The organism is Myroides odoratimimus, assembly GCF_030326305.1.
In the GTDB taxonomy this organism is placed as follows: Bacteria; Bacteroidota; Bacteroidia; order Flavobacteriales; family Flavobacteriaceae; genus Flavobacterium; species Flavobacterium odoratimimum_A.
On record NZ_JACAKB010000012.1, the window covers coordinates 1 to 57,671 of the forward strand.

Annotated in this window: 47 protein-coding genes (1 of these 47 running past the window's edge); 10 read left to right on the forward strand and 37 right to left on the reverse strand. The window is 32.9% G+C overall.

Annotated elements, in window-relative coordinates:
- Positions 1 to 644: 644 nt before the first annotated feature.
- From HX049_RS10180 to HX049_RS10190, 3 genes are all read right to left on the reverse strand, one after another.
- Positions 645 to 1,373: a toxin-antitoxin system YwqK family antitoxin gene (locus HX049_RS10180; RefSeq protein ID WP_286415699.1), complete on the reverse strand. Its 729-nt coding sequence runs from the start codon at positions 1,371 to 1,373 to the stop codon at positions 645 to 647.
- Between the two features lie 165 nt (positions 1,374 to 1,538).
- Entirely contained in the window at positions 1,539 to 2,780 is a 1,242-nt protein-coding gene (gene rocD, locus HX049_RS10185) for an ornithine--oxo-acid transaminase (protein ID WP_286415700.1), read from the reverse strand.
- Between the two features lie 107 nt (positions 2,781 to 2,887).
- The gene (locus tag HX049_RS10190; protein WP_286415701.1) at positions 2,888 to 4,486 is read right to left on the reverse strand and encodes an ABC-F family ATP-binding cassette domain-containing protein; all 1,599 of its coding nucleotides are present in this window, start codon (positions 4,484 to 4,486) and stop codon (positions 2,888 to 2,890) included.
- Between the two features lie 698 nt (positions 4,487 to 5,184).
- Here HX049_RS10190 and HX049_RS10195 point away from each other — a divergent pair.
- The gene (locus tag HX049_RS10195; RefSeq protein WP_286415702.1) at positions 5,185 to 5,949 is read left to right on the forward strand and encodes a class I SAM-dependent methyltransferase; all 765 of its coding nucleotides are present in this window, start codon (positions 5,185 to 5,187) and stop codon (positions 5,947 to 5,949) included.
- Positions 5,950 to 6,037: 88 nt separating this feature from the next.
- Here the strand turns inward: HX049_RS10195 and HX049_RS10200 are convergent, their stop codons facing one another.
- The 8 genes from HX049_RS10200 to HX049_RS10235 all read right to left on the reverse strand — a co-directional run bounded on the left by HX049_RS10200 (position 6,038) and on the right by HX049_RS10235 (position 19,090).
- Complete coding sequence (locus HX049_RS10200) at positions 6,038 to 6,643, reverse strand: GDYXXLXY domain-containing protein (protein ID WP_286415703.1); 606 nt, start codon at positions 6,641 to 6,643, stop codon at positions 6,038 to 6,040.
- Complete coding sequence (locus HX049_RS10205; RefSeq protein WP_286415704.1) at positions 6,633 to 7,703, reverse strand: DUF4401 domain-containing protein; 1,071 nt, start codon at positions 7,701 to 7,703, stop codon at positions 6,633 to 6,635. The genes HX049_RS10200 and HX049_RS10205 overlap by 11 nt, the downstream gene beginning before the upstream one ends.
- A complete protein-coding gene (locus tag HX049_RS10210; RefSeq protein ID WP_286415706.1) occupies positions 7,696 to 8,673 on the reverse strand; it encodes a DUF2157 domain-containing protein in 978 nt (325 codons plus the stop codon). The genes HX049_RS10205 and HX049_RS10210 overlap by 8 nt, the downstream gene beginning before the upstream one ends.
- Before the next feature lie 195 nt (positions 8,674 to 8,868).
- Positions 8,869 to 9,327, reverse strand: a complete 459-nt coding sequence (gene bcp / locus HX049_RS10215) for a thioredoxin-dependent thiol peroxidase (protein WP_286415707.1) — start codon at positions 9,325 to 9,327, stop codon at positions 8,869 to 8,871.
- Between the two features lie 87 nt (positions 9,328 to 9,414).
- Complete coding sequence (locus HX049_RS10220; RefSeq protein ID WP_286415708.1) at positions 9,415 to 15,135, reverse strand: DUF3320 domain-containing protein; 5,721 nt, start codon at positions 15,133 to 15,135, stop codon at positions 9,415 to 9,417.
- Positions 15,136 to 15,414: 279 nt separating this feature from the next.
- A complete protein-coding gene (locus HX049_RS10225) occupies positions 15,415 to 17,601 on the reverse strand; it encodes a glutamine synthetase III family protein (RefSeq protein WP_006263537.1) in 2,187 nt (728 codons plus the stop codon).
- 201 nt (positions 17,602 to 17,802) lie between these two features.
- The gene (locus tag HX049_RS10230) at positions 17,803 to 18,375 is read right to left on the reverse strand and encodes a hypothetical protein (RefSeq protein WP_286415709.1); all 573 of its coding nucleotides are present in this window, start codon (positions 18,373 to 18,375) and stop codon (positions 17,803 to 17,805) included.
- 73 nt (positions 18,376 to 18,448) lie between these two features.
- A complete protein-coding gene (locus HX049_RS10235; protein ID WP_286415710.1) occupies positions 18,449 to 19,090 on the reverse strand; it encodes an HdeD family acid-resistance protein in 642 nt (213 codons plus the stop codon).
- A gap of 124 nt (positions 19,091 to 19,214) precedes the next feature.
- On the opposite strand from HX049_RS10235, the gene HX049_RS10240 reads away from it, so the two are divergent.
- Positions 19,215 to 20,300, forward strand: coding sequence for a lipase family protein (locus tag HX049_RS10240; RefSeq protein WP_286415711.1), 1,086 nt, complete (start codon positions 19,215 to 19,217; stop codon positions 20,298 to 20,300).
- A gap of 455 nt (positions 20,301 to 20,755) precedes the next feature.
- Here the strand turns inward: HX049_RS10240 and sucD are convergent, their stop codons facing one another.
- The 13 genes from sucD to HX049_RS10305 all read right to left on the reverse strand — a co-directional run bounded on the left by sucD (position 20,756) and on the right by HX049_RS10305 (position 36,242).
- Positions 20,756 to 21,628: a succinate--CoA ligase subunit alpha gene (gene sucD, locus HX049_RS10245; RefSeq protein WP_025124332.1), complete on the reverse strand. Its 873-nt coding sequence runs from the start codon at positions 21,626 to 21,628 to the stop codon at positions 20,756 to 20,758.
- Positions 21,629 to 21,791: 163 nt separating this feature from the next.
- Positions 21,792 to 22,727 carry a UDP-3-O-(3-hydroxymyristoyl)glucosamine N-acyltransferase gene (locus HX049_RS10250; protein ID WP_286415712.1) on the reverse strand — a complete coding sequence of 312 codons (936 nt, stop codon included), beginning with the start codon at positions 22,725 to 22,727 and terminating at the stop codon, positions 21,792 to 21,794.
- 20 nt (positions 22,728 to 22,747) lie between these two features.
- A complete protein-coding gene (efp, locus tag HX049_RS10255; protein ID WP_286415713.1) occupies positions 22,748 to 23,314 on the reverse strand; it encodes an elongation factor P in 567 nt (188 codons plus the stop codon).
- A gap of 22 nt (positions 23,315 to 23,336) precedes the next feature.
- On the reverse strand, positions 23,337 to 24,122 hold the full coding sequence (gene lpxA / locus HX049_RS10260) for an acyl-ACP--UDP-N-acetylglucosamine O-acyltransferase (RefSeq protein ID WP_286415714.1): 786 nt from the start codon (positions 24,120 to 24,122) through the stop codon (positions 23,337 to 23,339).
- Between the two features lie 4 nt (positions 24,123 to 24,126).
- A complete protein-coding gene (locus HX049_RS10265; RefSeq protein ID WP_006258922.1) occupies positions 24,127 to 25,521 on the reverse strand; it encodes a bifunctional UDP-3-O-[3-hydroxymyristoyl] N-acetylglucosamine deacetylase/3-hydroxyacyl-ACP dehydratase in 1,395 nt (464 codons plus the stop codon).
- A 32-nt stretch (positions 25,522 to 25,553) separates the two neighbouring features.
- A complete protein-coding gene (gene lpxD, locus HX049_RS10270) occupies positions 25,554 to 26,573 on the reverse strand; it encodes a UDP-3-O-(3-hydroxymyristoyl)glucosamine N-acyltransferase (RefSeq protein ID WP_286415716.1) in 1,020 nt (339 codons plus the stop codon).
- Between the two features lie 30 nt (positions 26,574 to 26,603).
- Positions 26,604 to 27,842: an HD domain-containing protein gene (locus HX049_RS10275; RefSeq protein WP_006258924.1), complete on the reverse strand. Its 1,239-nt coding sequence runs from the start codon at positions 27,840 to 27,842 to the stop codon at positions 26,604 to 26,606.
- 112 nt (positions 27,843 to 27,954) lie between these two features.
- Positions 27,955 to 29,457: a histidine ammonia-lyase gene (gene hutH / locus HX049_RS10280; RefSeq protein ID WP_286415717.1), complete on the reverse strand. Its 1,503-nt coding sequence runs from the start codon at positions 29,455 to 29,457 to the stop codon at positions 27,955 to 27,957.
- Between the two features lie 27 nt (positions 29,458 to 29,484).
- Complete coding sequence (gene yaaA, locus HX049_RS10285) at positions 29,485 to 30,252, reverse strand: peroxide stress protein YaaA (RefSeq protein WP_286415719.1); 768 nt, start codon at positions 30,250 to 30,252, stop codon at positions 29,485 to 29,487.
- A gap of 222 nt (positions 30,253 to 30,474) precedes the next feature.
- Positions 30,475 to 31,575 carry a DUF695 domain-containing protein gene (locus HX049_RS10290; protein ID WP_286415720.1) on the reverse strand — a complete coding sequence of 367 codons (1,101 nt, stop codon included), beginning with the start codon at positions 31,573 to 31,575 and terminating at the stop codon, positions 30,475 to 30,477.
- Between the two features lie 140 nt (positions 31,576 to 31,715).
- A complete protein-coding gene (locus HX049_RS10295; protein ID WP_286415721.1) occupies positions 31,716 to 33,506 on the reverse strand; it encodes a cytochrome c peroxidase in 1,791 nt (596 codons plus the stop codon).
- A 69-nt stretch (positions 33,507 to 33,575) separates the two neighbouring features.
- Entirely contained in the window at positions 33,576 to 35,120 is a 1,545-nt protein-coding gene (locus HX049_RS10300) for a hypothetical protein (RefSeq protein ID WP_006261156.1), read from the reverse strand.
- A gap of 198 nt (positions 35,121 to 35,318) precedes the next feature.
- The gene (locus HX049_RS10305) at positions 35,319 to 36,242 is read right to left on the reverse strand and encodes a DUF6985 domain-containing protein (RefSeq protein WP_286415722.1); all 924 of its coding nucleotides are present in this window, start codon (positions 36,240 to 36,242) and stop codon (positions 35,319 to 35,321) included.
- Positions 36,243 to 37,010: 768 nt separating this feature from the next.
- On the opposite strand from HX049_RS10305, the gene HX049_RS10310 reads away from it, so the two are divergent.
- A complete protein-coding gene (locus tag HX049_RS10310) occupies positions 37,011 to 37,997 on the forward strand; it encodes a diaminopimelate dehydrogenase (protein ID WP_286415723.1) in 987 nt (328 codons plus the stop codon).
- A 288-nt stretch (positions 37,998 to 38,285) separates the two neighbouring features.
- Here HX049_RS10310 and HX049_RS10315 read toward each other — a convergent pair whose 3' ends face one another.
- Complete coding sequence (locus HX049_RS10315) at positions 38,286 to 40,253, reverse strand: OmpA family protein (protein WP_286415724.1); 1,968 nt, start codon at positions 40,251 to 40,253, stop codon at positions 38,286 to 38,288.
- Positions 40,254 to 40,577: 324 nt separating this feature from the next.
- Between HX049_RS10315 and HX049_RS10320 the strand changes: the two genes are divergently transcribed.
- A complete protein-coding gene (locus tag HX049_RS10320) occupies positions 40,578 to 41,324 on the forward strand; it encodes a glutamine amidotransferase-related protein (RefSeq protein ID WP_286415725.1) in 747 nt (248 codons plus the stop codon).
- A gap of 78 nt (positions 41,325 to 41,402) precedes the next feature.
- Here the strand turns inward: HX049_RS10320 and HX049_RS10325 are convergent, their stop codons facing one another.
- Entirely contained in the window at positions 41,403 to 42,158 is a 756-nt protein-coding gene (locus tag HX049_RS10325; protein WP_286415726.1) for a hypothetical protein, read from the reverse strand.
- Between the two features lie 233 nt (positions 42,159 to 42,391).
- Between HX049_RS10325 and HX049_RS10330 the strand changes: the two genes are divergently transcribed.
- Positions 42,392 to 43,621 carry an MFS transporter gene (locus HX049_RS10330; RefSeq protein ID WP_286415728.1) on the forward strand — a complete coding sequence of 410 codons (1,230 nt, stop codon included), beginning with the start codon at positions 42,392 to 42,394 and terminating at the stop codon, positions 43,619 to 43,621.
- Positions 43,622 to 43,660: 39 nt separating this feature from the next.
- Here the strand turns inward: HX049_RS10330 and HX049_RS10335 are convergent, their stop codons facing one another.
- The 11 genes from HX049_RS10335 to HX049_RS10385 all read right to left on the reverse strand — a co-directional run bounded on the left by HX049_RS10335 (position 43,661) and on the right by HX049_RS10385 (position 53,346).
- Positions 43,661 to 44,194 carry a DUF4303 domain-containing protein gene (locus tag HX049_RS10335; protein ID WP_286415729.1) on the reverse strand — a complete coding sequence of 178 codons (534 nt, stop codon included), beginning with the start codon at positions 44,192 to 44,194 and terminating at the stop codon, positions 43,661 to 43,663.
- A gap of 15 nt (positions 44,195 to 44,209) precedes the next feature.
- Positions 44,210 to 44,821: an SMI1/KNR4 family protein gene (locus tag HX049_RS10340; protein WP_286415730.1), complete on the reverse strand. Its 612-nt coding sequence runs from the start codon at positions 44,819 to 44,821 to the stop codon at positions 44,210 to 44,212.
- Positions 44,799 to 45,467, reverse strand: coding sequence for a hypothetical protein (locus HX049_RS10345; protein WP_286415731.1), 669 nt, complete (start codon positions 45,465 to 45,467; stop codon positions 44,799 to 44,801). Before HX049_RS10345 ends, HX049_RS10340 begins: the two co-directional genes overlap by 23 nt.
- A 216-nt stretch (positions 45,468 to 45,683) precedes the next feature.
- Positions 45,684 to 46,331 carry a DUF4240 domain-containing protein gene (locus tag HX049_RS10350; RefSeq protein WP_286415732.1) on the reverse strand — a complete coding sequence of 216 codons (648 nt, stop codon included), beginning with the start codon at positions 46,329 to 46,331 and terminating at the stop codon, positions 45,684 to 45,686.
- A gap of 71 nt (positions 46,332 to 46,402) precedes the next feature.
- Positions 46,403 to 46,990, reverse strand: a complete 588-nt coding sequence (locus tag HX049_RS10355) for a hypothetical protein (protein WP_286415733.1) — start codon at positions 46,988 to 46,990, stop codon at positions 46,403 to 46,405.
- An 86-nt stretch (positions 46,991 to 47,076) separates the two neighbouring features.
- A complete protein-coding gene (locus HX049_RS10360) occupies positions 47,077 to 47,643 on the reverse strand; it encodes a hypothetical protein (protein ID WP_286415734.1) in 567 nt (188 codons plus the stop codon).
- A gap of 389 nt (positions 47,644 to 48,032) precedes the next feature.
- Positions 48,033 to 49,322, reverse strand: a complete 1,290-nt coding sequence (kynU, locus tag HX049_RS10365) for a kynureninase (protein ID WP_286415735.1) — start codon at positions 49,320 to 49,322, stop codon at positions 48,033 to 48,035.
- 130 nt (positions 49,323 to 49,452) lie between these two features.
- Positions 49,453 to 50,400: a hypothetical protein gene (locus tag HX049_RS10370; RefSeq protein WP_286415736.1), complete on the reverse strand. Its 948-nt coding sequence runs from the start codon at positions 50,398 to 50,400 to the stop codon at positions 49,453 to 49,455.
- A gap of 12 nt (positions 50,401 to 50,412) precedes the next feature.
- Entirely contained in the window at positions 50,413 to 51,417 is a 1,005-nt protein-coding gene (locus tag HX049_RS10375; RefSeq protein ID WP_286415737.1) for a metal-dependent hydrolase, read from the reverse strand.
- A 161-nt stretch (positions 51,418 to 51,578) separates the two neighbouring features.
- Complete coding sequence (locus HX049_RS10380; RefSeq protein ID WP_006258948.1) at positions 51,579 to 52,058, reverse strand: Lrp/AsnC family transcriptional regulator; 480 nt, start codon at positions 52,056 to 52,058, stop codon at positions 51,579 to 51,581.
- A gap of 88 nt (positions 52,059 to 52,146) precedes the next feature.
- A complete protein-coding gene (locus HX049_RS10385; protein ID WP_286415738.1) occupies positions 52,147 to 53,346 on the reverse strand; it encodes a M14 family metallopeptidase in 1,200 nt (399 codons plus the stop codon).
- Positions 53,347 to 53,602: 256 nt separating this feature from the next.
- Between HX049_RS10385 and HX049_RS10390 the strand changes: the two genes are divergently transcribed.
- The 5 genes from HX049_RS10390 to HX049_RS10410 form a co-directional block, all read left to right on the forward strand.
- On the forward strand, positions 53,603 to 54,121 hold the full coding sequence (locus HX049_RS10390; RefSeq protein WP_286415739.1) for a helix-turn-helix domain-containing protein: 519 nt from the start codon (positions 53,603 to 53,605) through the stop codon (positions 54,119 to 54,121).
- Between the two features lie 79 nt (positions 54,122 to 54,200).
- Positions 54,201 to 54,869: a spermidine synthase gene (locus HX049_RS10395; RefSeq protein WP_286415740.1), complete on the forward strand. Its 669-nt coding sequence runs from the start codon at positions 54,201 to 54,203 to the stop codon at positions 54,867 to 54,869.
- A gap of 87 nt (positions 54,870 to 54,956) precedes the next feature.
- On the forward strand, positions 54,957 to 56,075 hold the full coding sequence (locus HX049_RS10400; RefSeq protein ID WP_286415741.1) for a GTP cyclohydrolase: 1,119 nt from the start codon (positions 54,957 to 54,959) through the stop codon (positions 56,073 to 56,075).
- 419 nt (positions 56,076 to 56,494) lie between these two features.
- A complete protein-coding gene (locus HX049_RS10405) occupies positions 56,495 to 56,938 on the forward strand; it encodes a GNAT family N-acetyltransferase (RefSeq protein ID WP_286415742.1) in 444 nt (147 codons plus the stop codon).
- A gap of 4 nt (positions 56,939 to 56,942) precedes the next feature.
- Positions 56,943 to 57,671 carry the 5' portion of an alanine racemase gene (locus HX049_RS10410; protein WP_286415743.1) on the forward strand. The gene runs 351 nt beyond the window's last position, so only the first 729 of its 1,080 coding nucleotides appear in the window; its start codon is at positions 56,943 to 56,945; the stop codon falls past the right edge of the window.

Genomic DNA, 57,671 nt, shown 5'->3' on the forward strand with positions numbered 1-57,671 from the left:
CTTGCCTAAGAAACCTGCCATTAGATATGAGAAAGTAATAACTAATCAATTAGCCTTGTTATAATCGAACTCAGGTTACTACTACTCTTGCTAACATAATCTATGTTTAATAATGTTGGAGCAATTTACGATAATTACTCTTTAAAAAGTTATTCTTAAATAAAAAATAACAGTATATGGATTTTTAAAACGCTTTTTTCACTTTAAACAAGTTATTCTGCACTTATAGTTAATTAAGTTCAACTATATTTATAAAAAAAGAGACTGCTTTCTAAAACAGTCTCTTACTTGATTATAATTTAATTGCTAATAGCTCTTCTCCTAATTGATGTAATCCCTCCTCAATTTCTTTTGCTCTTTTCTCAGATATATATACATCTTTATTGGTAGTATATGTTCTAAACAAAGAAGGATTAATGTTTAAACGCCTTGCAATTGCAGTTTTATTTAAATACTCTATTTTCTCAAATAAATTAGAAATCTCTAATTCATATTCTAATTCATATCCTTCTTTTAATTTGTTATAAACATCTAAACCTTCTTCGTCAGCAACATCAAATGTAAATTCAATTGCTTCATTTAAGTTCTTATAGAATAAATATTAAACAACTTCAAATAAAGAAGCTTTAAGATACCTCTCTTGATTAATACCTCTTTATTTCTCCGTCTATTACTCCATTCTTATAATTTGCCTCACCTTTTAATCTTCCATCCTCATAATATCCTTTCATCATTCCGTCTAAGACACCATCCTTATAACTTGTTTCGCCTTGTAATTGTCCGTTTTTATAATACTCTTTACTCACCCCATCCAGTTCTCCATTCTTATAACTCGCCTCTACTTTTACTTGACCATGCTCATAGTATCCTTTGGTAATACCGTGTTCTACCCCATTCTTATACGTCATTTCTATCTCTAGTTGCCCATCTTCATAATACTTCTTAGTAACTCCCTCAAGTTCGCCATGCTTATACGTCATTTCAATTGCAGCTTGTCCATCCTCAAAATAACTTTTCTTACTTCCCTCTAACTTTCCAGCCTTATACGTTTTCTCTAGCTCTAGCTTTCCACTCTTATAATATTCTTTAAAACTGCCATCTAATACCCCATTCTTATAGTTTGCCTCCGCTTTTACGTGTCCATCTTCATAATAACGTTTTGTTATTCCATCTAACTTTCCTTGCGTATAGTTTTCTTCTAAATCTACTTTTCCATTGGCATAATAACTCTTTGCACTTCCTGTAAACACTTCTTTTGAATTCACTTCATACATCAGGCCATTACGCTCTTGAAGATCATTGATATGAACTTCTTTTTTAGCACAGTTTATGAATAAAACTGAAACAAATAAAATACATAAAACTCTTTTCATACTTACTTTCTTAAAAATCACATCGGAGAATCTCTTGTTCTCTACAACAAAAATAGCCTTATTCTTATTAATAAATCAAAAATTGTCTCAATCTATTTATAACCTTCAGAAACTAAAAAAAGCCCACGAATTAACGTGAGCTTTTATATTTATAAAAGAAATATACTATTTCTCGAATTCTTTTAATGTTTTAGTAATAATACTTACACAGTCTAATAACTGCTCTTCGTTCATTACTAATGGCGGAGCGAAACGGATGATGTTACCATGCGTTGGTTTTGCTAATAATCCGTTGTCTCTTAATTTAAGACAGATGTTCCAAGCTGTATCACTTTCTTCAGTATCGTTGATGATAATAGCATTTAATAAACCTTTACCACGAACTAAAGTACAGATATTACTAGTAGCAATATACTTGTTAAGTTCTGCTCTGAATAATTGTCCAAGTTTCTCAGCGTTATCTGCTAATTTCTCGTCTAATACTACATCTAGCGCAGCCATAGCTACAGCAGCAGCAGTAGGGTTACCTCCAAAAGTAGAACCGTGTTGTCCAGGTTTGATTACATTCATAATCTCATCATTTGCTAACACAGCAGAGATAGGATATGCTCCTCCTGATAATGCTTTACCTAATACGATGATATCAGCTTTGATATTTTCGTGGTCGATAGCTAACATTTTACCTGTACGAGCGATACCTGTTTGTACTTCATCTGCAATGAATAAAGCATTGTGCTCTTCACATAGCGCTTTAGCAGCAGTTAAATAACCAGCGTCTGGTACATAAACTCCAGCCTCACCTTGAATAGGCTCAACTAAGAAACCTGCAATCATTCCTTTGTTAGCTTCCATAGCAGCTTTTAAAGCCTCTACATCATTATAAGCTACACGGATAAATCCGTCTGTGTAAGGTCCGTAGTTTTTACGAGCATCAGGATCGTTAGAGAAAGAAATAATCGTAGTTGTTCTTCCGTGGAAGTTGTTCTCACATACGATGATTTTCGCTTGATTCTCAGCAATACCTTTTACTTCATAAGCCCATTTTCTACATAACTTTAAAGCAGTCTCTACAGCTTCTGCCCCAGAGTTCATCGGAAGAACTTTATCAAAACCAAAAAGCTTAGTAATTTTCTCTTCGTATAATCCTAATTTATCATTGTAGAATGCTCTAGAAGTCAATGCTAGTGTACCCGCTTGATCAGCGATCGCTTTAACGATAGCAGGGTGGCAGTGTCCTTGGTTTACAGCAGAATATGCTGATAAAAAATCATAATATTTCTTACCTTCTACGTCCCATACATATACTCCTTCTCCTTTAGATAATACTACTGGTAGTGGGTGGTAATTATGTGCTCCGTATTTATTTTCTAGCTCAATAGCATGAGCTGAAGTCATTTTGTTCGACATTATAATTGTTTTTGTATTGTTTTTGTTCTCGCAATTTAAATCTTTTTTAGTGAAATCTAAAATTAATATTTGTTAGAATTAAGTCAAAAACAAGCTTTACTTTTGACTTAATTTAAATTTATCACGTCTACTATTCCCAATTCCTTAATAAAACTCTCATCATGGCTAACAACTACTATAGTTCCATTAAACTCACTTAAAGCTTTAGTTAAACTCTCAATACTAATAATATCTAAGTTATTCGTAGGTTCATCTAATAGTAACACATCTATCTCTGAAGCTAAAATGGTCAGATAACACAACACGAGCTTCAGTTTTTCTCCTCCACTAAATGTACTTATCTTATTCGTCCATAAGGCTACTCCTATTCCATACTGAAATAATAGATTGCGAAGATCCGCCAGAGAGTGTTTCCCTTTATTAGCCAGTTCTAACTGATCTATCGGTGTTAAACTATGATCTAGTAAAGAGTAAAATTGATCTAAATAAACAACCTTAGCATCTGCACGGTATAATTCTCCTGTAGTAGGTAGATAAATTCCTTGTAACAGTTTAAACAGCGTAGACTTACCAGAACCATTCTTTCCTTTGAGCAAGATTCTATTTCCGCTCATGATTTTAAAGTCAAGATTCGTCTTAAATATTGGGGCAAATGCAGGAGAATAACGATAGTTCATTTCTTTAGCTTCCCATAACAACTTCCCTTTATGTAAAGTAGATTGGGGAAAACGAATAGCAAACAGTTTATCTCGTTCTAATTGGGTTCTTAACTCTATTAATTCAGATTGTATTGCCTCTTTCTTTTGCTGATGAACATCCTGTAGCTTAGCTATGCTGTTCTCTGTTTTATTGCGCATCGCATTAATAACAATCTTTGGAAGACCTGCTTTTTTCTCTGCTTTTTTGTTCTGAGCCTTATCTTTACTTATTTGCTCTGTACGTTTAATATCCGCTTTTTTAGCATCTTTCATTTCTTTAGACAGATGATCTACTTTACTCTGGATACCTTGTAGACGCAGTTCTTTTTGTTCTTTGTATAGGCTGTAATTCCCTCCATACTTAAATATACCATTAGGTGTTAGCTCAAAAGTAATAGGCATTAACTCAAGTAATACCCTATCATGACTGACAATAACGATAGTACCTTTAAACTCTTGTATATACTTATAGAATAATTCCTTGGTTTCTAAATCTAAGTGGTTAGTAGGTTCATCTAATAACAGTGTATCTGCCTGACTTAGCATCATCTTTGCAAAGAGAACCTTGGTCTGTTGCCCTCCGCTCAGACAATCCATCGTAGTATCTGGTAATATCATCTCTAATCCCCAATACGCTAATACCTTAGCGATCTGCTCTTCTATATCCCACTGATCATTAAGTACTTCGTAGTCCCCTTCTTCTACAGAACCCGCTAGTATAGCACGGAGCGCCCTAACCTTATCAGCTACACCTACTGCTTCATAAATAGTGTGAGATTCAACTAATTGTTTATTTTGTGGCAAGTAGAATACTGTCCCATTAATATGAATGGCAGGTTCCGCTAACTCTAATTCTCTAGCAATTAGTTTAAGTAATGTTGTTTTGCCAGTACCATTTTGACCGATGATGCTAACCTTCTCTCCAGCATTAATAGATAAACTAATATTCGTAAATAAAGGTGTCTTATCTGCGTGATAATAAGATAAATTTGATATAACTATGCTCATAGTCTTTTAAAATTTAACCCAGAATAAGCGATAGACAAATAAATGAAAAGTAAGTATACAAAATAGATCTGAATTAGCGATACAATCATACTATAGTATGGTTTTAGAACTAATGAAAGAGCTATAAAGTAGAATTGCTTTGTCGTATTTGGCTGAGGCTGATTCTTGGTTTACTGATGTGAATAATCCATACGTGGCCCGTACACCACTCCTCACGGTCAAAAAATATGTATTTACACGATACTAAGTATTATGACAACACAAGACTGTTGTCAATTTATAAAGATGATAACCACTTGTCGGACTGAAGTTTGTCCTTTTATCTATTGGTTATATATAACCAATCTTTACTTAGCTGTGTACATTTAGACTAATATTCGTTAATACTGATGCAAATGTATATCTACTTTTAGTTTTAAACAATTATTTGAACGATATTTTTATTAAAAACGGCTCTTTGATTAAAAAGACTTTATACAAGATTATATACTGATGTTGTTTTAAAGCTTGCACTTTCTAGGGGATTCCTTGCAGTTTTATAGGACTTTGCTTGCCTAAAAGGTGGTTTTCTCGAAGAAAGGTGCAAGAACCCCTCAAGCAATCCTCTAGCAAGTCAGAACAAAACTGTCTTTTTTTTAATCAAAATCAGATTAAAAGACTTTTTTATTCTATGTTTACAGTCCTATAATCAAAAAAATATGAGTACTAAAGAATTAACAAATAGATATGGATCACTAGCCTCATCGGTATATCATATCGATAAACCTATTGGAAGATCCTTTGGAGATGTCGAATACTATAGTGAAAGATTAAAAAACGCAGAAGGAGTAATCCTAGAGCCTGCATGTGGAAATGGAAGAATACTAATCCCTCTATTAGAAAAAGGGTTAAAAATAGAAGGATTTGACGCTTCTGCAGCAATGCTTTCTTACTGTGAGCAAGAATGTAAACAAAGAGGTCTCGATGGTGTCTTTAGACAAGAAATGTTTAATACCTTCACCTCTACTATCCCTTATGAAGCAATTATAATCCCTGCAGGATCATTTCAGCTTATTACGGATACTGACGAAGCTATTGAAGTATTAAAACGTTTTAAATCAGCTCTAAAAGAAGGTGGTCGATTAATAATAGACTTATCTCCTTTATCTGCATTAGCAGAAGCTCCTATGCTAGCTAGACAGTGGAATGTAGAAAATGGAATGCTTACACTAACAGAATCTAGAGTAGAAACATCTTGTCTTAAGCAGACTACCTTATCTCAATTAAGGTATGAGCATTGGGATAATGAGAAAGGATTAGTTAACTCTGAAATAGATTTGTTCTCCCTTCGCTTTTGGGGAGTAAAAGAATTTGAACTAGCCTTAAGAGCTGTTGGTTTTACTGAGATTACCATCAGTAGTAACTACAATTACTTAGAAGAAATTTCAGAAGAAACACATACGCTAACTTTCGAAGCGAAATAAGTAAAAAAACAGGGAGCTTATCTTGAGGATAAGCTCCCTGTTTGTTTATACTAAATGCCGTAGGCAAATAATTCTTAATTTTAAATTCCTAATTAATTAGCTTGCGGTCTTTATCATACATCCCTACCAAAACGCTATTCCCTTTCTCATCTACGCGTAGTCCGCCATATTTAGCTTGTTCATACTTCTCTGCATCCCCCTCTTGAAAAAAGAAACTCTCTGCCCCAATATTAAATCTCCAACCTCCATAATTAAAGTATTTAATATAGATTTGGTTATCGTTCTTCTCTCCCATTTCATTGACTATCTTCACCATACTCCCTACGTTATCCTTATCTAAAGACAGTAAGACATAACCACGCTTATTCAATTTGCTCTTTTCTACAGCCTCCTCAATATCGTTCACAGCTCTAACTGATAGTTCTTCTTCTGTAGTTGTAAGAATCTCATTCTCACTAACAGGCGTTATTGAATCTAGGATACTTTGATCAAAAGTACTTGTTCTAGTTGATATCGCATAGTTAAGACTCATATAATCTCCTTGCATTAAGGATCTAGGATCTACAGGAGCTAATTCTAGCAATACGAATTGCCCCTCTTTTATTGTCTTTTCCTTTTGTAATACTGCTTTTACAAAGAAGATACCAATAAGTACAAATACAACTAGAATAATTATGTTCTTCTTATTTTTCATTTGTCTGTCCCTCACCTTTTTGAATTAAATAATAGATACCTAAGAATAACACTCCTATGCCCATCATAGATAGAGATTTCTCTAATAAAGAGATGCCTAAGTCATAATAATACATTCCCATAGAACATACAAGGCCTACTATGCTAATCCCAAGACCTACTTTATATTGTCTCATAAAACTCCAAAGCATATATAAGAATGTGATACCGAAGACAACATAATTTAAAGTGATTAAAACATTAAATAATATAACGACTAGATAAACTACTGCCTTAACAGTGGGATTAATAATCTTCATCTTCTGTATGATTAAATACACGGTCGCTATAATCAAAGCCAAGACTGTTATCACAAAAACAAATCTCATACTGCTAAACAATTCAATATTGTGGTAACTAAAAGCTTGACTTCGCAATAAACTAGCTGTAGTTATGGTATAAAGAAAACAAGCTGTAAATATTGGAAGATACTTCTTACTGAGCCATGTTATTGCTGTCCTTACCTTTTGTTCTTGCCAAAAAAGATAAGTCGTTAAAACTACAACTAGAGCTAAATAAATATAATAGAATGGTGTTATATCAAATTTGTATAAAACATATTGTAAGGCAATTAACGTCCCCACAGAACTAATGAAAGATACAATCTGATTATTGAATAAAAATAAAGTAAGTAATGAAAAGAACAATCCTACTAACTCCATTTGATTGAACATATCTCCGAAGCCATAAGTCATAAAAGCGTATCCTATAATATAGAATGACACAACTAAACTATCTGTTATAGCACTATCTTTACTTCTATTCAATGCATAGGCTCCTCCTAAAAACAACAACCCCATGATGATAAAGGCTGTGTTATTATTAAAAAAGTCAGACGCTACCATAGCAATAAAACCAATAAATAAGGCTAAACCTAATAAACTTCCCATCACTGAGATCACTCTTATGATAATAGATTTTAGTGCTACCTTATCTTTTGCTATTGATAATGCTTGTTGATCTATTTCTACCCCTTCTTGTAGCAAAGTAGAAACTAGACTTTTAAATATACTATTACTCATAGCTCCACACTTTTTTCTGGTTCATAATCAACTTCACTATCGCAAAAGTTCCTCCTACACTATATATAGCATATAGAAGTAAAGCTCCATCATTAAAATCAGCTATTCTAATTAGAATGCTAAATACAATAGAAAATATTGCAATTAAAAAATAGCTAAATATCAATAAATCCTTTGTCTTTAGACATCTCATAAAACTACCTATAAGCCATACAGATCCGGCTACTAAGAGTAAATACAATCCTTTTAAGTCAGCTCTTGAATAACGATCGTAGTTGACAAAGATAAAAGTGATAATACCCATAGTAGAAATAGCAGAACAAGCAAAAGTCATAATTCCTGTATAATAACTCTCTATAGGATATGTATACACCTTCCCTAGAATAAGTGGTACAACATATAATACTACATTCAATAATAAAAGAAATAATCCACTATAAAACAATAGATCATCACTCGTTACTTGTAAGAAATAAAGAATTAAAGTTGTGTTAACTAGCACAGCATAGAATAACCACTGAGGAGAAAATCTGCTCAATACGGTCCATAGTGTAATGGCTAATACCCACATAAAGAATAAATCATAAGCATTAGCTCCTGTCTGATACACTTGACCATAAACAGCAAATAACACCCCAACTAATATACTCGCACTTAACAAACTAACTTGTCTTACAACAGCATTCAATTTAGGGTACACGGCTCCTATAACACTGACAGTTAAAAGAGTGAATACAAGTAAAAACTTAATGTTTTTATGTAGGTCAGCCCAATTGTATGCAAAGAAAAACACTATACCTGATAGTAAGAAACCTGCCCCTAAGGCAAGTGTCAAATACTTGAAAAACTTCTGCCAATCTGTGATATTAGCATAACTCTTCTGCTCCAACAATTCTCCTAACTGAGAATCTGAGAGTGAGCTATGCTCTTTTAGAAGATATAAATCTCCCTTATCAATCTTTTCTTTCATTCTTCTTTTTTATTTCCTCAAACGTAATACAATTTATTGAAAGTTGTATTATTTCACCTTAGAATACCCCCTATATTCCTCATAGATTAGCTGAAAAAAGGGAGATACTATCACATGATATTCTAACTCGCTAACGAAAAAAGACAGTATCTAATCGATTAGATACTGTCTTTTTTATAATTATCTTTTAGAAACTTATACTGTCTCTAAAATCTGAGCAGCGTGGTCTTTAGTCTTTACTTTACTAATCACGTCAGATATAACTCCCTCTTCATTAATTAAAAACGTCATTCTATGAATACCGTCATACGTACGTCCCATGAATTTCTTAGGTCCCCAAACACCGAAAGCATTTAACACTTCTTTCTCTTCATCAGCTAATAAGGGAAATGGCAAGTTATTCTTCTCAATAAATTTCTGTTGCTTAGCAGCTGAGTCAGCACTAACACCTAGTAATTCAAATCCCTTTGCTTTTAACTCTGCGTAATTGTCACGCAAGTTACAAGCTTCCCAAGTACATCCTGGTGTACTTGCTTTTGGATAGAAGAATACTACTAATTTCTTTCCTTTATAATCACTTAACTGATGTACTTTTCCTGATTGGTCTAATGCTTTAAACGCTGGAGCTTTCTGCCCTGCTTCTAATGTCTTCATCTTCTTCCTAATTTAATTGATTACGTAAAAATAGGAGAATTTATAGGAACTATCAAGGCATATCTATAAACTCTTTCTATCGTGTGATTATTCTTTTAGAATGATTTTGTCAAATTGATTAATAATCTTGTCCTCTACCATCATCTTTTGAATCACATGTTGAATCACTTGATCCATCTGACTTCCTAACTTAGTAAAATCAAAAACTCTTCCGATAGCTTTAATCAAATCTTCATGTGGCACACTAAAGTTAGTTTCTAGCAACTCTATTATCGCTGCCTCTATCTCCTCAGGACAGATATCTTCAATATTTCTCTTTTCTATAGTATTTTCTCTATAATTAGTTAACCCTCTTTTATACAGATCTTCATTCCAATAAAACTCTTGATAAGAGAGCACACTAGTACAATTAGGAATCTCATTAATCAATTCGACTAAATAGGCTTGCAACTTCGTACTGGTACGAGAAATATTCCATATAGTCATCATCTTTTTAAACAAGTAGTTCTGACTAATAGGCCCTTCTGTCTGAATAATTTGATACAATTGATTCTGTACTAGATTTCTATTGTTTTGAAGGTATATTGTCTCAGAGTTACCATCAGCTATAGCATTAAAGTTAGCAGATTCATAAGGCCTTTGTCTAGATACAGCCGCCTTATCAGTCACTTCGATTAAATGTTTGCTAATAAAATCATTTGATCCGGTCTCCATCTCCACTTCTTCAACCTTCTGATAGGTCTCATCTATCTTAGCTTGTAAATCTTTTAGAATTAACTCCTTATTCTTAAACCAATCAATCGTCCATATACGGTATATATTCCATCCAAGCCCTTTTAATACACCAGGAATTAATAGTTCTCTATCATTGGTTGTTTTTGCGTTGTAGTAATTTAATCCATCTACTAGGATTCCCATTACATACTCATTCGGATTATTCTTATCAACGACACCTATATCTAATCGATAACTAGAGGTTCCAATATTCGTTTTAACATCAAATCCATTCTCTTTAAGATAAGTAGCAATGGATTGAATCAATTTATCACTTTGTTTAACAGATTCATTCTCAGTAATATTCACATATCCTTTCTCTGCAAAGTCTAAGAAATTCTTCAATCCCTTCACTCCTTCTGCATTAGTACGTCTAAGGTCTATCTGATCTCCTTTAAGCGAAGAAAATATCTTCATTTCATATCTCGCTCTTGTCACAGCTACGTTAAGACGTCTCCATCCTCCATCTCTATTTAACGGTCCGAAATTCATAGATACCTTGCCTTCTTCATCAGGGCCATACCCTATAGAAAACAATATAATATCACGCTCATCTCCTTGTACATTCTCTAAGTTTTTGATAAAAAGAGATTCTGAAGCTCCTAGCATTTTCTCTTCTACAGCAGGATTCTTTATCAACATATCTGACAACATATCTTCTATCAAAGTCTGTTGAGTTTGGCTAAAAGTCACTACACCTAGAGTCTTAGGTTTTATTTGACTATAGTGCTGTTTTATATATTCAACGATAGCTATAGCTTCTTTTTTATTTGTACGAGACTTTCCTTTCTCATACATACCGCCTTCTATAAATTCAAAAGTTACTTTCTTATCTAAGTCATCCTTAGACGGGAAAGTCAATAACTTATTGTCATAGAAATTAGCATTACTGAATGATATCAAACTCTCGTGCTTACTTCTATAGTGTCTTAACAAATACTTAGATGGCAATGACAGAGCCAAACAATCATCTAGAATACTTTCTAGGTCTTCTAGTTCTAAATTATCTTCATCTACCTTATTAGAGACAAAGAAACTAGTCGGAGGCATCTGCTTAGGATCTCCTACGATAATAGCCTGCTTAGCTCTAGCTAAGGCACTAATAGCCTCTGCTGTTGGCAACTGAGAAGCTTCGTCAAAAATAACCAAGTCGAAATGCTCTGTACTAACATCAAAGTACTGTGCTACCGAAATAGGACTCATCAACATACACGGCTTTAAACGAGAAAGTAAATTAGGCATCTGATCGAATAGTTTTCTCAAACTCAATCCTCTTCCCCTACTGCGAATAGCACGTTTTAGCATTCCTAATTCTGAACTCTGAATAGAGTCAAAAAATGATCTAGGAATACGACTGCTTAATTTTAATACTAATTGACTCTTATTTAATTCGGTATACTCATTGTGAATATCGTTATACTGTTTGATTAGAGTCTCATATATCTTAGCGTCAAAACCACTAAGTGCAAAAGAGTTACTTACTGTTTTAATAAATAAATTGATGTGCAATATTCGCTCAAGTTCTACCTCTAAATTATCCTTTTCTATTCTACCTTCTTCTAATAAATCAATAAACCAATCTAGTCCAAGTTTAGTTCCTTCTTCTTTATAGACATTATAGTTAATCCAATCACTTAATTTATCAAGGTTAGCTAAGATACCATCTACTTCATCACTTAAAGGTGCTGTTAAAGAAAATGATTGGACCTCGTGATATTTCATTATAAATGTTTTTAAGAATGTCGTAATCTCTGAGATTCCTCTTCTTACATTTTGGTTTCTATAAAAATCTAATAACCATTTATCTATACCATAATAACCATGCTGTTGAGCCAATTTAGAAAGTCCACTTAGATTCTCTATTTCTGTATAAATAGCCTCAAAATCTAATCTATCATTAGTATAGTAGATTTTAGACAGTCTATTAATATCCCTGTAATTAGAGTCCTCACTACTTAACTTTAATCTCTTGAAATCTTCTAATTGATTAAATAGAAGATTAACATCATGCTCTGATTTAATCTTTGTTTTAGAATATCCATTTAAGAAAGACTTTACTTTTCTCTGCTTAAACCATTTAGGCAAAAACCAAAGGTGCTTAGATTTATTCCACTCTTGTTCTTGAAGTGATAGATCTACTTCAAGTATTTTCTTATTAAACTGTTGAGTAATTGAATCCTCTATGCGTATGCATTTCTGATGTAACTCCATCCAATTGTGTAACAGATAGAATTGATTAGCATCAAAGTATAAGTCAATTAACTCATAAGATAAATTGCTCTTAGCTAATAATTCAAACATCGTCTGTAAGCTATTAGTCTCAATTCTTTTATCAGATAAAAGTTTAAAGTTAAACTCAGCGCTGATTTGCTCATATTCACGAGCTGTATATTTATAATCAGACAATACAGTCTTAACCGTACTCTGGATATCGTATTTATGTTCTTTTATCGTTAAAGAACGCAAAGGATGTGACAAAGGACTCTCTATGCGCTGACATATAGAGGCAAACTGTACTATCCAATCCTTCCAACTTGTATAAGTAGACTGTGTAATCTCATTTAAATCAATATCCACAAGTAAATCGCTATTAACAGCCACATGGTTAAGCTCTAAATAGGCTATGGTATCATATAAACTCCATCCAATACTAAAACGTTGATGTAGCTGAGTTATATACTTTCTCAACTCTGCTTTGCGTTGATCTATTCTATTCGAAGCTTTCTTGAAGTCATAGTTACCCTTATATTTTGGCACTTCTAATGTAGCTTCGAACTGCGCTAATACATCAGATTTACGTGTTTTATTAGAATGCAATTCCAAACAGAATGGTCCTAATCCTATCTTTTCTAATCGATGGTGTACTACATCTAGTGCAGCCTTTTTAGCAGCTACAAATAATACTTTCTTCCCATTTGCTAATGCATCTGCAATGATATTAGTGATTGTCTGAGATTTACCTGTACCTGGAGGCCCATGTAAGACAAAACTTTTATTAGCATGTGCATTTCTAACTGCTTCTAATTGAGAATTATCAGTAGAGATAGGTAATGTCAATTCTGATGATGTCAATTGTTCTAACTCATCATCATTACTATCGAGTACTTTTATTGATTCTGACAGACTACCATTCAATAAACTATTAACAATAGAGCTCTTTTGAAGCTTATCTGCATATTTAGAAATATCTTGCCATAAAATCAATTTATTAAACGAAAAAGTCCCTAAGATAATCTGATCTAATACATCCCAACCTTTTAAATCTATTATCGTCTTTCTAACTAAAGCAAGAACTTTAGGTACATCAACACCTAAATCATCCATCGGCAAATCTTCTAGCGCAGTCATATCAAGTTTAAATTCTTGACGTAAATACTCTAATAACGTGATATTAATCATCGTCTCCTCGTCTCTCCCTCTTAGTACAAACTTAGAGTTAATAGACCTCCTATTAAGCTCCACAGGCACTAATAGTATAGGGGCATATCTTACTGTTTTCTCAGATTTGGCTTCATACCACTTAAGCAATCCTATCCCTAGATATAGGGTACTCTTACCATTTTCCTCTTCAGCTAATTTAGAGTTTCGGTATAGATTAACCAAGATATTATCTAAGTCACGTTCATTGTAATAACTATATAGTCTATTATTCTTAAACTCTGAATTTACTACTTCGAATAGCTCTTCTGATGAATGTAATGGTGGATAATATAAATTGTACTTATTTAATATCTCTTGCTGGTTACTTCCTTGTATAGTATACGCTTTACCTTCTGCTAAAGAATCTTCTAAATCACTTACATTTACATCGATTAACTGTAGAATACTCTTAGTAAATCGAGTGTTTAAAAGATTGTTTCTAAGGGATAAATCTAATAGCTTCCTCTCCCAAATACGTTGTTTAGATAAAACTGTTCCTTCTCCTAGTTCTAAATCACTAAAAGCATTAGACTGAGCAAATTGTTTATCTATGCTATCTTTTTTTCTACTAATTTCAAAATCATGGTTCTCAATAAACTCCCCACTACTCTTTCTATATACTGGTAAAGGCAATACATTATTGATACGAGCAGTCTTAACGTCAATAGACAAGATAAAATCAGAAGCTTGTAATAGCTGAGTTTCTGCAGATGCCATTGCTTCTTTAAGTGTAAAAGTAGCCCCTTTACAGACCATGGTAGATTCTATAACGATAAGTTCGCTGATACTCGTTGCTGCACGTTTAGTAATCGCTGTCTGATTATAATTAACCATAGAATCAAATCTATCCTCAACTAACCAAACACCCACAAATATATGCCCACGTGTCAGAATAAGAATAGGATTTAAGTCTATCGCTTCTAGACATGCTGCAAAGAGCAATGTTATATCCATACAGTTACCAAACTTGGTCTCTATCACTTGATCTAATAATCGAATACGCTGGCCTGTACGCTCATAACTTGGAGGTAATGCACTATATACTAAATCCATACTTTGTATAGAACGGTAAATAGCGGATACCATCTGTAATACGCGTTCACGACTACCTGACTGATACCCTTCGAAGGAAGGAACTAGCTTATTCTTCTCTAATATTCTAACAGCATTAGACTTAATAGGATAAATAACATCGTGATTAGGTAAGATATACGACGCTAGCAATTGTGGAAAAAGCTCCACTCCCCCAAAGTAGTCTATAGGTAATACCTCTATTTGGAAGAAAGTCTCTGCTAATACTTCGTCATCTAACTTTAAAACTATCTGAACCGTATCAATATCTTTCTCTACTACATTACGTATAAAATGTAGATTATATTTAAAATTAAACTTTGTTATGGTATAAGCCGTATTAGACTCTAAGCGTTCAATAGGCACAACATTATCCTCAAAAAAACCTAGCTGCGATGAGATGTGAACTTTAACCCCTTCATAACTTTCTTCTAGATTATCTATTAGGATACGTTGTATAAAGTGATATTTCTGAATACAAAAAGTATAATTGAAATAACTATACTTCTGTACTGATAATTTTATTGATGTATTTTGTTCCATAGTGTCACAATTATGTCTTCCAAAATAGAGCATTCCTACTTTACTTTTTCACAACAACTGTCAATTTCGTAATTCTTAAAAATTTTCTAAAGTAATATATTTTTACATACTAATTAACAAAATAAATAAAATATACTTTAGTCACGAAAAATACAACAAATACCATCCTCAAAGAGTGGTAATACTATACATAATACCGTAAAACTCTTTATATATACCAACAAAAAGACGACTTAGCTAAGAAGCATAAGTCGTCTTTTTTTCAATTTATCACTATTTTTAGTTCGTAAATAACAATTCTCTGTACTTCGTTAATGTCCAAAGTTCATTATCTACCATTAATTCTAATTTATCACTGTGGTAACGGATAATATCAAAATAAGGTTTTACAACATCACAGTATGCATGAGCTTGTTGTTCAACATCCTCTATTAGATTCGCTTTTTTACGCTCATTTGTCATCTCAGTAACCTTAGCATTAATTTGCTCTATATGATGAGATATCTTTTTAATCATTTGTAATTGCTCTGCTGCAATCGTTCCGAAATCTTCAGCACCGAATATCTCTTTAAGACCTTTCACATTATCAATTACTAAGTTTTGATACTTGATAGCCGTTGGTATTACATGATTTCTTGCGATATCTCCTAACACACGTCCTTCTATCTGAAGACGTTTTACATATTCTTCTAGCTCAATCTCGTATCTAGCGTGCATCTCTATACTAGTCATTACTCCCATTTCCTCAAAAATAGAAATCACTTTAGGATCTTTCTTAATTCTTAAAGCAGAAGGAGTTGTCTTATTATTACTCAATCCTCTTTTTACTGCTTCTTTTTCCCACTCATCACCGTATCCATCACCTTCAAAAAGAATTCTCTCGCTATCTTTAATATACTCTCTTAATACATTGAAGATTGCCTCGTCTCTTTTTAATCCGTCTTTTTCTACTAGTGCATCCACTTCATTTTTAAAGTCTCTAAGCTGTTTAGCTACTATTGTATTTAATACAGTCATAGGCCCAGCACAGTTAGCTGTAGATCCTACTGCTCTGAATTCCCATTTATTACCTGTAAAAGCAAATGGCGAAGTTCTATTTCTATCTGTATTATCTAATAATACATCTGGAATTTTTCCAACTACATTTAATTTAAGATCTGTTTTTTCTTCTGGAGAAAGTTTACCATCTGTCACCTCTTTCAATTCATTAAGAACCTTAGTCAATTGTTGTCCAATAAATACAGACATAATTGCCGGTGGTGCTTCATTCGCTCCAAGACGGTGATCATTACTAGCAGAAGCAATAGCTGATCTTAAAAGCTCCTCATTATCATTTACAGCTTTAATCGTATTGATAAAGAAGGTTAAGAACTGTAAGTTACTCTTAGGTGTTTTACTAGGACTCAACAAGTTCACACCAGTATCTGTAGCCAATGACCAGTTATTGTGTTTACCAGAACCATTAACTCCTTTAAATGGTTTCTCATGGAATAATACTTTAAAGTGATGCTTCTCAGCTACCTTTTTCATTACATCCATTAATAAAGAGTTGTGATCCACTGCTAAGTTAGCCTCCTCAAATATAGGTGCTAATTCAAACTGATTAGGAGCTACTTCATTATGTCTAGTCTTAACAGGAATACCTAATAAGATACAGTGATTCTCTAAATCATGCATATAATTCAGTACTCTAGTTGGAATAGAACCGAAATAGTGGTCATCTAATTGTTGTCCTTTAGCAGCTGTATGCCCTAATAATGTTCTTCCTGTAGTAAGAATATCAGGTCTAGAAGCAGCTAAAGCACTATCTACTAAAAAGTACTCTTGCTCCCACCCTAAAGTAGTCGTTACTTTCTTTACATTTTTATCAAAGAATTTAGCTACTTCAGTTGCAGCATCATCTATTGCATTAAGCGCCTTTAATAAAGGAGTTTTATTATCTAAAGCCTCACCAGTATAAGAGATAAATACAGTAGGAATACACAATGTTGAACCAAAAATAAAGGCAGGAGAGGTAGGATCCCAAGCTGTGTACCCTCTTGCTTCAAATGTATTTCTAATTCCTCCGTTAGGGAAACTTGAAGCATCTGACTCTTGTTGTACTAATTGACTACCATTAAATTTTTCAACAGGATCACCATCAAAAGACGTCTCAAAGAAAGCATCATGCTTCTCTGCTGTCGTTCCTGTCAGTGGTTGAAACCAGTGAGTATAGTGACTTACTCCTTTCGATAGCGCCCACTCTTTCATTCCCAATGCAATGTACTCAGCTAATCGACGGTCTATTTTAATTCCTAGTTGTGCATTCTTAACTGCCTGATAAGCTTCTGGAGTTAAAAATTGTCGCATTGACTTGTCATTAAATACGTGATCACCAAAGATCAATGATTTTCTACCCAGTTCTTCTACCTTTACAGCTTCTCTAGATGCTGCTTTTTCAATTGCTCGAAAACGAAATGTTGACATAATTAATATTTTTTGAAGGGACACCCCCTGTTTTGTGAGTACAAATTTAAATAAAAGTCATTAAAAACAACACATACCCCCTATATTTTTGTAATATTTTTTAAAAAAAGTACATTCAAGAGCACTAACACCCCTTATATTTTGCCTATAGAAACAAAAAAAGGTAGAAACTTAGCGCCTCTACCTTTTAAATATTATTTTCTAGTACTTCTTAACTACTTTTACATCTTCTAAATTATACTTGCGTACAATTTCTTCGTATGATAAGGTAGTCTTCTCACTTTCTTTACTATTATTAGACTTAGTACCTATTACAGGTGTACTTCCAGGAATGTATACTATTCTAAAAATCATATTCTTTATAAAGCCTTCATGTTTATCTCCATCTCCATTAAAAAAACCTAGAGGAGCATTAGCTCTTGCAACGATTTCTGTATCATATGGAGAATAATTATAACTATATTCAAGTTCTTTTTCTACTTTATCTACATCTACAAAGTATCTGGTAGGTAAAGGTGAAAAAAGAGGCTTACCATCATTACTAAATTTATCAGCTATAAAAACGAACACCAAGTCACCATCTACAAATCCGTCTGGATGTTTAATAAGTTGTCCTTGAATAGTACTATTCAAGTCTTTTGTAAAACTTAATTCAAATTCTTCTACATAAGGATACATAGTTGGTCCTGGAGGTCCTTGTGGTCCAGTAGACCCTTCACACCCAACTAATAGTGATGTAGCTACAAAGGCAAATAGCATTGCAATTTTTTTCATAATCTCTTTTATTTATTACTTGCAAAATATGCATTTTTTACAACACCCAATAAACTTTATCAAATAATTATACTTATTTATCGTGTAATCTCTTTCGAACTTCTTCTTGAATCCTTTCATATTGCTCTAACAGCTCTTGATCAACCTTTCCTGAATATTTTTTTATCCTTCTCAAGAAGAAACCAAACAATAAACTGTAAACTCCTAATAATATAAATGAGAATGCTGTCCAATATACAATGGTAAATGCACCAAATTCAAGGTTCCACAACATACAGAATGAAAATACTAACCCAAGTAGAGCAAAAATAAATAAGCTTGTCCATGATTTTACACCGTAGTTTTTAAGGTCAAAGGCTGTTCCCATTCCTCTAATAGATCTAAACATTAATCCAAAACCAACATAAATAGGAAGAACTACTGCCGATAACGTAGGCGTTCCAATCAAAATAACACCTAATACTACATCTATAATTCCTGAGAAAAGCAACCATCCCCAACCATCGAGTTGATCATGATTAGAAAAAGCAAATATAATCTCAGATACACCAGCAATTAAAAACATACAACTAAAGATAATAGTTAGTGAAGCATATGCTGTAATAGGAGTACTAAACATATATATTCCTCCTATTATAAAAAGTATACCAATGATTACAGGTATATACCAGTTCTTAATTCGATCTTTTACAGTTTTTACAAATGAATTAGCCATATCTCTTTTTTTAAAGTTTACATCTAATTTATACATTTTTAACGGAATTCAAAAATTTAAAAGTGTAACTTTGATTTGAATCGTGTAAATATTTAACTAAATAACACTAGTAAAGTCCTTTTCTATGATAAAAAGAATTTATCTCCTCTTACTTTGTTCTACTTCTATCAGTTTTGCACAAAACTTAAAACCAATAGCTGATAAACAAGAAATATACAACAGTTTACAATTAGCTACTGATATTCATAAAGCTTTTCCTATAGATTCTCTTTATAACCTCACTGGTTATAAAAACACTTACAGATCACCAGAAATGGGATTGACTAATATGTGGGCATTATACCACAATGAAAAAACAAATACTGTAGAAATAGTTATTAGAGGATCTGTAAACAAGGGAGCTAGTTGGTTAGCTAATTATTATGCAGCTATGATTCCTTCATCAGGAGAAATACAATTAAATAATACTAAAAAAGTTAGTTACAAACTATCTCAAGATGAACGAGCAACTGTTCATGCAGGATGGGCTATAGCCTCTCTGTATTTAATGGAAGATATTAAACCTAAGTTAGATAGTCTAGTTCAGAAAAACCATAAAGACTTTATTATCTCTGGTCATAGCCAAGGTGCTGCTATAGCTTATCTAATAACAGCTAATTTAATGAATCAACAACTAGAAGGAAAATTACCAAAAGACTTACAGTTTAAGACTTATGCGATTGCTCCTCCTAAACCTGGGAATCTTTACTTTAGTTATCAATATGAGAAACTAGCTAAAAGTTGGAGTTACTCTGTTATTAATACCCAAGACTGGGTTCCTGAACTTCCACCAACAACACAGACTTTTAGAGACTTTAACGAAATTAGCCCTTTAGCAAATCACGAGGTAAAAAAAGCATTAAAAAAAGTTACTTGGCCTAAGAGAATGGTTGCTACTAGTATTTTTAATGGTATAAAAAAGCCTACCGAAAAAAGTGTCAAGAAATATAAGAAATATCTAGGTTCCTTTGTCTTTAACCTGGTTCATAAACAACTTCCAGAATTAGTAGAGCCTAAATATGTTCTAAATAGTAACTATGCGAGATGTAGTAACCCAATTATATTAGATGGACTCAAGGATACAGAATATCAAATCAAGTTTCATAAACCTGAAAATATAATGTCACACCACTTACCTCCTGCTTACTTATACTTATTAGATAAAGAATAAAAAAAGAGACTCTTAATAAAGAGTCTCTTTTTGAAATAAAACAATTTTTCAATTGCTATAGTTATAGTTTGGTTAGGGTTCTAAATCAATACTTACTAGTAAAAAGACATAACTATTACTTATTTTGTAAGCGCATTACAATATACATAAGATTTTTATTAGCACAAATACTCCTATCATTAAAATGGATTATTTTTTTATTCTGTTAATTTCCATTATTAAACACAAGCTAATAAATTATTCATTAAGAACATACTTAATTTTTAACCTTCAATTAAGTATAAATTATGATATCAAACCTAAATATACTAAACAAAAGATCTCTTATAAAAGCGATATTTAAAAAAAGCTGATGAGTAATCAAGAATATTGAAAATACAGCAAAAATATTTTTAAACAAAAAGGCCTATACATGATGTATAGGCCTTCCTTATTTGTTTTATTTTAGAATAGAATTATCCTAAAACTTCTTTTACTTTTTTACCGATCTCAGCAGGAGAATCAACAACATGGATTCCACATTCGCTCATGATACGTTTCTTAGCAGCAGCTGTATCATCAGCTCCACCTACGATAGCACCAGCGTGTCCCATTGTTCTTCCTTTAGGGGCAGTCTCTCCAGCGATGAATCCGATAACTGGTTTTTTATTACCATTTTCTTTAATCCAACGAGCAGCATCAGCTTCTAATTGACCACCAATCTCACCAATCATAATGATTGCTTCAGTTTCTGGATCAGCCATTAATAATTGTACAGCTTCTTTAGTAGTTGTTCCAATGATTGGATCTCCACCAATTCCGATAGCTGTTGTAATACCTAAACCTTGTTTTACAACTTGATCAGCAGCTTCATAAGTTAAAGTTCCTGATTTAGAAACGATTCCAACTGTACCTTTTTTGAATACGAAACCTGGCATAATACCTACTTTAGCTTCACCTGGAGTAATAACTCCTGGACAGTTAGGTCCAACTAATCTACAGTCTCTACCTTTGATATAGTCGTAAGCTTTGATCATTTCCGCTACTGGAATACCTTCTGTAATACAGATAATAACTTTGATCCCTGCATCAGCAGCTTCCATTATAGCGTCAGCAGCAAATGCTGGTGGTACGAAAATAATAGAAGTATCAGCACCTGCTTTTTCTACAGCTTCTGAAACTGTGTTGAATACTGGACGCTCTAAGTGAGTAGTTCCCCCTTTTCCTGGAGTCACACCACCTACTACGTTTGTTCCGTACTCAATCATTTGTGAAGCGTGGAATGTACCTTCACTTCCAGTAAATCCCTGAACGATTATTTTTGAATCTTTATTTACTAAAACACTCATGATCTTGTTTTTATTTATTTAAACTTACTTACACAAAAATAAACAATTCTAATTACTATTAAAACTTTTTACCCCTTATAAGTAAGATTAATTGATTAATTAATAACATTCTTTGTTTTCAATCTCAAGAAACCTGATTTATGTCAGACACGAATGTCAAATACTATAAATGCTTAGTTTTCTCTACTAATTCTGGTATTCTCTTAATACTAGCTAGTTGCTTTAATTTATCTCTTGATTCCTCTGCAGGATAACCAAAATAAACCTTGCCTCCAGCTAACGATTTCGATACTCCAGATTGAGCTAAAACAACAGCTTTAGTTCCAATAGTGATACCACTTGTAGTACCTACTTGTCCCCATAGCGTTACTTCATCTTCTATGACCACACAACCAGCGATACCACATTGAGCCGCAATTAAAGAACGTACACCTACTACAGTATCATGTCCGATATGAACTTGATTATCTATTTTAGCTCCCTCTTTAATAGTAGTATCTCCTGTCACACCTCTATCTATAGTACATGCAGCACCGATACCTACGTTATCTTCGATAACTACTCTTCCACAAGATACTAATGGATCAAATCCTTCTGGTCTCTTTTTATAGTAGAACGCATCAGCACCTAGTATAGCTCCAGCATGAATAACTACATTATCCCCTATAATAGTTCCATCATATAAAACTACATTAGGATGAATAACACAATTTTTACCAATCACTACATTATGACCAATGAATACATTAGGTTGAATGATTGTTCCTTCCCCGATAATAGCATCTTTAGCTTGTACCTCAGTTGCTGGTTTAAACGGGTTAAAGAACTTAGATAATTTATTAAAATCTCTAAACGGATCATCAGATATTAATAAAGCCTTACCCTCTGGGCACTCTACATCTTTATTAATTAAAATGATCGTCGCATTAGAATTTAATGCTTTATCATAATATTTAGGATGATCCACAAAAACGATTTCACCTTCTTGAACAACGTGAATTTCGTTCATTCCATAAACAGGAAAATTAGAATCTCCAACAAATTTACATCCGATAATCTCAGCTATTGTTTGTAAATCTTGAGCTTTTGCAAAACGCATCTTACTTCGTTATAAAGTGATTACTCCTTAATACGCTCCAAATAAGCGCTGTTTGATGTATCAATCTTAATTTTATCACCTTCATTGATGAATAAAGGTACATTGACAATAGCACCTGTTTCAACAGTAGCAGGTTTTGTAGCATTTGTAGCTGTATTTCCTTTTACTCCTGGCTCAGTATAAGTTACTTCTAGAACTACAGAAGCAGGCATATCTACTGCTAATGGTAATTCAGTATCTGAATTAATTTGAACCATTACAGTTTCACCTTCTTTTAATAATTCTGGAGCATCTAATACGTCTTTTAAAAGCGTAATTTGCTCATAAGTTTCAACATTCATAAAGTGGAACTGATCTCCCTCTGGGTATAAATATTGGAATTTATGTGTTTCTACTCTTACAGTATCTATTTTGTGACCAGCTGAAAAAGTATTTTCTAATACTCTTCCATTAGTAACGCTTCTCATTTTTGTTCTAACAAATGCAGGCCCTTTTCCAGGTTTAACGTGTAAAAACTCAACAATTTTATAAATATCATTGTTGTATTGGATACATAAACCATTTCTAATATCAGCTGTTGTTGCCATTCTTTTAATTTATTTAGTATTACTAATATATTCCTGAATATCCTCTCATAATTCCTCTTGATGAATTACGGATAAACATTAAAACTTCATCTCTTTCTGGAGTTGCTTCCATATCTGCCTCTATAATTTCAAGTGCTTGACTTGTATTATAGTTCTTTTGATATAAAATACGATAGATCTCTTGAATCTCTCTGATTTTTTCTGGAGAATATCCTCTTCTTCTCAATCCTACTGAGTTAATACCAGCATAAGAAATAGGTTCACGTGCTGCCTTAATATAAGGAGGAACGTCTTTACGTACTAATGTACCTCCAGTCACAAATGAATGTGAACCAATAGTACAGAATTGATGTACAGCAACTAATCCTGCTAATACAACATAATCTCCTACAGTAACGTGTCCAGCTAAAGTACTAGAATTAGAAAAAATACAGTTATTTCCTACGATACAGTCATGAGCGATATGACTGTATGCTTGGATTAAACAGTTCTCTCCAATTACTGTTTTATATCTATCTTTTGTTCCTCTATTGATTGTTACACATTCTCTAATAGTTGTATTATCACCTATCTCAACTGTTGTAACTTCTCCTTCGAATTTTAAATCTTGTGGTTCTGCTGAAATAACTGCTCCAGGAAAAATCTTACAATTCTTTCCGATGCGAGCTCCTTCCATGATAGTAACATTTGATCCTATCCATGTTCCTTCCCCTATTTCAACATTATTATGAATGGTTGTAAAAGGTTCTATAACAACATTTCTAGCTATTTTAGCTCCAGGATGTACATATGCTAAAGGCTGATTCATATTCTTAGTTATTTGTTATTTTTGAAATCTGAGCCATTAATTCAGCCTCAGCTACTAATTTTCCATTGGCATACGCATATCCCTGCATATGACATATCCCTCTTCTTATTGGTGTAATAAGCTCTAATTTAAAAACTAAAGTATCACCAGGGTGTACTTTGTTTTTAAACTTCACATTATCCATTTTCATAAAATAAGTAAGGTAGTTTTCTGGATCTGGTACAGTACTTAGGATAAGAATTCCTCCTGATTGAGCCATTGCTTCACAGATAAGAACTCCTGGCATAACTGGTGCACCAGGGAAGTGTCCAACGAAGAATGGTTCATTCATCGTTACATTCTTAAGTCCTACTACGTGCTTATCAGACATCTCTAAAATCTTATCTACTAATAAGAATGGAGGTCTGTGAGGTAATAAAGCCATAATTTTATTTACATCCATTAATGGTTCTGCATGTAAATCATAAGATGGAACTTGGTTACGCTTTTCATTGCGAATAATCTTAGACATTTTCTTAGCAAAGTTAGTATTCACTGAATGTCCCGGTTTATTTGCAATAACTTTACCTCTAATTCTTGTTCCTATTAAAGCTAAATCTCCGATTACATCAAGTAATTTGTGACGTGCAGCTTCATTAGGATAATGTAATGTTAAGTTGTCTAAAACTCCATTTGGCTTAACAGCAATCTCTTCTTTGCCAAATGCTTTTTTAAGGTGTTCCATTGTTTCTGGAGATATATCCTTATCTACATAAACAATAGCATTATTTAAATCTCCTCCTTTAATCAATCCGTTAGCAAGTAATGCTTCTAGCTCGTGTAAGAAACTAAAAGTACGTGCTTCAGAAATCTCTTCTTTAAAGTCAGACATTGATTTCAATGTAGCATTCTGTGTACCCAATACTTTAGTACCAAAATCAACCATTGCAGTCACTTGGTAACTATCAGAAGGCATAACGATTATCTCACTTCCCGTTTGTTCATCTACAAAAGAAATAACTTCTTTTACGATGTACTCCTCACGTTCAGCATCTTGTTCTACAATACCTGCTTTTTCAACTGCTTCAACAAAGTATTTAGAAGACCCATCCATAATAGGAGGCTCAGATGCGTTTAACTCAATGATAACATTATCTAAATCACATCCTACAAAAGCTGCTAATACATGCTCTGTTGTTTGTATTTTTACTCCCTTTTTTTCAAGGTTTGTACCACGTTGTGTATTTACAACATAATTAGCATCCGCTTCTATAATTGGATGTCCCTCTAAATCCATACGTACAAAAGTAAAACCATTATTGATTGGAGCAGGTTTTAAAGTCATTGTTACCAATTGACCTGTATGTAAACCTACACCACTAAGTGTTACTTCGCTTTGGATGGTTTTTTGTTTAACCATAATTAAATCTCTTTAAATATTTTGAAAGGCTCTTATTTTATATTCTTTTTAATTGACTCTATGTCACTAACAATCTTAGAAAAGTTTTTAAAGTAACTATATGACTTTAAAAAATCACTATGAGGCAATGCTGGACTACCTTGTACTGCCGCACCATTCTCTAAATTTTTAGTTACTCCTGACTGAGCCTGAATACGAACATTATCACCTATTGTCAAATGTCCTACTATACCTACTTGCCCTCCTATCATACAGTTTTTTCCAATCTTTGTAGATCCCGCCACTCCTGTTTGAGAAGCGATTACTGTATTCTCTCCTATCTCCACATTGTGAGCTATCTGAATTTGATTATCTAACTTTACTCCTTTGCGAATAACTGTAGATCCTAATGTAGCTCTATCTATAGTAGACGCCGCACCTATTTCTACATTATCCTCAATGATAACATTACCTATCTGAGGAACTTTATTAAATGTCCCATCAGGATTAGGTGCAAAACCAAATCCATCAGATCCAATAATTACTCCTGCATGAAAAGTACAATTAGCTCCTATTACAGATTCTGAGTAAATACGAACTCCTGCAAATAAAACTGTATTATCCCCAATACGTACATTGTCTCCTACGAATGTATTAGGGTATATTTTTACGTTATTTCCTATTTTAACATTTTTACCAATATAGGCAAAACTACCTAAATATAAATCATCTCCGTACTCTACTCCTTCTGATATAACTGAAGGCTGTTCGATTCCAGATTTCATTAATTTCACTTGATTGTAATACTCTAGTAATTTTGAGAATGCCTTATACGCATCATCTACTTTAATTAAAGTTGCTGTTATTGGATGCTCTGGTTCGAAAGTCTTATTAACGATAACCACAGAGGCATTTGTTGTATATATATGGTGTACGTATTTAGGATTTGCTAAAAAAGAAATTGAACCTGCTGTTCCTTCCTCTATCTTAGCCAATGTACTTACTTCTATCATAGGATTCCCTACAATTTCTCCTTCTAATACTGACGCTATTTGTTCTGCTGCTATTTTCATCGAGGCAAAAATATAAAATATAATTGAAATTTAACTTTCAAAAACGTTTTTTGGATAACAAACAAAATACTTTGTCACCACTTTCGTCAATGATTTAAGGTTTAGTTCATCTGATACCGATAACACATCTTTTGTTGTCCCATCTTTTTTAAGTATCATAATAGGCTCTTTATCTTTACTATACGCTTGATTCTCCATTTTACCTTTAAATACAAAGTATTTTGAAGCCTCATTAGAAATAGAATATTTCTTAGACACTTTATCAAGCATATTATTTAACTTTAACTTAGTTTCCTCTTTGTCTGAGACAAATTCAATGCGTAATAGCTCGCGATTAATAATCATTTTACTCAATTCTGACAAAATAAAGTCATTATGGAATTGCCATGATTTAAGAGCTCCTAGAATATCTGAATCGTCTAATAAAGCGAATTTCTCTAACCCTACTTGATCGAAATCTCCTTCTTCTATCTGATTCTTTAAAAAAAATTGTAAAGACTCACTACACCATAATTCTACTCCTTTATGAGTTAATTCTTTTGCTCGTTTTAATACACGCACTAAAATTAACTCTGCACACACACTTGTCTTATGTAAATATGCTTGCCAATACATTAATCTGCGTGCGATCAAAAACATCTCTACAGAGTAAATACCTTTCTTTTCAACTACTAATTCATCATTAACGACATTCAACATTTGAATTAATCTTTCTGAATTAATATTACCTTCTGCTACTCCACTATAGAAACTATCTCTTTTCAAATAATCCATACGATCCATGTCTAACTGACCTGAAATCAATTGTAACATAAATTTGCGATGATATTCGCCTTTAAATATCTTGATTGCTAAGTCTAACTTCCCTTCAAACTCTTTATTTAAACGATTCATAAACAAGATTGAAATCTCTTCGTGATGAACTCCCTCTACGATACTTTCTTCCATCGCATGAGAGAAAGGTCCATGACCGATATCATGAAGTAAAATAGCTACGTATAAAGCATTTTCTTCTTCTTCAGAAATCTCTACATTCTTAAAGCGCAAAACTTGTACCGCTTTTTGCATTAAATGCATACAACCTAAAGCATGATGAAAACGAGTGTGATGAGCACCAGGGTATACTAGATAAGACACTCCCATTTGAGAGATTCTTCTCAATCGTTGAAAATAAGGGTGTTCAATTAAGTCATATACCAAAGAATTTGGTATAGAAATGAATCCATAAATAGGATCATTTAGGATTTTAAGTTTATTAATGTTGGCCAATGAGAATCATTTTTATAAACGTATACAAATATAGCATATATATTAAAAAAACCGCACCCCTTTTAGAAAGAAAGATGCGGTTAATCCTAATATTCCTATAATTTTATAAGTCTTAAGCTTCTAAATCTATTTGAAATGAACTTAAGAATGCTATTGACTTTTCTATATCATAATGTAAAATGCGGTCAACATCTACAAAAGAAACTTCTTCTCTATAAATTTTCAAGAAAGATTCAATGAACTCACTTGATTTCGCAGGTCTTCTGAACTCTAATGCTTGTGCTGCATTCATCAATTCTATAGCTAGAATGCGCTCTAAATTATCTACTATGCGTAGCGTCTTTGTAGCCCCATTAGCCCCCATACTTACGTGGTCTTCTTGTCCATTACTTGACACAATACTATCCACACTCGCAGGAGTTGCTAATTGTTTATTCTGACTTACAATACTCGCAGCTGTATACTGAGGAATCATAAACCCTGAGTTTAAACCTGGATTAGACACTAAGAATGCTGGTAAGCCTCTCAGTCCTGAAATCAATTGATAAGTTCTACGCTCTGATATACTTCCCAATTCAGCTAAGGCAATTCCTAAGAAATCTAACGCCAATGCCAATGGTTGTCCATGGAAATTACCTCCAGAAACTATTATATCGTCTTTATAAAATACATTTGGGTTATCTGTCACAGAGTTAATCTCTGTTTTAAACACGCGATTCACATAATCGATAGCGTCTTTTGATGCTCCATGTACCTGCGGAATACATCTGAATGAGTATGGATCTTGGACGTGCTCTTTTGGACGACTAATCAATTCAGACCCCTCTAAAACTTCATTGAAGAATTGCGCTGTCTCTATCTGTCCTTTATGAGGTCTTACGTAATGAATTAATTCGTTAAACGGCTCGATTCTACCATCAAAACCTTCTAAAGAAATAGCCCCTATAACATCAGCTAAATAAGATAATTTCTTTGATTTCAAAAGGATATAGCACCCATAAGCACTCATAAACTGAGTTCCATTTAACAAGGCCAATCCTTCTTTTGATTTTAATTTAATTGGTTCCCATCCATGATTAGCTAGCACTTTATTGGCTGGCTGTCTAAATCCATCACAGAATACTTCCCCTTCTCCAATCAACGGCAATGTCAAGTGTGCTAGTGGAGATAAATCCCCTGAAGCCCCTAAAGACCCTTGGTTATAAACTACAGGAAGAATATCATTATTAAAGAAATCAATTAATCTCTCTACTGTTTCTAACTGAACCCCTGAGTTACCATAACTAAGAGACTTCACTTTTAACAACAACATAATCTTAACGATCTCTTCAGGAACAATCTCTCCTGTTCCACAAGCGTGAGACATCATTAAGTTTTCTTGCAATTGAGATAAGTTATCATTGTCTATTTTAACGTTACACAATGAACCAAACCCTGTATTAATCCCATAGATAGGATCTGCTTGTTTAGCCATTTTATCGTCTAGATACATACGACAATTCACAATATTCGCTCTTGCTTCTTCAGATAACTGTATTTTTTGACCTTGAGTTAAAATCTCATTTAACTTCTCGATTGTAAACACATCTGAAGTAATATAATGTACTAATTCCATATTTGTATATTGGTGGTATATAAAATTTTATCTTGTAAACACTAAATTATTACCCTTAGAATCAGTTTCACTCCACGCATACCCATCCACATTAAACTTCTTCACCCCTTCTATATCATTCACATTATTATCTATGATATAGCGCACCATCATTCCTCTTGCTTTTTTAGCATAGAAGCTGATTGTTTTAAGCTTACCATCTCTTAATTCTTTAAAATCAGGTGTTACTATGGTGCCTTTTATCGCTTTTTTATCAATCGCACTAAAGTATTCATTACTCGCTAAGTTGATTAACAACTCACCTTGTTTCATTTCTTTATTTAGAGCCTCTGCTAGAATAGGCTTCCAAAACTCGTATAGGTTTGCATTTGCTCCTACAGCCATCTTAGTTCCCATTTCTAAACGATATGGTTCTATTTCGTCCAAAGGTTTTAATAAGCCATAAAGACCTGATAATATTCTCAATTTTTCTTGTAATACTTCTATCTTATCTGCTGTTAAGCTATAAGCATCTAATCCTGCATAAACGTCTCCGTTAAAAGCAAAAACTGCTTGCTTAAAGTCTTTTTCTTTTCCTGCTTTTTTCACAAAAGCCCTCTCTTGATTTCTCTTCCAATTTAGTTCTGCTAAATTGTTAGAAATCTTCATTAAAGCTTCTAAATCCATCGGAGTTTTAGATTGCAATACTTCATTAATCACTTTTGATTCTTTGATAAATGAAGCCTTTGTAGCTTTCTCTACAGGCACTGCTGTTGTGTAATCTAAACTCTTAGCAGGCGATATTAAAATTTTCATGATCTCTTTTTTTAGCATCCCAAATATAGGATAACTATTTAGATTTTCATATTTGCTACCCTTGTGTTTTTAGGTTTTATCCTTGTTTTAACACTTTTTCTGACAGCTTTACCAACTATATAAATCTCAATATCCGGACTAACTAATCTCATTACTAAATAGATAATAAATAAAATGATTTAAATAAAAATTAAAACTATCACCTAAACCATATTATATTCACTAGCCATTATTGATAGCTCTAGTATACACTTCTAACCCCATCCAATACTTATCTCTATAAATCGTATAGTAAATATCAAATCGATCTGTAAATAAACCTATTGTCTTAAATACATCCCTAGATGCGCTTTTATAATCTTTTGTCGCAAAGAATAAAGTGCGTTCTCCAGAACCTGTCTCTCTGGCCACACTATGCAAGATTCCTGATTCGAGAATTAGATCTTCTATCTCATCCATAGTCGTGACATCTTGTTTATTTGGTAGCCCATCCTCACGTCCATTATAAGTTATAGAAACTTTCACTACCCATGGATAAGACATCTTCTGGTCCCAATTTAAAAAACTAGTATTCACGACCACTATTAAGGGCTCATTATTAGTATTACTCTCTAAGATAGAATAAGTATCCTCTGAACTATTTCGTATTACACTGTCATATTTCTCTACAAACTCTGCTTCTCTATAACTTAAATAATCACTTAACTTAGACACTGTAATTAACTCTCCTTCAATACCTTCTATCCCTTTCACTTCTAAGTAATCTATCATGGTCATTGTCTTAATCTCACCTAGATAATTGTCTAAAAACATATAAAGAGCATTCCCTATTTCTTCTTCATTCTCAGGAGTACATTCTTTAATTATAAAACGTAAATGAATATAATCTGGATACTCATCATCATGAATAGGTGTAAATGAAACTGTCTCTTCATCTAGTAAAAAACCATTCATATTTAACCCTATTCCTTTTACACTCGGTTTACAACTGATAAAACGCCATCTTTCATGATCAGGAGCTATTCTAATAAAATCATCTACAAAAGGCAATGACTTTACTCTACCATCAGGAGAAATAATTAGTTCTCCTATCCCATCTTTTCCCATCCCAGTTAGCATATTAAAGTCTGGATTAATAGCCTTTAACTTAGGACTGACAATGTCAATAAAATCCTCCACTACACGTTCATGATTTTCTATTGTCTTATAGAATTTTGACTCATTAGCAATAAACCAATCCCAAAATTGTTGATATTGTGTCTCTAATTCAACAGTATTTGCCTCCTTAACGCCTTTTCCAAATAATTTATCAAAAAAACCCATAACATTTCTTTTAAACTTGAGTGCTAAAAGTACTCTTTTTTCAATAAATCACAAGAAACTCTTCTACTCTACTTCTATAACTAAAAAAGCTCACAATGTATTGTTCTACACCATGAGCTTTAAAACGAATTTAACTTTTATTATTGGTCACTTAATGCCTTCATAAATAATACTATATCAGAAATTTCACCCTCTGTTAACTGTAAAGGGTCTTCTGGTAAGGTTTGGCTTTCTACTTCTAGTCCCATACCTAATCCTCCTCCTTTATTGTAAAAATCCATTACTTCTTCTAAGGTCTCATACACGCCGTTATGCATATAAGGACCGCTCTCTCCAATATTCCTAACAGTAGGTGTCTTAAATGAATGTTTTAATTGTGGTAGATCTGTATTAAATATATACCTCCCTAAATCACGATCTAAAACCTTACCTTCTTTATCTGCTGGTACTCCTAATACTTCTTGTTCCGACTTCACAAAAAACGGAGGAACTGTCCCATTAAATACTGGCATAAAATGACAAGTTGCGCACTGTGCTTTTCCCACAAATAAATTGAATCCTTTCTTTTCACGAGAAGTTAAAGCTTGTTTATCACCTCTCATATACTGATCAAAACGAGAATTAAAGACAGAAAGAGAACGAATATAAGAAGCTAATACATTTTCTAATTGCCATACTTCTATTTCTTTTTCCGTTTGGTATACTGTTTTAAACTGTTTTTTGTATTTTTCTTCTTCGTTAAGATGAGCTACTATTTGTTTTAAATCTCCATGCATCTCATCTTTATTTGTGATTACATCAGAAGACTGACTCTCTAAAGTAACACTGCGCATATCCCAAAACTGCCCGTGATAATACGCTGCATAATTTAGAGAAGGTGTATTGCGCAGAAGCGGTTGACCTTTTAGGTCTAATGCTGTTTTAAAAGGCTCGCTAAAGGCCTTATCTGGATGATGACAATCAGCACAGCTTCTAAAACTATCTTTAGAAAGCTTTTTATCAAAAAACAATTCTTTACCTAGAGCAACCTTTGCTAGCGTTAAATAGTAAGTAGAGTCTGGTAAAAAAGCATTTAAATTAATCAAATCCTTATCAAAAAGTGAGTTCACACTACCTTTTACCACTTGATTACCATCCTTAAAAGGAATCTCTAAGTCCATTTGTATCCCTACAATTCCTTTTGCTATGGGATCTAAATACGAAGTAATAAAATCTAGATAATCAAAACTGTCCTTGTTAGGATTTTTTTGACAGATAGTTATAGCTTTATCTAATAATAATTTCACTTCTGGATAAGAAGCTGTATTCTGCCAATTCTTCGATAACTCCAATACTTGTTTAACTCCTGATAGACTAGCGGCAGCTTCCACAAATAACAATTTACTTGCTGGAGTATCAAAACCTGTAATCCCTAAAGCTGTAATCTGAAACAACTCCATCTTTAATGCCTCTAAAACTATATCTTCCGAAATGGTAATTACTTCAAAATTCTTGCGTATACTCAGTACAAAATTTTTTAACCTCTTTGTATCAATAAGTAGTTCACTATGATTTTCTAGATCATAGACAGGATATAGATATTCTTCTACAACCTGATACCCTTCTGCAGGTACATATTTATTCTCATCTAAATCTAGTTGATCTAGGGCAGGTCCATTAATTGATTTACTTGTATGAGGTAAAAAATAAGCCACTGCCCACTCTATCTTTTTATAAGCCTTTCTACTCTCTACGAACGCATTTCTAACAACAGTACTATCTTTACCTTGTTCTACTGCATCTACTAAATTATTTATTGTCGTTTCTAAACTATCTACTTGAGTCAATAAATAGTTATTATAAGTAATATTTTCATATATTTTGGTTTTGTTAGAACAACTAAATAAACAAAAAACCAAAACAATCAAAAAAGTGTATTTAATTGTTTTCATAAAATCTAAAAAAAGACCTCTAGTAGTAAATAAGATACTACTAGAGGTTACAAAACATTAGAACTTAAACTATTTTTCTACGTTGCGAATAATCACTACCTGACCTCCTTCTTTATTCTTGTTCACACCCGCTTTATCTGCATCAACAAATTCATTTTTTTGCCAAGTATGCGAGTGAATATTAACAGAAAAAGTATTTGGAACACCTATCAACTCAGAGATATCTTCCATTGCTCCAAACTCCCAAGAACCAAATTTCTGAAGATTTCCAGATTGATTATAATTCTTTTGCCACTCTGCATCTTCTCTATTGTGCTTCATATTCAACCATGGTTTATAAGAACCATCAGCTATTTTATATTGCCAGATATAAGAATCATGTTTTGCATCGGCATAATAAGAATCTCCATCTTCTTGAATATATACATAATTCTCAGTCACACATAGGTTATCAGGATTGATTAGGTTCTTACCAGGATCACTATCTCCCTCTGCAGCAACAGATAATTTACCTGTCATCATACCGTTTTTATCTAATACTAGTTTATATACTCTTCCCCACATCGTAAAACCATTTACAGGATTACCTCCACTTGCTTGACCTGTTGCAGTAAAGTAAATTTCATTTCCTTTTCCTGCACCTTTTCTATAATCAACATCTTCTACTCGAGAAAAGCGAATAACTCCTAGCTCCATATTCTTTTGATTAATCTGAGCTCCAGTCATATCTTTAGCGCCTGGTATCTCTACAAACTCTACATCATACTCCATTCCTTTTTTCATATCCATCTCAGTATATCCTCCTGACTTACGTTTTAATGCATATAATTTTCCTCCTTGAAGATCACCTTTATTTCCAACATACATAATTAATTGCCCTGCACTTTGATGATTAGAAGAATACCCTTGATCTTCCCCAATTAAAACAATCGTTTTCCCATTAGAAACATCCAAAGGAAGCGGAACTGCATTCTCCATACTTGCTTTACCCAACGCTGGCAATACTCTATCTCGATTAGATTTAAGATCAGTAGATCCCATAGGATCAATAGCATGTACCATACTTTCTTCTCCCGACTCTCCAGCTGTCAAGAATACAGGTCCAAAACCATGTATCTCTGGTTTTGCTAAAGTAGCAGAACAAAGCCTTGTAATCCCTCCTATTCCATCTACAATATACTCTCCTTTAACAGGTTTAAATGTTTTATCTAAATAAACACGAGAAACAGATTTCATAATCTCATGATTTGTAATCATCAAATATCCATCTCCTTTAGGATCTTTCATAAAACCAGCCCCATCAGGTTGTCCTCCAAACACGAAATCAGGAGATTCACTTAATTTATCTTCACTCGAAATAAGAGAAAAAATCTCTAATTTTTCAAAACCAGGCATCGCGTAAACAAAAGCTGGTGTTTTTGAATGATTCTTTAAAACAATTTTGTCACCATTGTTTTCCCCTTCGCCACTACCTGAATTATTATCATCATGGCACCCTACTACAGACGCAGTCATAACTAGACCTAAAATCCAAGTTGGTAATTTGTAGTTAATTTTCATTAGTTTATCATTTTTTGTTGAAGCAAAGCTACCTTCACTAGTTAACCTTAACATTACGCATCAATTACCAAAATGTTAATAATTAATTAAAAAATCAAACAAAAAATAAGCTATGACTAATAATCTGTTTTGTTTATTAACTTTTTAAAATGATAGAACCTAATTCTTTTGGATAAATATAGATTAACAACAAAAAAACCTTCAAGGTATATACCTTGAAGGGTGTGTATTAATTTACATAATTCAACTCCTCTACAAACAAAAAGCACTATCTGCTCCACCAATATGCCCTACCTTATGGTCATAAGTCATGAATCCTAATGCATGTTCTCTATCCCATGAACAATCAAAGAGATATCCTATATGAGGAGGTTCTGTCCATGATTCTGGTATAATATAGATAGTCATCGGTGTAATCAACATTCCGAACTGATTCTTATCTACAATATCAGGCATAAAAGTTTCTTTATCCTCTCCTTCATATCCATACTGCACTTGCCACTTCTCGTATTTAGAAACTAGCTTACTCAATAACTCTTCTAGAATAGTCTGTTCATTCTCTTGAACGTCCTTTACTATTCGATTCATTAATTCTGTTGCTTCCTTCTCATCTACCTCATCTTCTATATAATCTAGTAATACTTCACATCGGATAGCTTCTTCCATCTTAAAAAAGGCTTTCCACAAAGGTAGTTCTAACTCCATCTCTATTTCTACCTCATCCCCTTCTATAGGCTCTGACAACTGTACAGGATTTTCTAAATGTTGATTAAAAAACTCATAGCAAAAAGGAGCTCTTGTAAAGATATACTCTGGCTCTACAGCATAACACAAATTTAAATAATGCAGAGCAGCTTTTTCATTTCCACACTCTAAACAACACTCTCCTTTATAATAATTGCGTACATACTCAGGATTTCTATCTTTATTACTATGCTTATCACCTTCATCAAGCCAAAACATCATCTTCTCAAACTCTCTTAATCTTATATATTCAGTAGTCATACGTCCTATAATGATAGACGCATCATATATACAATACTTACTTTCATCAGCTAAGTTCCATTGCTCCTCTATAAAAGCAATCAAATCCTCTACAGTATCTGTATTCGTTTTTAAACCATACCTGTCTAGATAACTATATATACGATCTATTATCACTTGTGCCTCTTCCATACTATTTTTATTTTTCAAGGCTAAAATTAGGAAATTTATATTTTATCTAGTGTATAAAACATATTGCTGAACACTCGATCTTGATTATAAATTATTTGATTTATATAATTCCCCTCAATACTTAGATTGCCATTAAAACACAAATAGTACTTTTTACCGTTCTTATAATGCACTAATTTTTATTCTCAAAATGTTAGTTCTGTAATTACCGAACCATACTCAATCCTAATAACTACGAAGGTTTAATAGCTAAAAAAAGCACTTTGTTCGGGCGTTGTTTGGAAGTTGTTCGGAAAAGTATTGCAAAAAAGGGGGCTTTTCCGAAGAAACACCGATGAATACCGCATAAACACTCGAAAAAAGGGACAAGGATTTTTTAGTAATTTGAAAACAATAGTACTAAATGAGAGTTTTTAGCCTTAAAAAATATAATACTTTTTAAAGTTAAACGAAGAAGTATTTTTGCTTTGATTTATATACTTTCAAGCTAAAAAATATTCAGACAAGGTTCTGACTTAAAGCAAAATACTCTGCAAATATACAAAAAAACTTTAACTCCTTTTGAGATTACATATCCAATCCCTTCTAGCTAATAAGGAAATGACCTAAAGAGCTTATTTTATTCATAGTGAACCAAGGAAAGATGCGTGAGCTACTAAGGATAACCAATTTAGTCTACAGTAAGTCTAAAGTTTTAATTAAATTAGCTCCCTTATAAACGAAACTCCCTACAACTAGAGGGACTGTACAGACTTTTAAAATAAAAATATGAATACTTCTAATCAAGCTATCAAAATAGGTATTGTAGGTTATGGAAACTTAGGAAAAGGTGTAGAACTTGCTATTCGCCAAAATACTGATTTAGAGTTAATAGCTATCTTCACTAGAAGAGATCCTCAAAGCATTCCTACTGAAGCCAAAGCGATACATATCGATCAAATCACAGATTATAGAGATATCATCGATGTAATGATTATCTGTGGTGGCTCTTCTACTGATCTCCCTGAGCAAGTGCCTTATATCGCACAGTGGTTTAATACAGTTGATAGCTTTGACACCCATGCTAAGATTCCTGAATTCTTTAATACGGTAAACAAAGCAGCTAAAGATCACAATAAGTTGAGTCTTATCTCTACAGGATGGGATCCAGGACTGTTCTCTATGCTTAGATTATTAGGAGAAAGTATCTTACCTCAAGGAGAAACATATACATTCTGGGGAAAAGGGCTAAGCCAAGGACACTCTGATGCGATTAGACGTATCTCCGGGGTTAAAGGCGGTGTACAATATACTATTCCTATTGACAGTGCTTTAGATAGAGTTCGCCAAGGAGAGAACCCTGTGTTAACTACAGCTGAGAAGCATGAGCGTATCTGTTATGTAGTAGCAGAAGATGGTGCTGATACTTCTATCATAGAACATACTATCAAAACAATGCCTAACTACTTTGCTGATTATAACACTACAGTACACTTTATATCTGAGGAAGAACTTAAAGCAAATCACTCTGCTATGCCTCATGGTGGCAAAGTATTTAGATCTGGTATCACAGGGACAGAGACTAAACAAAATATAGAATTTGGACTAACTCTTGAGAGTAACCCTGAGTTCACTGCTAGTGTATTAGTAGCTTTCTCACGTGCTGTATATAAATTAGCTCAAAAAGGAGAAACTGGTGCAGTAACGGTATATGATATCCCTCTAGGTGCGCTATCTCCTAAATCTGCAGAAGATCTGAGAAGAGAAATACTATAATTTAATTAAGAATTAAGACTTGTTGCTATACGGGCATTACGGGATAATTATGTGATAAGTCTTTGCAAAAAGAACACAACCAATATAAGGTACAGACGGAACATCTTCTGTCTACACACCGTAGCCACACTACACATCTACACATATTGTGTATGTATTGTGTGACACGCAAAATATTGATGTCTCTACATTAATACTCTGTGTGCACCTATTACCCGCAGGGCAGATAATTCCTAATTTTAACTCCTAATTTCTAATTAAAAAAAGAGGCTCTCGCCTCTTTTTTTGTTACATTTTTAGAATGATAAACTCGCTTCTTCTGTTTAGCTGATGATCCGCTTCACTACATGGTACTCCATTAGAACATCTGTTCTGTAGTTGACTTTCTCCATATCCTCTACCTGTTAGACGACTTGGTTCTATACCTTGAGAAATCATCCATTTAATAGTTGCTTTCACACGTCTATCTGATAAGGCTAAATTATAATTGTCATTTCCTCTACTATCTGTATGTGAACGCACATCTATGATCATAGCTGGGTACTCTCTCATTACCTCAACTACTTTCATCAGCTCTATCGCTGCATCTCTGCGGATAAATGATTGATCAAAGTCAAAATAGATAGGTTGTAATTTTAGCTTCTTAAATAAATCATCGTTTACTCCTACTGTCTCATATGCCTTATCTAAACCGATATTCACTTCTTTATCACCAGTAACATCAGCTGCAGCAAATACTAACTCTACTGTACTATACTCTGGTGCTTCTGCCTTAATACGATACTTCTCACTACAATCTAATGTCTCAGAACTATACTTACCTTGCTCATCTGTCTGAATGGTTTTAGACTTTTCATATAATCCATCTGATATCACAACAGTTGCATTAGGAATACCTTTCTTTGTTTTAATATCATATACAGTACCTACTATATGCTGTAGACATGCTTTCTGAATAAAAGAATAGATATCATCTCCTCCTAATCCTTCTGGTCGGTTTGAACTCACATATCCTGCATTTGTGTCTCTATTGATATAGATAGAAAAATCATCAAACGGACTATTAATAGGCGCTCCTAAATTAACTACTTCTCCTATCACTCCATTTTTCTCTAACTTAGCCGAAAAGATATCTAATCCTCCTAAACCTGGATGACCATCAGAGGCAAAGAATAAATAATTATCAGAAGAAATAAATGGGAATGTCTCACGTCCTGCTGTATTTACTTTCTTCCCGATACTCTCTACACCTCCATACACATCATTAGGATATAAAGCTACTCTAAAAATATCTGACTGTCCTTCGCTTCCCTCTCTATCAGAAGAGAAATATAACCATTCATTATCTGGCGTTAGTGCAGGGTGAGCAGTATTAAAGTTATCTGAGTTGATTGGTAATTCTTTTATATCTCCCCAAGTACCATTAGCTTGCTTAGTAGCACTAAATATCTTTAATAGAGACGAGTTTTTCTTATTGTTTTTACGCTTTCCTTTTAGATTCGAATTATTACGAGTAAAGAACATGGTCTTTCCATCTTTGGTAAATACAGCAGTAGCATCATTAACCTTAGAACTCAGCTCAGGAGCGTAAACAACAGGCTCTCCTAACTTACCATCTGCTAAGATCGTACTACTGTATAGTGTAGTAAAACTCTCATTCGTCCACTCGTGTAATTTCTTACTTGATAATTCACTAGAAGGACGTGCAGAAGTAAAAATAAGTTGATCTCCTATCACTGCCGCTCCATAATCAGAATAAGGAGTATTAATAGAAGTATGAATCAATTCATAACGAGCTGCTCCGCCTTCAATTCTTTTTAAATAGTCTTTATTCTCTATATATAATTTCGCTCTAGAGTCTCCCTTTTCTAATACAACGAATTGCTCCATTACTTTTTTAGAAGCCTCATATTGTTCAGCGGCTTTTAAGGTCTGTGCATAACGATAGTAATACTCTGAAGGAATCTTCACTGTATCCTTATCATCGTACTCTCCATTAAATAGCTCTGTATACCATTTATTAGCATCAAGTAACTTTCCATTAAAATAATATGAATCTGCTAATTTCATTAATATATCGCCGTTGATATATCCTTTTTTAGCCATGCGTTCATAGATTTTTATAGCATCTATATAAGCTAGTTTTTCATACTCTTTATCGGCTTTCTTCTCAGCTACACGCTGAGCTTGTACATTAGTACCCAAAGCAAATAAAGCAATACTTAATAAACCTGTTTTTAGTAATTGTTTTCTCATACGTTAGATTGGAAATGTGGGGTTAATCACCTAATACAAAACTACATTAAGTATTGTCAAAAACACAATAAAACAGAGACCACACCCACAATAATACCACTTAATATCTATTTTACAACTATTTATACATTAAAAGCTATTTTAAAAACACCAAAACAAACAAACCATACTTATTTAGTATATTTTAATAAAATATAAGTAACCATGCACTCCATGCTTTCTAATTTTGCCTTATCTCCTTGGACTAGGAAGCTTTAATTATTCTGGACTATGACCTTGGCTAGACCACATTTTATCTTTGTCACAAATCAAACAACAGATATAATGCACATACATTTTGTAATACATGAAAAATACGAGGCTCCAGGCGCATTTCTACTTTGGACAAAAAGACATAACTATAGTGTTAGTATGACTAAAACATATGAAAATAACATTTTACCAACCTCAGCAGAGCATATTGATTTACTTATTGTCTTAGGAGGCCCTCAAGACCCTATTACTACAACGGAGGAGTGTCCTTACTTCAATGCACAAAAAGAAAAGGAGTTAATACTAAAGTGTATTCTCGCTCATAAAGCAGTTGTCGGAGTCTGCCTAGGAGCGCAACTTATAGGAGAAGCTCTGTGTAACGCTTATAGTCACAGCCCAGAAAAAGAGTTTGGTGTATGGCCTATTCACCTTACAGATAAAGGAAAGACTCATCCAAAGTTTAAGCATATAGAAAATGGACTTTCAGTAGGCCACTGGCACAATGATATGCCAGGACTTACACCAGATGCCATAATACTCGCTACTAGCGAAGGATGTCCTAGACAAATAATAGAGTATTCTAATCTAGTATATGGATTGCAGTGTCATATGGAATTTACACCAGAAGTAATAGAGTTAATTCTTGCTAATGATCATGAAAGCTTAGTGAAATATTATAATCATCGCTTTGTACAGTCTGCTCAACAACTGATGAAATACGACTATACTACAATGAATCAAGCCTTATATACATTCTTAGATAAGTTAGTAGAAGAATATAAACAACAAGCTGAAGTCAAACCACTTCATCAGCTATAAACAAGAAGCCTGTATTAATTAGAATAAACTTCTAACTCATACAGGCTTCACATACATAAATAGAGTCAAGATATTCTATTATCCATCTATACTCATTTCGATACATTCTTTATTAGAAATTTCTATATCTATTATATGATCTACTATAATCTCGTCTCCTATCGTAATAGAGGCTTTAATGTCACTTAAGTTGTGTAAGTAAATTGTAGCGCTATATAGATCTAATGTGTCATACCAATCATCATCTGCTTTTCCATCTAAGAAAGGAAGGAAAGTGTTATTCTCACTATTATAAAATCCTATTAGCTCTTCACGCAAGTCTGTAAGCCAATATAGATAATCTATCACCTTAGACTGTGCTCTGCTATCAAAAGGAATATGACTAATAATCAAAAAACGATCAAGTGGACAGTACTTATTAAAAATAACCACTCTCTTCTCTTTTATACTATATTGATTATTAGTTCCCTCTGCAAGGGTAATATCTTCTGGGAACAGAAGGTCTATTGTCTTTCTTTCTCTTAACTTTCGAAGGTCTTTTACACCAAAAATATCCTTATGCGATTTCGCTTTTTCTGAGAACACAAAAAGCTTATCTTGGATTTTATGAGTCTTACTACTTTCTACTTCAAGTAACAATCTATATGCAGTCTCCCAATACTCTAACAAGGCATAAATATGACTTTGTAACAGTATATTCTCACTCGTTTGTGCCTCTGCTTGCAAAGCATAAAGTAAATCAAATAAGTCAGACGCTAAATCTTTAATACTACAACTCTCTCTAAATTTTTTAGAAAGCTCACTATACCTTTTCTTATATAAGTTTATACTCATTATTCATTTTATTAACCTTAATATCCTCTACCTTTTATAGAATGTAGTAAGTACTTATTCTACATTTATACAAGAGCATTTTATTAAGACATATCTTTACTAGTTTAGTCACTAAAAATCTCATAATGCACTAATTACTTATTCAAAGATAATGAAAAGAATAATGGTTTATATTTGCAGCAACTTCTTTAATTTTTTATTTAAATAAACTAAGGAGGAAGATATATCTCACTATGACAAGAACATCAAATCAAGGTTTTACTAAATATGAAAAAATCGTTATTTTCATACTAGCTATCACACAATTCACTGTTATTTTAGACTTTATGGTTATGGCTCCTCTAGGAGATCTCTTACTAAAGAGCTTATCTATGTCCACAAAAGATTTTGGAATAGCTGTATCAGCTTATGCTTTTAGCGCTGGAGCAGCAGGATTACTGACTGCAGGTTTTGCAGATAAGTTTGATAGAAAGAAACTATTATTGTTCTTCTACATTGGCTTTATCATTGGAACCCTATTCTGTGGTTTAGCAAACTCTTATGAGACACTCGTATTTGCTCGCATCTTTACAGGACTATTTGGAGGAGTGATAGGTTCTATCTCTATGGCTATTGTGACAGATATTTTTAGTCTACATCAGAGAGGTCGTGTAATGGGGTTTATACAAATGGGGTTCGGTGCAAGTCAAGTACTCGGTATTCCTATTGGGCTATATATTGCTAACAAGTGGTTTTGGGAAGCTCCTTTCTTCATGATTGTAGGACTATCTATCCTTATAGCTATTGCTATAGCGATGTATTTAAAACCTGTGAAAGATCATCTAACTCTGCAACCTCAAAAAAACGTTATTGCACATCTGTGGAATACAGTTAAAAATAAAGATTATAGAATAGGATTTATGTCTATCACCATGTTATCCGTAGGAGGATTTATGATGATGCCGTTCGGGACTATCTTTGCAGTCAATAACCTAGGTGTTCACCCTGATCAATTACCTATCCTCTTTATGATATCAGGAGTTACTTCATTAACGCTTATGCCATTTATAGGTAAATTAAGTGATAGAATGAGTAAATTTAAACTATTTGCTTTTGCCTCTATTTGGTTAATGGTTGTAAGTGTAATATACACAAACTTCTTTCAGATCCCTTTTTGGTTAGTTATTATGACTAACATCTTTATGATGATTGGGATTATGAGTCGTATGGTTCCTTCATCAGCTCTTAATAGTGCTGTACCTGATACAGCGGACAGAGGGGCTTATATGAGTATCACATCTTCTCTACAGCAAATATCTGGAGGTATAGCCGCTGCTATCGCAGGGCTAATTGTTTACCAAGAGCATGATAACAGCCCACTTATCAATTACAATATTGTGGCCTATGTGCTTGTGCTTGTCTCTACTATAAGTATTATCTTAATGAGTAGAGTTAATAAGTTAGTACGCAAACGAACTTTATAAAACAAAACAAGGGAAGTAAGTTACTTCCCTTGTTTTGTTTTATACTTCCATACTACGAGTACGCTCTTCTTGTAATAAGCTTTCTTCTTCCTCTTCATCAGCATCTATTTCAGTAACCAATGTCCATATCTCAGGTGTTACTTTTAAATACTGTGATAGAAGATGCTCTCTTTCTATCCTTACCATTACCCTTCTTAAACTACTAAGGAAGCCATTAGTAAAATCATCGAACTTATACTGATCTTCTAAATCCTGTACAATACTGTGATATGCATCTTCTATAGGCTCATAAAGACGAGCACCAAGATCTCTAAGCTCTAAAACATAATCTTCTACAACTTCATAAGTCCAATCTGGTGGGTAATACTTTCGCTCTCTATTCAGCACATCAGTGTCTAAACTCAATAATACATATCCATTATAAGCACTACAGTTAAAAGCAAAAGAACAAAAGATCTCTTCTTTTAAAGTAGACTGACCGATTAACTCAAGTGATTCTTTTACATAATTATATACAGACTCTTCGAAGTTATACTGTTTTTCGAAAGTTTTCCAATTATTTATTTCTATCATTCCAATTGTTTTATTTTAATATCTCCATTTACGAACTAGGTCTTCTCCTATCAGCTCATCAACTATTTGTTCTGTCCATTGATCCACTTTATCCTGCCCTACTTCTCCAAATAAATCTGCTTGCGCAAAAACCAAACACCCTTTTAAATAATCATCAAAATGACTAAACATCTTTGTCAAATAGGGTTGACTATCATGATCAAAATAATAGATCTCTTTAGTCTCTTTATGAAAACAGAACATATTCCCATTACCTAGATAATCACTAAAAGTAATTAAGTAAGGTAACACAGATAAGTCCTCCGGGGTGAAACTAGGTCCGTATTCTGGGTGAGGTTCCCATATTTTTATAAGATAGTCTATTTCGTCAAAGCTGAGTAACTGTTCGCCTATATCAGCTAACCCAAATACCTTATAGAATTCCTTTAAAGAATTTGGTAAACTGGTTTCTATTCTTGCTTCTAATAGTCGTATTTCCTCTTCTGATTTGGGGTCTACTAAATCATTTGACCAATTATCAGCTAAGGACTCAATGATCAGCCTAGTCTTATCTTTCCATAAAGGATCACCTATTTTAGTAAAAGGAATGATGATATCTTCCTTCTTATCTATACATAATGTTATCATTTGGTCTAAAGAATACGGTTATCAAATAAAATAATACTCCCTCTTCATCTCTAAACTGTGTAATCCAGTGTCCCCATGTCTCTTGTCCTATCTCTAATTTATTACCAAAACTATCTGTATACTTCCATTTGTCAAAGATATCTTTCTTTAAACTAGCACTTTCTCTACCAGACTTATAGTTATAGTCACCCATTAAATCTTTTCCAATAGAATACTTAATCCCTCTTTTCTTGTCTTCATAAATTTTATTCCCAAAAAGATCTGTACCGTATTCAATCTTATTTCCTTGGTTATCTTTTATCGTCACTTTTCCAAACATATCCACCTCATAAGTTGCTGTATAACGATTAGTATACTTATACTTCTTAACTAAGTCCATTAAGAACAACTGCTGTAACTCGTCATCCTCGAGAATCCCGCTGTATTCTAGGTTTAGATACTCTTTTGAGAATTCTATTTTATTTCTATTATTATCCGAAAAATCTAAACCTCCAAAAAAGGACTTTTCTAACTGAGCATCATATCTATTATGCGAATAAGTCCAATCTTCTCTATAATTTTTCTCTATTTTTTGAGCTTGTGCTTCTGTAGCCACAAATAACAAACCTGCTATAAACAAACTCCTAAACAATGTCTTTCCTTTCATATTTACCTTTTGCTATTTAAGCCCAGGTTATGCATTAACCAAATACTACAAAATAATTCTACTTCATAACTCTTTCATTAGCTCTAAAACCACACAATAATATGCTTAGCTCACTAATTCAGATCTATTTTTATAACTACTTGATTTATTTGCCTATCACATAACTTGGGTTAAAAAAAGAAGTATAAAGCATCTATGCTCTATACTTCTTTTATTTTATTCTTCTACATCAGAACGTACATCACATATTTCTTCTACAAGCTCAGGATACATCTTATGTAGTGCTGTTCCTCCTTTTACCTCTCTATTCATCTTCACATCTACATCATCATAGTTTACTACATCTGGAAAAGATTCATAAATAGCATCTCTAATCTCTTCAGACTCTTCGATACCTGTCATTTCTTCATTAGCTAAGTCTGCTACATAAAGTAACTCTTCTGCATCACACTCTCCAATGTCAAAACTATATTCTCCATTTACAAAGTTCTGAATATCACTTATGATTTCTTCTACGAAGTCTTTTCCTTTAAGTAATAACCAACATCTAAAATAGATAAATGCATCATCAGAAATCGTATCATCGAAATCTATAACACCTTCTTCTACATCAAAGTCATTATTCAAGACGATGTACAGCTCTGCTATTTCTGCAGTGTACAATCTATGTAATTGTTGTTGCATTACTTTCTCAAAAACGATTAAATGATCTTTGTCTGTTTTACTTAATAAATCAATCATTTGATCGATGTGTTGATCTTGGTCATATTCTTCCCAATCAAAGTCTTTTACATCATTAGACTCATCTATAATCTTCCAAAAGAAGTTGTCTTGTTCTTGTTGTGTTGCTTTTAGAATACTCATTTCTGTATATTTTTAAGGTTCTTGTTCTATTTATAAATTTAGATAATATTATCTATTGGATTTTGTTTTACTCAATATTTATTTGCCTTCCAGTTTTTATCAAATTTTCTTTTCTCAAAAAAGATATTTCCTATACTTAGTTTTATTTTATCTCTTATGAGATGTCTTCTATATATGGATGGTTCAAAATGATAATCATCATACGCTAGACAAAAAGCAATAAGTAATTCTTGATTAACATCATTATTGGCAATCATAAAATAATTATCAGCATAACTAATACTTATTCTTTCCTTATCCCACCAAGCGATTTGCTTCCTATTTTCAAAAATAGAGCACTTTAGTCCACGATGAGCATAAATATCATAGACCTTATAATTATAGTGACATTGATAGTGAGTTTTCCAATAAGAGAGCATTTCTAACCTCGCTGTATTCCCATGCTGATCTGTTAAGACATATTTTGCAGGCTTAAACAGACCTGTGCCTTCTCCTCTTCTAATATTAAAAACAGGTATATCACTAGTCGTTGAAAACAAATTAATATCTACAAAATCGCTATCTACATTCTGTTCTGCGTAAAATCTCTTCTCCTTATTGATGAATCCTTTGTACTTAATCAAATGGTAATCTACCAATTGGTCTACTTCTATAACCATTATTCATCTTTGTGTTTGACTCTATAAAACTAAAGATAAAAAGGCTCTTAACACTAGTGTTAAGAGCCTTTTTATCCTAAAATGCTTTATTTATTTTTATTGTTAGGTTTCCATTGCTTATCAAAACTTCTGTTTTGAAAGATTAAGTTACCTAAATCATAATTAAACACCCCTTTATCTTGAGATTTATAAGTATAATTGTCATAAGCCAAACAACAAGCAATTAATACTTGTTCATTAATATCATCATCTGCTATAATTTGATAATTATCTCCATCAAACCAAGAAACTGCTTGTTTATCCCACCATGCTACTTGCTTTCCATTTATAAAAACAGAACACTTTCGCCCTCGATGTGCATAGATATCATATACTTTATGTTGGTAAGTACATTGATAATGAGTCTTCCAATAAGACTTCATCTCTAATATAGCTTCCTTTCCTTGACTATCTGTTAGTACATAGGTAGGGTACAATAGAAAAAACTTCTTTTTAACCTTAAAGACTTGTTCATTGATTGTTTCTGCAAACAAATTCACTTCTGCAAACAACTTAAAAAGCTTTTGCTTTCCATAATACTTCTTTTCTCCATCAATAAATATGTCATAGTGACTCCCAATAGAGATTTTATGTTGATTAATATCGATAATCATTCAGTAAATAATTTCTAATTCTATTGTAAAAGTAAAAAGAAAAGACGCTCCAAATACTATTAAAAAGTCTTTTTCTATAATACAACCTCAGTTTGATTAAACAGAATCGAGTAACACTGTTATTTTAAAACAATGTCAATATGTATAAATAATAAGCTCGTTTGGCTTGCACATTCTAGGGGTTTTCTTGCCCAGAAGGCCTCTTTGTCGAAGAAAGGTGCAAGAACACCTCTAGCGATCTCCTAGCACGTCAGTACAACCCTATCTCTAGTATCGCTATAAATACTAAGAATAAAAAGATTCATTACCTTATTATTTATAAATAGAATCCTTGAGTATTTCACTCCTTATTTAATGGATAAAGAACTAATTATAGATCAAACACAGTTTTAAACCACTATCGCTCTTTCATTACTAAAGTTATTCCATTGCTGGTCTTGCCCGATTACTTCTAACACTTCAATCAATGTATAGACTTCTTCATATGAATTATACAAGGCTATAGGGGCAAGACGAATTACATTAGGCTCTCTATAATCAGGAATAATATTATGATGTTTTAATGCTAAACAAATTCTATAAGCTTCATCATGTACTAAAGCTACATGCCCTCCACGTTTATGATCTTCTGTTTCGTTATTATAGGTGTACCCGTATACCTTAAGGCGACTATCAATTAGGTACATCATATAAGCAGTTAGATTTAGAGATTTAGCTCGAATATGCTTCATCCCTGCCTCTTCATAAATATTTAATACTCCTTCTAATGGTGCCATCGAAAAGATATTAGGCGTACCTGTCTGAAATGCTGTTATATCCGCAGCTTGTTCAAACTCATGGTTTAACTGAAACTGTGTTTCGTCTTTATTACCAAACCACCCTGCTAATCCTACAGTCTTATTAAAGTGTTTTTTGTTCACATAAATTCCTGCTGTAGAACCAGGGCCTGCTGATAGGTACTTATAATTACACCAGATAGCAAAATCAAGTTGAATAACCTCAAAATCATGTGCTACTGCTCCAATAGAATGACATAGGTCAAAGCCGATATAAATACCGCGTTTATGAGCTTCTTTAGTCAGTCTCTCCATATCTAAAAGTTGAGCACTTCTATATAAGACTGACGGCAATAAGATAATAGCTACATCCGGAGTCATCGCTTCTATCACTGCGTCCTCGTCAATAAACACTCCATCTGCACTCTCCACAACTTTTAGAACTTCCTCTACCTTCATGCCTTTTAGTGCTATCTGACTATCTACAGCATATCTATCTGTAGGGAAGTTTAGATCATCTACTAGTATTTTATAACGTTCTTTAGTTGGTTTCCAAAACGTAGCGATCACTTGGTGTATATTAAGTGTTGTATTAGCTGTGATCATTACCTCATTCTCCTCTGCATTAATTAAACGCCCTACTCTATTACCTAGGTTTTTGCCATAGTTAAAATAATGTCCGTTCTCTACATTCCAGATTAGAATACCTTCGTTCTTCCACACCTCCATTACTTGAAGTAAAGCCTGTTCTGCATCTTTAGAAGCTAGTCCTAGAGAATTACCATCCATATAGATCTTATTATCTGCTAAAGGGAAGAATCTCTCTCTAAACCTATATAATACATCTGCTTTATCAAGTGCTTTCGCTTGTTCTATACCTGGTTGAAAATCTTTATTTGCCATTGCTACGTTGTTTTTATTAACTGCAAATAACAACTATAAAAGAAAAAAAACTTTTGAATCCGTGTCTAATAGCGAAACAAGAAATCTCATTCTTGTCTATTTTTACAAAAAAAGAGCAATCACTTGTTCTTTATATATTTTTAAGAATTGCTCTCTGCTTATTTAAGTAAGCTACTTTCTCCAATTCTCCCGATAAACTAATCAAGGTAGAAGTTCGTTTTATCATGCTAATACGATGTTCTTGTGCCTTATTAAAGGCTGGATCAAACGATAAAATACTATTGGGACTATTCAAGTAAACTATGGTTGCTTCTAATCCATCCGATTTTAAATAACTATGAGAAATATCTAAACCTAGATAAGATAGATAGAGCTCTATCTCTTTATCCTTATACTTTCCTGTACTTCCTATTAAACTTAGTAGATCTAATACTTCATTAAGCTCATGTTGTATTAGCGTTTTTTCTTCATCTGTCAACGTATTGATTCTATAAAAATAGACTATATCATATACTAAAGTATTTAAAATATCTGGAGCTAAGTATAAAGTAAGTTTAAAGCTCTCTAAAGCTTGCCAATACTTCCGTTGAATTTGCTTAATCGCTGAGGTAATCTCTATTTTATCAAACGAAGTAGAAATCAGAGCTCCTTGATTTAATTCTATCTTCATTAGACGAAGCTTCATCAAGCTCTCAGAAGCTAAATATAGAAGCTCTGGGAGCTCTTTACATGCTATGTGAAGTGTATGCTTGCTTTTTTGTTCAAACCCCTCCAAAACGTTTAATTCTGCCTCCATCATTCTGATATAAACTCGCTCTAAAGAATCTCCTTCAGAAACTCTAAGATTACAAGTAATCTTATCTCCACCTTCTCTAATGATTAAAGAAGTAAGATTAATATTCATGGCTTTAGCAATAGTAACTACTTCTGTCAAAGTAAACTCTACCTCTCCTCTGATTCTTCTATAACAAGCTTCCTTACCTAAATGAATCAGTTCAGAAATAAAATCAACTAACTTAGCCCCCTGAGGAAGTTGCTCTGATATAATATGAATAAAATGTTTTTGATATAAGTTCATAATCATTCCTTTCTAAATACCCCATATTCTAGTCCACAATTTCTTTAGCAAGAGTAAACCGTCTTTACGTTCCTTTTTTACCTCTTCTACTTGTAATTCTCCTTTATCATCTAAATAGAATCTATAGCTAAAAGCAAACTGTACTTCTTCACCTTCATTTTTCAGTAAACCAAAGCGCAAGTCATTAAAATAGATTTCATCCTTCTTTTCAGAGAAAGTATAATACCCTTCACTAATCTTTACCAATCGAACAATTAGTGGATGAGTCTCTAAAGACTTTATCAATGTGTGGTTTTTAGGAAACTCCTGGAAAGTAATAAGAGATTTGTCAAAGAAAGAATACTCTCCTATTAAAAAAGAGCTGTCTGTTTCTACTATTGCATTCCACAGTATCGTATTCATCACTGTAGGCTTTACAGACATTTCTGTATACTTAATTCCTTGACGGTCTAATGCATCCGTAAAACTATAAAAAGCAAACGCTTTTAATGTCAACGTTACAAATAGATAGAATGAACTCACATAGAACCCCATTCTATTATAATACATCCTTTTATCCAGATTTGACTTTTCTCGCATCGAACGTATTAGGAAATAAGCAAAAGGTAAAGTATATAACGGATCTATCACAAAAATAGACTTGAACGCAAAAGAATAATCAAGAGGCCAAAACAGTCGTGTGCCCCATGTGGTAAACATATCTAAAAGAGCGTGAGTAAAGAACCCCCAGAAGAAAAGCCAAAACCCCTCCTCATAGGTTACTTTATTCTTCTTTTCTATATAATAAAGTAAATACCCAAATAATATGGCTCCGAAACAAGCAAATAGAATAGAGTGTGTAAATCCACGATGCAATTCTACAGCAGTTATAGGATCTGTAAAGAACATAGCTAAAATGTCTAAGTCAGGTATCGTACCTGCTATCGCTCCATATAAAACTGCTCTATTGCCTATCTTACGTCCGATAATAGCATTCCCAACAGCTGCTCCTAGTACAATTTGAGTTAACGAGTCCATATTTTTTTGTGTTAAGTTACAAAGAAAATGAAAAGTGTTCTGAAAAGCTAACCTAAACAATGAAGAAATAAAGGAAATATCGGATTCTCTTAATATGATAAATACAAAAAAAAAAGAGGATATCATGATATCCTCTTTTCTATATTATAAACACACAGTTCTTATAATTCTTTAAAGATAGTGTGCATTAAACGTTTTTTATCATTGATACTTTCTTCTAAAGAAATCATTGATTCAGTTCTGTAAACTCCTTCAATGTCATCAATCATATAAATAACTTCTTTTGCGTGACGTGTATTTTTTGCTCTAATTTTACAGAAAACATTAAATTTACCTGTAGTAACGTGAGCTACTGTTACGAAAGGAATTTCATTAATACGCTCTAATACAAACTTAGTTTGTGAAGTATTATGTAAAAAGATTCCAATGTATGCAATAAAAGCATATCCTAATTTTTCGTAATCTAATGTTAAAGAAGATCCTTGGATAATACCTGCATCTTCCATTTTCTTAACACGAACGTGAACAGTACCTGCTGAGATTAATAGTTTTTTTGCTATATCAGTGAAAGGAACTCTCGTATTGTCAATCAACATATCTAAGATTTGGTGATCGATTTCATCTAAACGAAATTTACTCATAAATCAATTATTTATCTTATTATAATCTATAATTCTGTACAATAATACTAAATAAAATTTACATTTTTTGGAAAAAAAATAAACTTTATTATTTTTTTAATAAATAATTAACCTCTCGCCCACCTAACTCTACAACATCAGTTAATATTTTATCTATCGCATCTTCTGTATTTTTAATACTCTCTAAAAAAAACAAGTTTTCCTTGACACGTTGATGGACAAATTTACTTTCTTTTTTAATAATATCAACAATAATGGGATAAAATTTAACATTATTACTTTCTAATTGCTCTAAATATTGAATTTTCACAATATAATCTTCTCCGGTTTCTTTTAATGTAACCCCCTCAATTGCAATATCATTAAAGTTTTTATGATTTTCTGGTATACTTATATATGATTCTATTGTATTATCTGTGTAATTTTTATTAATCAACGCGGAAACTGATATTAAAAGACTCCTAAAAACAATATTTCTACTATATTCTCTATCATAATCCCCCTGATAATGTCCTGCTTCAAATAATATAGTAGGTATTCCCTGTGCTTGACAATAATCACCAATACAATTTATATTAAAACCATCATCAAACCTTCCTACCTGTCCAGGAATAACCTTTTGAAGCTCTTCATTCATCACTACGATTAATCTGATTGCTTCTAAACGATTATCATTAACTTCTCTCTCCTCATTATAAGAAGGTGCTAAAAAAGATATTGTAGCAGGCTTACCTGTATCTCCTACACCAAATATAGTTCGTTGATCATGTAAGTTAAAAGCATAGTCTGGCGTATACTCTTCTAACAAGGTTCTAAGTAATCTACTTTCTGGTTGAGTAAGGTTAATAGAGTCTCTATTAAGGTCAACTTGATTCGCATTTACACGAGTATAATAATGAGCTCCATCAGGGTTTAAAATAGGGACTATATAAAAGGTAAACTTAGTATACCACTCTTTAATAAAACTCTCTTTTTCTTGATTAAGTAAATGAAGAAAATCCAGTACTGCTTTTGTTGTTGTAGATTCATTTCCGTGCATCTGAGACCACATAAAAATGCGTGTAGTTCCCACACCCCAAGTTACTGTTTTTATCGATCTCCCTTCTACTGATTTTCCTTTCTCCTCAACTTTGAACTTTTGGTTTAAGTCATTTAAAAAATCACTAATCATGTCAGCTGTCACATATCTACCTGACACACATTTATTCGTATAGTTTTCTACTAAAAAGTTATAGTCCATCCCTTGATTATTATATGATGTTACAAATGTAAATAACTTATCTTTCACATCTGTAAACAATTTAAAGAAGATCCTTGTTTACAAAAGTAACACAATTAAAGCATGACGACTAACACTAACACTTTAGAAGTTTACAAAGCTAAACACGGTTGTTTAATTACTTAATATTCAATACTTAAAATAGCTTTACATGAATATAAACTTCAATATTGTTTACAATTATATTTATGTATACATTTGTAATATAGCAAACAGTATTACATTTGTAAACACTAAAACTATTTACTTCTATAAACAAAATACTATGGATAACTTTGTAAACAGACTTGAATTTATACTTCACAACTATGACTACTCTGCCTCTTCTTTTGCAGACAAAGTTGGTGTGCAAAGATCTAGTTTATCTCATCTTTTGTCAGGTAGAAATAAACCTAGTTTAGACTTTATTTTAAAAATAAATGAAGCTTTTCCTGAGCTAAGTTTGGAATGGTTAATCAAAGGAACAGGTAATTATTTAGAGAAAGACAATACCACTACTATCACTAAAATAATCCAAACTCCTCCTTCTACTCCAATGACTACTCCTTACTCAACGGATCTTTTTTCTAGTGAAAAAGAGGAAGAAATCCCCCCTTCTTTTTCAGAAAAAAAGGAGAGTAAAGTCTCTGAAAAAATGGATCAAATTCAAGAACCAAAACAAGAAAATAGCACTGAGAATATTCTCCCTCCTTTTCCCTTTGGAACAAATAAAGGAGACATAGAACAAGTGGTTATTTTTTATAAAGACGGAACATTTAGCCAGTTTAAACCACGTGAATTTTAATCCTTATCAAGTATTAAAAATTGCCTCTCTATGTGTCTAATATTTGATTTATCTTTGAAGTAAAGTTGAGCTAGAAAAAATGATAAAGAGAATCCTAAGTTACTTTACTCCTATTATAGAAAAGAAAATCCCCTCAAAAGTTAGTCAGCAATTAGAAGTGACTTGGATAGATGGTCATCTCGTAGTAGACACCAAGCATACTAACTACTCTTATGGAAATTTAGAAAAGGTATTAAAGAATGGACTCAGTTTTATTGGTTTTGAAAAAATCAAAAATATGGACAAGGTGCTTATCCTTGGTCTAGGTGCAGGCGGAGTTTTAAAAACACTAAGAGATGAGGTAAAATACCTTAACGCTATTGATAGTGTTGAACTAGATGAAGCTATTTTATTTATTGGAAAAAAGTACTTCGGTATCGAGCAATACAGTGCAAACCACACTATTCACAATATAGATGCTTTTGAATTTGTCTTGCGTTCTAAAGAACAGTATGATTTAATCATCATAGATATCTTCCAAGATGCTAAAATGCCAGACTTCTTATTTGAACGATATTTTGTTGAGCAAATTCAAAAAATATTGAACCCCAAAGGCTTTATCTTATTTAATACCATTGTATTGACAGAAGAAGATGAAAATCGAAATGAACAGTTTTATACTTTATTTCCTAAAGAAAACTATTCTATCCGTTCTTATCCTAAACAACAAAAATACAATGCACTCCTTACGATAAAGAAACTACAATAGTTACTATACTTTAATTAGATAAACTATGTTTTTCTAATATCACAAATAAGTATCTTTGTAATCCTGAGTTTATAAAAACGAAATAAAATGATTGAAATTAGAGAAGCTAAAACGAATCAAGAAATTAAAGAATTCGTTAAGTTCCCTTTTAAACTATATAAAGACAATAAGTACTGGGTTCCTTCTATGATCAAAGAAGAAATCAAAAGTTTTGATAGAAACAATGATATCTTCAAGACTGTAGATGTTCACTTTTACCTAGCTTATAAAAACAATGAAATCGTAGGACGAGTTGCTTGTTGTATCAACTGGACAGAGGTAAAAGATCTACACAAATCTAAAGTTCGCTTCGGATGGTTAGAAATGATTGATGATATAGAAGTGACCAAAGCTTTAATAGACACTGTGATCGCATTCGGAAAAAGTCAAAATATGGAATATATAGAAGGTCCTATGGGATTCTCTAATATGGATAAGGCAGGAATGCTAACTAAAGGATTTGACTATATAGCCACTATGATAGGATTATACAACTTCGAGTATTATCCAAAACATATGCAGCAACTTGGTTTTACACCTGAGGCTGAATGGCTTGAGTATAAACTCAATATTTCTAAATTCGACAAACCAAAAATAGACAAGATGTCTTCTATTATCAAAACGAGATATAAGGTCAAAGTATTAGAGTTTAAAACAATAAAAGAACTAATGCCTTATGTTGATGAGATGTTTGCTCTATTAAATAAGACTTATGCAGACTTACAAAGCTTTGTTCCTATAGAGTCGTTCCAAGTAGAGCATTATAAAAAGAAGTATTTACAGTTCATTCATCCAGACTATATCTCTTGTATTATGGATGAAAACAATAAAATGATTGCTTTTGCCATTACAATGCCTTCTTTTTCTAGAGCTTTTCAAAAGGCAAATGGGAAACTATTTCCTTTTGGTTTTTGGCATTTACTACAAGCGATTAAGAAAAACAGTCACGCAGAGTTCTATTTAATTGGTGTAGATCCAGAATATAGAAACAAAGGAGTTACTGCAGTAATTTTTGAAGAGATATACAAGTGTTTTACAAAGCACAATATCACATTCGTGGAAACTAATCCCCTATTGGTTGAAAACAATAAGATTCAACAGTTGTGGAAACAATTAGATCCAGAGATTCACAAAGAACGCAAAACATATCGATTAGATATTCAATAAAAATACAAGACTAATAGAACCTACTATTAGTCTTTTTTTATTTATTAACTTTAAAATCGTCTGATAATCAGTATCATTTGTTTTATTATTTATCTCTCTTACTAGATCAGTACTAAATCCTTTATAACAAAGGGCTTACCCCTCTTAGTATAAATAAAAACAAAGTATAGTTATAGCTAATAACAATTACTTTTTATCAATAAAATCTATTTAAACTTGTCAAAACATCAAACTTTTTGTATTTTTACAAAAATCAAATTTATTTAATCAAGCTTATTTAGCTATTTTATTAAAAGAGATATTCCATAGAAACACAATATTCGTTTCTATTTTTTTACTTTCAAATCAAAGGTTTATACCTTTTCTTTTTTGTCTTCATCTTTTCTGTAAAGCCTAAATAAGCATATAAACATTTTTTTATGCTTTCAATTCATAAAATAGACAAACACACCTCTACAAACGAATCACAGATCAAAGAATATGTAGACTTTCTATACATTCATTTAGAACAATATGGTGACGAAAAACAAGATATCGAAAAAGCAATTCACTACGCTCTTTCTTATGATAATAAACCAGGAGGGTTTGTATTAGTTGCCAAAAACCAAGATGCTAAAATTGTTGGTATTACAGTCTTATTAGACACATTAATGGGAGGCTTCATTCCTGAGCATATTCTTGTCTATATTGCAATAGACTCAAGCGTACGTGGTCAAGGTTTAGGAGGCCAATTAATAGACAAACTAAAACAAGAAGCTCATGGATCTATCGCACTACATGTAGATAAAGATAATCCTGCTCAAAACTTATATGAAAGAAAAGGATTTGAGAAAAAATACATAGAAATGAGATTAACAAAATAGGAAGATGGCTTATATAACATTAAATCAAAGTAAATTAAAACACAATTACAACAAACTAGATACCTTATTTCAGGAGAAAGAGATACATTGGGCTGTTGTAGGTAAATTACTTTGTGGTGATGAGACCTTCCTTAGAGAGGTTTTGGTATTAAACCCTCAACAAATATGTGACTCTAGAGTTTCTAATTTAAAAATGATCAAACAAATTGATCCTGCAATAGAAACCATTTATATTAAACCTGCTCCTAATGGCAGTATTGAAGAGATTATTGAATATGCTGATATCAGTTTTAATACAGAACTAGAGACGATAAAACTTCTTTCAGAAGAAGCTCAACGTCAAAACACTGTACATAAAATTGTTATTATGGTAGAACTTGGCGAACTGAGAGAAGGTGTTCTAAGAGAAGAACTAATCGATTTCTATAGCCAAGTCTTTAACCTACCTAATATTGATATTATTGGGCTAGGAACTAATCTTACTTGTATGTATGGTGTATTACCTAATAATGATAAGTTAATACAGCTAACGCTATTTAGAGACTTACTAGAGCTTAAATTTAAAAAACAAATCCCCTATTTATCGGGAGGTGCATCTGTAACTCTTCCTTTAATATTAAATGAAACTATCCCAACAGCTATTAATCACTTTAGAATTGGAGAGACCTTATTTATGGGAACCAATGCCTATGACAATGTAGCTTATCCTGATTTTGAACAGAATATCTTTATG

Excerpts from the sequence above, each read along its gene's own strand:
- HX049_RS10180 (WP_286415699.1), bottom strand. The coding sequence starts at position 1,373 with ATGAAAAGAGTTTTATGTATTTTATTTGTTTCAGTTTTATTCATAAAC.
- rocD (WP_286415700.1), bottom strand. The coding sequence starts at position 2,780 with ATGTCGAACAAAATGACTTCAGCTCATGCTATTGAGCTAGAAAATAAA.
- HX049_RS10190 (WP_286415701.1), bottom strand. The coding sequence starts at position 4,486 with ATGAGCATAGTTATATCAAATTTATCTTATTATCACGCAGATAAGACA.
- HX049_RS10195 (WP_286415702.1), top strand. The coding sequence starts at position 5,185 with ATGAGTACTAAAGAATTAACAAATAGATATGGATCACTAGCCTCATCG.
- HX049_RS10200 (WP_286415703.1), bottom strand. The coding sequence starts at position 6,643 with ATGAAAAATAAGAAGAACATAATTATTCTAGTTGTATTTGTACTTATT.
- HX049_RS10205 (WP_286415704.1), bottom strand. The coding sequence starts at position 7,703 with ATGAGTAATAGTATATTTAAAAGTCTAGTTTCTACTTTGCTACAAGAA.
- HX049_RS10210 (WP_286415706.1), bottom strand. The coding sequence starts at position 8,673 with ATGAAAGAAAAGATTGATAAGGGAGATTTATATCTTCTAAAAGAGCAT.
- bcp (WP_286415707.1), bottom strand. The coding sequence starts at position 9,327 with ATGAAGACATTAGAAGCAGGGCAGAAAGCTCCAGCGTTTAAAGCATTA.
- HX049_RS10220 (WP_286415708.1), bottom strand. The coding sequence starts at position 15,135 with ATGGAACAAAATACATCAATAAAATTATCAGTACAGAAGTATAGTTAT.
- HX049_RS10225 (WP_006263537.1), bottom strand. The coding sequence starts at position 17,601 with ATGTCAACATTTCGTTTTCGAGCAATTGAAAAAGCAGCATCTAGAGAA.
- HX049_RS10230 (WP_286415709.1), bottom strand. The coding sequence starts at position 18,375 with ATGAAAAAAATTGCAATGCTATTTGCCTTTGTAGCTACATCACTATTA.
- HX049_RS10235 (WP_286415710.1), bottom strand. The coding sequence starts at position 19,090 with ATGGCTAATTCATTTGTAAAAACTGTAAAAGATCGAATTAAGAACTGG.
- HX049_RS10240 (WP_286415711.1), top strand. The coding sequence starts at position 19,215 with ATGATAAAAAGAATTTATCTCCTCTTACTTTGTTCTACTTCTATCAGT.
- sucD (WP_025124332.1), bottom strand. The coding sequence starts at position 21,628 with ATGAGTGTTTTAGTAAATAAAGATTCAAAAATAATCGTTCAGGGATTT.
- HX049_RS10250 (WP_286415712.1), bottom strand. The coding sequence starts at position 22,727 with ATGCGTTTTGCAAAAGCTCAAGATTTACAAACAATAGCTGAGATTATC.
- efp (WP_286415713.1), bottom strand. The coding sequence starts at position 23,314 with ATGGCAACAACAGCTGATATTAGAAATGGTTTATGTATCCAATACAAC.
- lpxA (WP_286415714.1), bottom strand. The coding sequence starts at position 24,122 with ATGAATCAGCCTTTAGCATATGTACATCCTGGAGCTAAAATAGCTAGA.
- HX049_RS10265 (WP_006258922.1), bottom strand. The coding sequence starts at position 25,521 with ATGGTTAAACAAAAAACCATCCAAAGCGAAGTAACACTTAGTGGTGTA.
- lpxD (WP_286415716.1), bottom strand. The coding sequence starts at position 26,573 with ATGAAAATAGCAGCAGAACAAATAGCGTCAGTATTAGAAGGAGAAATT.
- hutH (WP_286415717.1), bottom strand. The coding sequence starts at position 29,457 with ATGGAATTAGTACATTATATTACTTCAGATGTGTTTACAATCGAGAAG.
- yaaA (WP_286415719.1), bottom strand. The coding sequence starts at position 30,252 with ATGAAAATTTTAATATCGCCTGCTAAGAGTTTAGATTACACAACAGCA.
- HX049_RS10290 (WP_286415720.1), bottom strand. The coding sequence starts at position 31,575 with ATGGGTTTTTTTGATAAATTATTTGGAAAAGGCGTTAAGGAGGCAAAT.
- HX049_RS10295 (WP_286415721.1), bottom strand. The coding sequence starts at position 33,506 with ATGAAAACAATTAAATACACTTTTTTGATTGTTTTGGTTTTTTGTTTA.
- HX049_RS10300 (WP_006261156.1), bottom strand. The coding sequence starts at position 35,120 with ATGTTAAGGTTAACTAGTGAAGGTAGCTTTGCTTCAACAAAAAATGAT.
- HX049_RS10305 (WP_286415722.1), bottom strand. The coding sequence starts at position 36,242 with ATGGAAGAGGCACAAGTGATAATAGATCGTATATATAGTTATCTAGAC.
- HX049_RS10310 (WP_286415723.1), top strand. The coding sequence starts at position 37,011 with ATGAATACTTCTAATCAAGCTATCAAAATAGGTATTGTAGGTTATGGA.
- HX049_RS10315 (WP_286415724.1), bottom strand. The coding sequence starts at position 40,253 with ATGAGAAAACAATTACTAAAAACAGGTTTATTAAGTATTGCTTTATTT.
- HX049_RS10320 (WP_286415725.1), top strand. The coding sequence starts at position 40,578 with ATGCACATACATTTTGTAATACATGAAAAATACGAGGCTCCAGGCGCA.
- HX049_RS10325 (WP_286415726.1), bottom strand. The coding sequence starts at position 42,158 with ATGAGTATAAACTTATATAAGAAAAGGTATAGTGAGCTTTCTAAAAAA.
- HX049_RS10330 (WP_286415728.1), top strand. The coding sequence starts at position 42,392 with ATGACAAGAACATCAAATCAAGGTTTTACTAAATATGAAAAAATCGTT.
- HX049_RS10335 (WP_286415729.1), bottom strand. The coding sequence starts at position 44,194 with ATGATAGAAATAAATAATTGGAAAACTTTCGAAAAACAGTATAACTTC.
- HX049_RS10340 (WP_286415730.1), bottom strand. The coding sequence starts at position 44,821 with ATGATAACATTATGTATAGATAAGAAGGAAGATATCATCATTCCTTTT.
- HX049_RS10345 (WP_286415731.1), bottom strand. The coding sequence starts at position 45,467 with ATGAAAGGAAAGACATTGTTTAGGAGTTTGTTTATAGCAGGTTTGTTA.
- HX049_RS10350 (WP_286415732.1), bottom strand. The coding sequence starts at position 46,331 with ATGAGTATTCTAAAAGCAACACAACAAGAACAAGACAACTTCTTTTGG.
- HX049_RS10355 (WP_286415733.1), bottom strand. The coding sequence starts at position 46,990 with ATGGTTATAGAAGTAGACCAATTGGTAGATTACCATTTGATTAAGTAC.
- HX049_RS10360 (WP_286415734.1), bottom strand. The coding sequence starts at position 47,643 with ATGATTATCGATATTAATCAACATAAAATCTCTATTGGGAGTCACTAT.
- kynU (WP_286415735.1), bottom strand. The coding sequence starts at position 49,322 with ATGGCAAATAAAGATTTTCAACCAGGTATAGAACAAGCGAAAGCACTT.
- HX049_RS10370 (WP_286415736.1), bottom strand. The coding sequence starts at position 50,400 with ATGAACTTATATCAAAAACATTTTATTCATATTATATCAGAGCAACTT.
- HX049_RS10375 (WP_286415737.1), bottom strand. The coding sequence starts at position 51,417 with ATGGACTCGTTAACTCAAATTGTACTAGGAGCAGCTGTTGGGAATGCT.
- HX049_RS10380 (WP_006258948.1), bottom strand. The coding sequence starts at position 52,058 with ATGAGTAAATTTCGTTTAGATGAAATCGATCACCAAATCTTAGATATG.
- HX049_RS10390 (WP_286415739.1), top strand. The coding sequence starts at position 53,603 with ATGGATAACTTTGTAAACAGACTTGAATTTATACTTCACAACTATGAC.
- HX049_RS10395 (WP_286415740.1), top strand. The coding sequence starts at position 54,201 with ATGATAAAGAGAATCCTAAGTTACTTTACTCCTATTATAGAAAAGAAA.
- HX049_RS10400 (WP_286415741.1), top strand. The coding sequence starts at position 54,957 with ATGATTGAAATTAGAGAAGCTAAAACGAATCAAGAAATTAAAGAATTC.
- HX049_RS10405 (WP_286415742.1), top strand. The coding sequence starts at position 56,495 with ATGCTTTCAATTCATAAAATAGACAAACACACCTCTACAAACGAATCA.